Raw genomic sequence first — 57,671 nt, forward strand, 5'->3', positions numbered from 1 at the left:
GGATGGTAGCCCTCCGCTCCATCTATGAATTGCGGCGTGTTAACGTATTCGCTAAACGCCAATATCTCAGGCTGGTATCGGGCTTGTGCTTTTGCGATTGAAAGCACTTACCGTTGCGGGGGCAGCGTTGGATTCTCACCAACTTCCCATTTCGCTCTGCCGTTTTACGTGCGCAGAGGACCGGAAACGGGGCGACTTTAGGCGCGTAGGTTGTCTTTGTCAACTTATTCCCATAGCCTCAAATGGGGTTCTCTTGAAGATAAAGGCGGCCTAATTAAACATTGGGTGTTAGCAGAAGGCGTCATCTTGGGGCGGCCGTGTATCATTTTAGGTCTCGCGAAGGGCTGGGCACGCTGGCAATTGCCTGCGTGATTGACGGGGATGCAGCAATGTGCGCCTAGAATGGGCGTGTCAGGTCAAAAAGTTGAGAATAACGGGTGATGGTATGAGGTTTGCTATATTCACTCGGATAAGTGCATTTTTAACTGTAATAACCGTATTGAGAGAGACAACATGAGTGAACGTGCGTCTACCGCTTATCATGAGGGTGGAGAGGTCGTGTTAAAAAAGGCGCCGGCAAGTGAGCTGGACGACGCTGGTTATCAAATGTTTTGTGATGCTTACCGTCAACGTGAAGATGTGCTGACGCTGGTGAAGCAAATTAATCAGTTGATTAAGGTGGTGCAAAAGCATCGAGGCGTCAGCATGGGGTTACTGGCGGGCGATAGTGGTTTTTTAGAAAATTTTGAATCGCTTCAAACTCAACTGGAAAAACGCCTAGCGACATTGGAATGTTTTGCCCGTACTACGGGCGGGCTGTTAACCGATAGAGAGAAAGATAATTTACATCTCGCGTGGCTCACCATACGGCAAGATTGGCAAAACGATAACCTCAGCGACAACTTTGAATTACACACACACCTTATCGAGCAGCTGCAAAGTATGCTGGCTTCTCTTGCTCGGCAATTGGGGAAACCGTTGGCGCCGGATTTGGAAGATGCAGAGCCGGAAGGCGGGGCGGATTACCCTAAGCTGTTCAAGCAAATTGAAATGTTGAATTTTGTGTGCCGTCAGGTGCCGGATATTATCGAGCAGGTTGCGAAAGTCAGGGGCCTATCGGTTTATGCGGCCAGTGCAGGTAGCGTTGATTTTTATAGTGATCGGAAATTACGGTTTCTATTGCAGTGTACGCGAGAACAAGGTGATAAGTTACGTGCGCAGGCGGAGCGTATTAATGAGCAGTTAGAGGGAGGGCTTGGGGCATTTAAAGTATTGAAAGAGTTAGAGTTAAAGGTGCATTTTTTGTTAAATACCGTGGAGCAGGATGTGCTGTCGGACAGCGCAATCGCAACGTCTAGCCAGCAGTTTTTCAGCTTAGCAACCGAAATTATTGATGTGTATTGGCGGCTGGTAACTGAAGGGCTCGCCCAAATACGGCTGTGGCATGAAGACGACATGGAAGCGTGGCTAAAACTGCCGCAGTAACTAGCCGAACTACTGTTTATTGGCAGTGCGTGGTTAGGCGGGAGTGCGGTGTTTCTAACGTGTTCCTTCCGCGTTTTCCGCTTCGCTGATAGCGAGCTCACGAAAGTCAGTAATATACCCACTTATTTTTTGCTTCATTCGTTTTTGTTGTGCAGGGGTTCGCCCGTTGAGGAGGTCGGCCAGCATGGCATAAGTAATCGATTGGTTTTTATCCATTCGTATTTCGAGTTCTTCATTCCATTCGTCCGTATGGACAAATAATAATTTACGAATTGTGGTATCTAGCTGTGCACGGTCTTTGCGGTGGGTCAGTGCTTCAAGTAACTCTTCAGCCCATATTTCTTGTTGGCGAAGTGTTAAGGCTTCGAATGGCAGCATAGTTTCACTCCACTCGCGCAGTTTTTGCTTTTGTTCGTCGTTGAAGTTATTTAGGCCGCCGAGAACAAGATGTGATTTGAGTTCGTCGATACGGGCTTTGTACAGCGCAGGTTCATCTATATCAATAAATTCTTTTTGGTAATCATTTCTTTCTTTTGCGAGCTTCGCCATTAACGCTTTAACTTGATCGTCGCTAAGTGTTGCGGCGAGTTCAATAAATAACGGTGTTAAATAATCTAAACAGTCGCCGACCAATACCTGAATACGGTCTGTTTCGTCGTGTACTTGTTGGCCGGTGAGAATGCCTGTGCCAATGCGAATGTGTAATCCTTCGAGATAGAGTGCATAGCGAGTGAGTTGCGTTTCACGGTGCCAGCTGTGAAATTTATCGAGGTAATTTTTTGCGTATTTTTTTTGCTCACTATCGAGGTTAACGTAGCGCTCTATATACCAGAGGGTGGCAAAATCGAGAAAGCTATAGGCGAGTTTTGTTGCGCAGCCATTGAGAATGAAAAGGCAGAAAAATAGTAGGCTTATTCGTAGACAAAACTTACGCATGGCTCTTCCGTTGAGTGTGTGGGCAATCTGATGTGCAAAGGAGCAGGATTATATACGACTACGACACCAATAGTCGCGGGCGTAAGTAAGAATGAGTGGTGTAAAATTGTGTAGGAATACAGACGTGGCGGTAACCTAAACACAGTGACGCAAAAATGTGCGTCACTGTGTTTAGGCGGTTGTGGCGCTACAAGGTTTTTATGTATTCCACTAACGCCCAGCGATCAACAGTATTGATAGGTGGAAGCGTTTCGGTTTTATAGGTGCCGTCGCTATTGCGCAGTGGTTTACCGTTGTTATCGAGGGATATAACGGGGGTTATACCGGCAGCGTATTCATGCCCTGCATTCGAGTTGCTCGGTAAGGCCGTGTTGAACACAAATAGCCCTGGGTAATCTTCCGTAGAGCGCGGTGCGTAGCCAACACGTACGGGGTCGAATTCTCGTTGCCCTGTCGTAAAGGTGTCGGAACGGCAGTCTTCGCTTTCTGTGGCGCCATTGTCGAGTTGTTCCTGTGAGCATTTGGGTAAAAATAGCTCGTAGAGATTCTGTACTGACCCATTGTGTAGGTAAGGCGGTGTGGCCCATACGCCATTAAGTGGGCGACCTTTGTAGGCCAGTAGATACTGGGCGGGGTTTGTGTTGTCTTCGAAATCTAATTGGCGATCGCCGGTTTGGGCGGGGTTGTCCATGATAGAGACTAAAACATCGAGCATGCGCAAAATGCCGCGATACAGCGCTGGTTTATCTAAATCGGGCTGTGTTACTACGCCGCGCCCGGCTTCAGCTAACAGCGGTAATACTTTGCTGTCGACGCCAAATTTTTCTCCGTTGGGTGCTTTATGGTCAACGGGTAGGCCTTTGAAATAACCGCTTTTACCCGTGTAAGTGAGGGCGTTCATGACTGTTTGTGGGTCGGTGCCAATAAAGGGCAATGATGCCATTTGAGCTTGAATGGTGCGTTTTGGATCGGTGCGGTCGATGTCATGATGACATTGGTCGCATCGGTACTGTTTGAAAATCTCGCGCCCTCGTTGTGCGAGAGGTTGGTCGATAGCGGGAAATTGTTCTGGCCACAAAGGCGATGTCAAACGGGTTAAATGGCGTTCAAGGCGAATGATATTGCGCACATCGACGGAGGATGGGTAGCCGTTATCCTTTGTTTGTTTTTCCAAGTTCATGGTACCAAATACCCCCATAACTTCTCCTACATTACGGCCTAGCGCACCCGTTTTGGCGTTTTCACTCACGCCATTCCATTGCACGAAGTCGTGTTGTGGTGTGTCCCACAAAAAGGGGAAGCTTACGGGGGCGCTCGCAGGATTGAAGTTGTTGCCGTCTTTGGGGGTTAAGTGGCCGAGTATACGATTGTAAATGCGGCCGAAGGCATCAAGGCGACCATAGCCGTAATGCACCATTTCGCCATCATGGCTGGGTTGGTTGACGGTATTGTAAACATGCTGGCGTTTACGAGCATGATCAAGAAGTTCACGTGTGAGGGTAAGGTTGCCCTCGCTAGTATCACCAAAAATATTGCGGCTTAAGCGCGTTAACTTGTCGTTGTTGTTGTAAGAGGCATTGAGTGCTGCTTCTAGCGATATGAGCATACTTTCCATGTCTGAAAGTGACGGGCCACCATCAATACGAATGCCAATACCTTGGTAATTAATTTGATTCGTATGGCATGCGGCACAGGTGAAACCAATATAGTCTTTGCCTCGATAGCTGTCTTTTACAAACCCTAGAGGTAAGCCGTTGGGGTTGTCGTAGCTGGGTTGTTGTACGAGATAGCGATACCGCAGCATGTTTTCTTCGGAGCGAAATAACGCGTTATTGTCGGCTTGCTCTAAGTGGAGAAATAGCGTGTAGGGGAGCAGGTCGGAGCCTTGGGTGGTGTTGTAAAACCACAAACTATCTAAAGGGGCCCAGTTTTGATCAAGATAAATAATGCTTGAAACGCTGTCGCCAAAAAAATCAGCTTCAGAGACTTGAGCGCCGCGATCATTTGGCGCTAAAACCCATCGTATTAAGTAAGCAGCGACGGACAGTAAGAAAATAGCGATAAATACTTTGAGAATAAATTTTAGGCTAAGTAGTTTCTTCATTGGATACCCTTGTATTCGCGTACCTCACGGACTTATTTTTATACGTTGTGTGGCCAAGGACGTCATTAAGCGGCCGCACTGCGATCAGCTTGCTTTGTTAAGCGTAGTCGATCTCATGAACTTTGTGAAAATGGGTGTTTATTGGATATGTTGAGCTAGACTTTCACTCCTGCCCGAAATAGTCTTTCCTTTAGGTAAGCTTTGATGGCGTGCTATTTTGCGAAATGTTAGACGTTAACGGTGCTGAAGCTTTATGGGTTACTTAAGGGGCGGTGAACCGGCGGAGGCGAGGGAGAAAACACAGGAGTAGAACGAATAGACTGAAGACAACGATAGGCCAAGAGCCAAGACGACTAAAGAGCGTTTGCCCGCGCATTAAATAAACGTTGCCGGTAAGTGTTTCTGCGACAAATTGTGTGCCGGTCAGTATGGCTTCGCCTTTTGGCGAAATAATGCCGCTTAAACCTGTGTTGGTTCCGCGAATAAGGTAACGACCATTTTCGAGGGCACGCATTTGAGCCATCTGAAAATGTTGTAATGGGCCAATCGATTCGCCAAACCATGCGTCGTTACTGATGGTGACCATAAGGGGTGCACCGCCTAAATTGTTCGCGACTAAATCGGGATAGACAATTTCATAGCAAATGTAAGGTGCAATGGTGTAACGATCGGTTTGAATGCCTTTTTGATTGGGTGGGCCGGCCTGAATAATGGAGTTAGGCAAATCAAAAAAGGCAATGAGGCCCCGTAAATATTCCTCTAGCGGCACATACTCGCCAAATGGCACTAAGCGTTGTTTGAAGTAAATATTATTCGCCGCGCCAGCCCCGAAAATAGCATTGTAAAAAGTATTGGGTTTGTCGTCGTCGTAGAGTATGCCGCTAATGAGCGCGGTGTTGTGATCGGCTGCGCGTAGGTTTAAGTCTTGAATAAAGTCGCTAGCATCGTGATACATCAGAGGAATGGAGGCTTCGGGCCACACAATCAGATCGGACTGCCAATGCTCTTCTGTTAATTCGAGTAATTGATTCGAAATGGCGGTGCGGTAAAACGGATTCCATTTTACTTCGAGCGGGATGTTCGGTTGCACAATGCTAACGGTGAGTTTGTCGTGCTCGGTTGTTGTCGTCCATTCAACGGCTTTTAGATAAAGGCCAGCGAGCCAAAGTGCGGCGGTAAGTGATACGGCAATACCGGCGTGTAGCCGAGTGTGCCTGCGGTTAAATAGGCTAACGCAATAACATAGAGCCGTTGCGCTGAACACGACGATAAACGAGACCCCATAAACGCCCAGCACGGGCGCCCAGCCGGAGAGCCAGGTGTCAATGTGCCCGTACCCGATATAGAGCCACGGAAAACCGGTTAAAAACCAGCTGCGTAGCCATTCGCCTAGCACCCAAATGGCTGGAAAACTAAAGAGAAAATAGAGGCGGCCTAAAGCGCAATACCGTTGGTAAATATAAAAAGGGATAGAAAAAACCAGCGCTAAAAATGCGACAAATAGAAATGTCATGAGCACGGCTAGCGCCGCGGAGGTATAGCCAAAATCGTGAATGCTAACGTAGACCCACGATACGCCGCAGCCATAGAGGCCCAAGCCGAAACTAAGGCTGCGCAGCCACGCGTGTTTTGGATTTAGGCCCTGCAACGAAAACCCAAAGATGGCAATACCGACAATGGCGATAGGCCAGTAATCATAGGGTGCTAGCGACAGAGGCACGAGGGCGCCGGCAATAAGTGCGGCTGCGTGCGCGGCCCATTGTCTGGTGCGGCTAGCGTGAAGGGCTGGCGTGTCGGAAGGTCGCATGGAATAAACCGGCATTGTGGGGGTAGATAGCCTTTATTAGGTGATGTTACTCATCGTCATTGGCTAGCGTTGCGCGCAATAAGTGTACTTGGCGATTGTCGGAATACAGTACCCGAAAGGTGAATTTACCCAGTGTGACGGTTTCGTTACGGCTAGGCATGTGGCCAAAGGCTTGGGTAATAATGCCACCGATGGTGTCGAATTCGTCATCACTAATTTTGGCTTTAAAGTAAGTGTTAAATTCTTCTATTGGCGTGAGGGCTTTTAAAATGAATTCGGAGGTCGATACCTGACGAATAAAATCTTCGTTGTCTTCGTCGGTTTCGTCTTCTATTTCGCCCACTATTTCTTCGAGAATATCTTCGATGGTCACAAGGCCTGAGATCCCACCGTACTCATCGATAACCAACGCCATGTGATAGCGGTTTTCTCGAAATTCTTTTAGCAGTACATTCAGGCGTTTACTTTCGGGGATTATGTTGGCCGTTCGTAGTTCTGATTCCCATCGAAAGCTGTCTTGACCGCTCAGTATAAGTGGCAGAAGATCTTTGGCGAGTAATATACCTTTAATGTCGTCACTGGACTCGCCTATCACAGGGAATCGGGAGTGGCCTGTTTCGATCACTTTGGGTAAGAATTCAGCGGGGCTTTCTTCCGCCTTAATAACCACCATTTGTGAGCGTGGCACCATGATTTCGCGGACTTGCAGTTTCGCTACATCGAGGGCGCCTTCGATAATACTGAGAGCTTCCTGATCGACCACTTTATTGTTCGCAGCGCCCTTAATTATATCCAGTAGCTCTGCTCGGGATTTGGGTTCGCTGGCAAAATTGGCAAACAATCGTTCTAGCCAAGATCGTTTATGAAGGGGCTCGTCTGGTGACGAGCGGCTACTCGAGGGGTCTTCCGACATTATATTAGTGGTCTCCTGCCATAATGGGCAGCAATTTATCGTTCATAGGGCGGTGGGAAGTCCAGCGCTGTGAGTATGGTCGTTTCGAGTGCTTCCATTTCTTCTGCCGCTTCGTCTTTAATATGGTCGAAGCCTAAAAGATGCAAACACCCATGGATAACCATATGGGCCCAGTGTGCGCGTACACTCTTGCCTTGTGCGAGCGCTTCTCGGGCAACAACTTGGGCGCAGATAACTAAATCGCCCAATAAGTCGAGCTCTACTTCTGGCGGCAAATCGCAGGGGAAGGATAATACATTGGTTGGAGCGTCTTTATGACGGTATTGGTTGTTTAACGTTTGGCTTTCATCTTCGTCGACAATACGTATGCTCAAATTGGGGTTTTCGCTTGGGGTGCTGGCTTGCGTCGACATCATATGCTTTGGCGCAAGGCAGGCCGACGCCCAAAGTTTGAGTTCGTCTTCGCTCGGTAGGTCTTTATCGGCGATGGCAGAGGCATTTTCGATATCGAGATGTAATGTTGTCATAAGAATAGGTTCTTATTGTTCGTTTTCGGCTCGCTTCTCTGCTGCATCATAAGCCTCAACGATTCGTTGGACAATGGGGTGGCGCACAACGTCTTTTGCAGTGAATACAGTAAAACTCACGCCATCAACACCGTCTAATACGCCAACGGCGTGTTTCAAACCGGAAGCAATGCCTCTAGGTAAGTCAATTTGTGAGGGGTCACCGGTAATCACGGCCGTAGAGCCAAAACCAATACGAGTGAGGAACATTTTCATCTGCTCACGCGTGGTGTTTTGGCTTTCATCCAGAATCACAAAGGAGTTATTCAGTGTGCGGCCTCGCATATAGGCCAGTGGGGCCACTTCAATAACGTTGCGTTCGATAAATTTAGCGACGGTTTCAAAGCCTAGCATCTCGTAGAGTGCGTCGTACAAAGGGCGTAGGTAGGGGTCAACTTTTTGTGCTAGGTCACCCGGCAAGAACCCCAGTTTTTCGCCTGCTTCTACGGCGGGGCGTACGAGCAGTATGCGTTCGACTTCATCTTTCAGCAATGCTTCAACGCCACAAGCGACAGCAAGGTAGGTTTTGCCTGTACCGGCGGGGCCAATACCAAAATTAATGTCGTGGGTACGTACTGACATAACATAGCCCAACTGATTGTCGCCGCGGGGCTTAACGGTAATTTTTTTGGTGCGAATAATACTGGCTGTATCGATGGCACTTTTTACATCGTCGACGGCTGCTGATCCCATGTTGGATTCCTGTATGGCCAAATGAACTTCATCGGGCGTTAAGTCTCCGTCGCCGGCGGTTTGACGGTAGAGTTGCTGGATGACCTTGACGGCGCTCGGGGCGTTTAACCCTTGCACATTGAAACTGGTGCCGCGGCTCTTAATCTGAACGTGCAGGCGCTCTTCTATTTGCTTTAGGTGAGCGCCAAATTGACCACTGAGTATAGCGAGGCGACGAGAGTCGTTGGGTTCCAGCGATAAGCTGATGGATTCGGAACTTGTTTCAGTTGTATTCAAAGGGGGTACTTGTTCTCTTAGTTCGGCGTGTATTACCGGAGCATTTAAACGTTAAAGCGGTTTTGCCGCTTTAACGAGATGTTGTTTTACTTGCAGTGATGGCTAGCCTACCGCAAATCACGGCTATTCTTCTAGCTCAGAACCTAACAATATGCCACGCAGTGAATTGGGTAGCGCTTCTTCTATTAATATATCGGCAAACTTCCCAATGAGTTGCGGCTGATCACACCGGAAATTAACAACGCGGTTGTTTTCGGTACGGCCAGACAGTTGTCCGGGATCTTTTTTGCTATACCCCGTTACGAGTACGCGCTCGGTATTGCCCACCATACGACGAGCAATTTCCTGAGCTTGCTGGTTGATACGCATTTGCAGAATTTTTAAACGCTCTTTCTTTGTGGATTCTGATGTTTCATCTTTTAGGTCGGCAGCCGGTGTGCCGGGGCGAGGGCTGTAGATAAAACTAAAGGAGAGGTCAAAGCCTACATCGGCGATTAACTTCATCGTGGCTTCGAAGTCGGCCTCGGTTTCGCCGGGGAAACCCACAATAAAATCAGAGGAGAAACATATATCGGGGCGCACTTCGCGTAATCGACGCATCTTGGATTTGTATTCGAGCGCCGTATGGCCGCGCTTCATAGCCATTAGTATACGGTCTGAACCGCTTTGCACCGGCAGGTGTAAATGGCTTACAAGCTCGGGTACCTCTGCATAGACCTGGATAAGGCTATCGGTGAACTCAACAGGGTGCGAGGTGGTAAAACGAATGCGATCAATGCCGTCGATTTTGGCAATGAGCGTAATAAGCTCCGCTAAATCGACAATGCCGTCGTCACTTTCGCCACGGAAGGCGTTGACATTCTGGCCAAGCAAATTCACTTCGCGTACGTTTTGAGCCGCTAAGTGCGCAACTTCATTGAGCACATCGGCGGTGGGGCGACTGACTTCTTCACCACGGGTATAAGGCACAACACAAAAAGTGCAGTATTTCGAGCAGCCTTCCATGATAGAGACAAACGCAGAAGGGCCATCGGCCTCTGGTTTTGGGAGATTGTCGAACTTTTCGATCTCTGGAAAGCTGATATCGACAACCACTGCGCCCTTATCTCGGGGCGTTTCGATCATTTCCGGTAGACGGTGTAGTGTTTGTGGCCCAAATATAAGGTCGACAAAAGGAGCGCGTTTGGCAATTGCCGCACCTTCTTGGCTGGCAACACAACCCCCTACTCCGATTACAAGGTTGGGGTTTTTAGCCTTTAGGTTTTTCCAGCGGCCGAGTTGATGAAAGAGCTTTTCCTGCGCTTTTTCACGAATGGAGCACGTGTTGACGAGCAGAACATCCGCTTCTTCGGGGTTGTCTGTGGGCTCCATCTGATGGGAAGCCCCCAGTAAGTCCTGCATGCGAGCTGAATCGTATTCATTCATCTGGCAGCCGTGAGTCTGGATAAAGAGTTTTTTCGTGGGCGTACTAGTGTCGGACATGGACTTCTCAGGGAGTTATAGGCTGTTCAAAAATCGAGCGCGCATTATAACGGTAGGTTGACGGGTTTCCCAGCTTGTTTTTCAAGGAACTAGGCCCATATTGTGGTAATCTTCAAGTCTATTTTGCGCGGCAGTAAACCCGCAGTATTTGGCGGTGTATAGCGCACCCGAGGTTATATATTACATGGCATCCACTCCCGTTTTTAAAGTTGTGTTCTACAACCGTAACGAAGTCTACGAAGTTTACGCTAAAGCGATTTATCAAAGTGAAATGTACGGATTCATCGAAATTGAAGAATTCGTCTTTGGCGAGCGCACTCAGCTGGTTGTCGACCCGGGTGAAGAGAAGCTCAAAAGTGAATTCAGTGGCGTAAAACGTTCGTTTATTCCTATGCACAGCGTCATACGTATAGATGAAGTTGAAAAAACAGGTGCGGGAAAAGTGAGCGCCGTTAAGTCCGGCGATAAAATAGCGCAATTTCCTTTTCCATCCCCCGTACCAAAACCGAATAAAGATTAGGGCATGCCGTTACATGTAAAAGAGGCTGGGGCGGGCAAGCCCGTGGTGCTCATACATGGTTTGTTCGGGTCTCTAGAGAATTTGGGGGGGCTTGCGCGGCAATTGGCCGAGCACTATCACGTGTTTTCACTCGATTTACCTAATCACGGCCGCTCACAGCATACCGAAGACACCAGCTTGTCACAGATGGCTGATAGCGTATTTCGTTGGTTGAACGCGCAACCTTTTCAGCACGCGAGCTTTATTGGCCACTCGTTAGGCGGCAAAGTGGCGATGGAGCTTGCGCTCTGCCATCCCGAAAAAGTCGATCGTTTGGCCGTGTTAGATATTGCACCGGTGCATTATGCGCCTCATCACGAGCAGGTATTTAAAGGCTTGTTATCACTTCAGCCGGCTACACTGCCCAGCCGCAGTGAGGCTGATGCGCAATTGTCTGCCTATGTGCCGGAGCTTCCAATACGTAGTTTTTTGCTAAAAAACTTGGTCAGGCAGGAACAGGGGTTTGGTTGGCGCATGAATTTGCCAACGTTACATCGGCATTATGCCCGTTTGGTGAGCGGTAATCGCCGAGGGCAGGTCTATAAAGGGAATACTTTGTTTTTGAAAGGAGGCAATTCGGATTATATCGGTGAGCAGCACCGAGACGAAATCCTCAGTCGTTTTCCGAACGCAAAGGTGAAGATAGTGGCGGGTACGGGGCATTGGCTACATGCCGATAAGCCCGATTTGGTGGCTCGATTGTTACAGCGATTTTTGCTGTAAGAGTGGGGTAGGCATTGCCGCTCGCTCTAGGGTGCTGCAATGATAAAGTTTAACTAGCTTCCTTAATAATAAAAAACTTACGGCGTTTAGATGCAGTTTTTAATCCCTTTGTTTTACTTGGCAGCAGGTATTGCGCTCTTCCTCGGTATACAGGCAGTGCTTTTAGCTGTGTACGACTACTCTCGAAAACTGTTGGGGTGGTTCGCGTTTTTATGTTTGGCGGCCGCGATTTATGAGTATTCTTCTGCGCTCTATTATTCTGCACTTTCTTACGAGCATAGCGTACAAGCGCTACATTGGTTTACCGCTGCGGTATTGCTGTGTGTGCCCGCGAGTGTAGGCTTTATTGGGACTTATACGCATGATAGGCACACCCCGTGGTGGGTGCTTATAGCGACGATCAACTCGCTTGTTTTGTTGGTTATCGATTGGCATTCTGACGTTTCAATGCGTTTCATTGGTGGTGCAGAGCTTACTCATATGCAATTGCGTTGGGGCGAGGTGGTTACGCAGTTACAAGGCACGCCGTCTTTTGCTATTCGTTATCTCCATTTCAGCGCGTTATTGTTAGTGATTTGGGCTGCGTTTCGGGCTTACTTCATACGGGTGCGCGATAGGCGACGCTTCGTTTTTTTGGTTGTCTATGTAGCGATTCAATTACTTACCATTTTGCATTCGCTTGCCGTTGAATACGAACTTGTTCAATCGGTGAAGTTGGTGGCGCTTTCATTTACGTCACTGGTCGTTCTGATGGCCCTTAATATTGCGATTGATATTCGCGGTGTTATGGCGCAGTTGGGATTGCAAAGCGATCAATTACAGTTAGAAAAGTCGTTTAGCCAAATATTAAAGTTAGGGCAGGAGAGACTTTCGCAGGTGGTGCAGCAATCTCCGAGCAGTATCCACTTGCTTGAGCGTGATGGCAGTTTAATCCAGCGTAACTTGGCTAGCCATCAGTTGTGGAGTGATTTTGCTCGGCAAGGGGAGTACCTGTTTAGTCGTGCACCGTGGGATCGATTAGGCCTCGATTTATTGTGCAAGCAAGTGCTGGCAACCGGCAAGATTCGGCATCAATTGATTGAGGTTGGCGCTAAATATTTAACGGGTAGTGAGCGGAGTAAGTGGATTGATGCCACCATTTTTCCTATCACGGATGAATTTGATGTTGTCGAGGCGCTAGCGATTGTGAGTGAGGATGTGACACGCCAGCACACCATTGATCACGCATTGCGTATGGTTGCCGCCGAATCGGCCGGCGACGAAGAATTTTTTGTCGAAATTACCAGCCAATTGGCACTGCTATTCAATGCGGGAACGGCTTTTATCGGATTGTTTCATCAAGAAGACGGTATCGATCGCTATACCTCATTGGCGTTGACGATTAATGGCCTGCCGGAGAGAAATTTTACGGCGGTGTGCAGCGAAAGTTTTGCTGAGTTAGGCAAGCAAGAATACAGTAGTGTGATTTCCTCGAGCGCGTATCGTCGTTTTCCTAAAGATGAGTTCTTGGGTATACACAATATAGAAGGTCTTATTATTGCGCCTTTATCAACAAAGAGCGGTGACAGGCTGGGGTTTATCGCCATTATGGACACGTTGGCGCTTGAGCTTATTGAGGATGTCGCGCCTATTATTGAAATCGTTACTCACCGTGTTAGTGCTGAGTTACAGCGGCGAGATGCGGAGGTTAGGGTACGAAAAATGGCGTATGAAGATGCGCTCACGGGCTTGCCGAATCGTACAATGCTACAGGAGCGGCTGTCTGACACGATTCAGCTATGCGAACAAAATCTGAGTAATGCCGTCGCCTATTTTTTAGATCTGGACCATTTTAAAACGATCAATGAAGCGTTAGGGCATGAGGCCGGTGATGACGTACTAAAACAAACCGGCAATCGGTTGTTAGCTGAGCTGGATGATCAGTTGTTTTTGGCGCGAATTGGTGGCGATGAGTTTGTCTTGCTCGAGATGTTTGATTCGCAAGAGGGTATGGATCAAAAAATTCAACACAGAGCGAGCGATATTATTCATATCCTGTCGCAACCGATGGTGTTGGGGGATAGGACTATCTCATTGGGTGTTAGCGTAGGCGTGATCAAAATCCCTGAGCATGCCACGACCGAAGCCGACGTTATGCGGCGTGGCGACTCAACTATTTTTAGAGCGAAAAATGAAGGGCGCAACCGCTGTGAAATATACGATACTTCTATGCAGGCATCGGTTAATGAGCGCCTAGAGCTAGAGCGTGGGCTTAAGCTCGCATTGGAGTCACAGCAGCTGAGCATCTACTATCAGCCGAAAGTTGGTCTCGACGGCCGGCCCATAGGGGCCGAAGCGTTGGTGCGGTGGGAGCACCCCGTATTAGGCTTTATTTCGCCTGCAGTCTTTATCCCTGTGGCGGAAAAAACCGGATTAATCCACCTTGTGGGGGATTGGATGCTGGAGTCAATTGCGGCCAGTATCGCGCGCTGGGAGAGTGAAGGGGTAGGTTTTACCGGCGATATCTCGGTGAATATATCGGCATGGTTGTTTGCCCGCCCTGGGTTTATACAGAAGCTGTTAGGCACCATCGCAGAGGCCAATATTCCCACTTCGAGTATGTCCGTTGAAGTAACGGAAACGGCAGTGCTACGGGATATTTCGTCGACCAAAGATAAGCTGAAAATGTTGCGAGAGGCCGGTGTTGCGGTTGCTTTAGATGATTTTGGAACGGGTTACTCTTCGCTTGCTTATCTAAAAGATTTGTCGTTGGATGCCATAAAGATCGATCAAGGTTTTGTTGCAGATTTACATGACTCTCAAACTGAAAGCCTCGTTAACTCTATGATTTCCATTGGGGAAAATATGGGCTTCGATGTGATCGCCGAGGGCGTAGAACGTCATGACCAGCTGGACAAATTAAAACGTATGGGTTGCAAGGTGTTTCAGGGTTACCTCTTTGCGCGACCTATGCCAGAAAGTGAATTTGTTGCGTGGATTAGATCGAATCGTTAAATTGTAAATAATGGCCGTGCTGCCAATGGCGTAGGGCGAATGAGGAGCAAATCATGAGTAATCCAAACGATCCCGCTCTCAGTAAAGAAGAGCGGCAATTCTGGGATGCGGTTGATAGTTTTATTGGTACGGCTAACGAAGCCTCCGGAGATACGGATGCGGGTATTGTGACGTCGGCCATGATGTATGCGGCGGCGCGCTTTTGTGCCTTTAATCTCGCCAGCTTTTCTGAAACGCGTAAAGACTTTCTTAACGATAGCGACGATTCCATTCGGCATTTAAGTAGCGAATTTAAAAAGTTGTTAGAGGAAAATATGGCCGATTACGGTGAGAATTTTAAAGTGTATTTACGTGAAAATGATGAGCCTTCATAGTACCTTGCGGGTAAAAAAGTAAACGCGCGAACGTAAAAAAAGACCCAAAAAAAGCCCAGCGTATTGACGTTGGGCTTTTTTATAGTGCTGGAAGAGCACCGTCAGTACGGCTTATTAGCCCGCTATTGCTTGTCTTACGCTGGCGAGCTTAACGCATACTACAAAAACTTCCATGGCTTCATCAACTTGCGCTACGGTGGGCACGGTGGGCGCAATACGGATATTGCTGTCCTTTGGGTCGTTACCGTAAGGGAAGGTCGCACCAGCGGGGGTGAGTTTCACGCCTGCATCTCCTGCCATTTTAACCACTTCTTTGGCTAAGCCTGGTTGAGTATCAAACGAGATAAAATAACCGCCATCGGCCGATTCCCAATCGCCTAAATCATTGTCGCCGAAGGCTGATTCAAGGTGGGTTAATACACTGCTAAAGCGAGGCTTGATTATGGCGGCATGCTTTTGCATATGGGTTTTAAGCGCATTGTCTTCAGCAAAGAAATGTACGTGACGCAATTGGTTCACTTTATCGGGGCCAATGGTCATAAAGCCGAGCGACTGCTTAAAGCCGCTGAGGTTAGAGCTGCTGGCGGCCATAAATGCCACACCGGCACCTGCGAATGTAATTTTTGAGGTAGACGCAAATTGCAGCACGCTGTCTTCAGTGCCTGCCGCTATACAAGCATCCATGATGCTGGCAAGTTGAGCGGGGTTGTCCGATAGGTCATGCACGCCGTAAGCGTTATCCCAAAACACACGGAAGTTAGGTGCCGCAATTTTGCCGAGTGCCGCGATGCGCGCAACGGTATCGTCGCTATACACTACGCCAGTAGGGTTAGAATACTTTGGCACACACCACATACCTTTAATGCTGCTGTCTTCGGCGATCAGTCGCTCGACCTCATCCATTTGTGGTCCATTGGACGTCATGGGGACGGTGATCATCTCAATACCGAGGTGTTCACACACAGAGTAGTGGCGATCGTATCCTGGAACGGGGCAAATAAATTTAACGGTTTCTTCATTTGCCCAAGCTGAATCTGAGCCGTCGAGGCCGAATAAGTGGGCGATTGTCATGGCCTGATGCATAAGCGTCAAGCTGCTGTTTCCGCCCGCTAAGACACTTTCCACGGGTACACCCAAAATAGCGGCACCAATTGCCCGTGCTTCCATAATACCGTCGAGGCCGCCGTAGTTACGACAGTCAACACCGTCGGGGCTGGTGTAATTACCCTTTAAAATACCATCCATACCATTGGACAGCGTAAGCTGCTCAGCGGAGGGTTTTCCACGGGTTAAATCCAAGTTAAGCCCTTTGGCAACAATAGCGTGATACTCAGCGGCTAAAGCGTGTTCCCACTGGGCTAGTTGTTCGGCGGAGGCGTTATTCAGTTCCAAGGTATTCCCCTTCTGACGTAGGTTTGCGGCTGCCTGAGCAAGGGCGGCAGCGGGCCCCAAAATGCCGAGGAATTATACCGATTCATGGGGGTGAAATCAGCTATAACCCATCGGATTTAGGGGCTGCAGTGGTAGAATGGCTGTCTTTTTCGTTGTAGTCACACATTAAAGAGTATTGTTTATGGATGCCAAAGTATTAGCGCTGGTCTTTTTTACTGCTTTTATTGCCGAGCTTGGTGATAAGTCTCAAGTGTTGACGGTGCTTTTTGTTAGCAATAAATCTGCGAGCCCTCTAACGGTATTTTTGGGGGTATCACTGGCACTTGTTTTGGCAACGGGTATTGGTGTTCTAGCGGGTCATTTGTTGTCGGACTGGGTTAACGAAAAACTATTATCCTGGGTGGCGGGTACCGGCTTCTTATTGTTGGGCGGGATTACTATATTCCGCGCACTCCAGCACTCATAAAGGACAACCCGTGACTCGATTGTTTACTTCAACCGGCTATGTGGATGCGGACGATGCCACCACCACGCTTTGTTTGCATGCATTGCCACCGTTTCTACGTGTTTTACTGACCACGGATGGCACCGTTACAAAGAGCCTGGAGTCCTTTTTTTGGGAGCCTGTTCGCGTAGTGAACAAGGGCCAAGCGTATTGGCTATTGGATGCCGATGCCCCAGTGATTAACCGAAAAGCGGGCGAGCAGGTATTACGGCGAACCGTGCAATTGATAGGCGAAAAAACCGGTACTTGCTATGCGACGGCTGTTTCTCTGGTGTGTGCTGAACTTCTCACAAAAGAATTACGTTTAAACCTTGAAGACGGCCGGGTAGGGGTAGGTGAATTATTGCGAGAATGCGGGTTGGAAACCTATAGGGAAATTGTGGCTATAGGGGAGGCTGGCAATGGAGGAAGTGAAACGCCATTAGTAAGCTCGGATTCAATTTGGCGAACGTATCGTATAGCGATGGACCACCAACCTTTTATTCAAATTACGGAATTTTTTCCGTTATCTATTTACGTATAATTGTATCGCTCTGCCGAGAGCAAGAGAGTTATTTGTTTTTGTATTGTATAAAGAATGCAGCGTTCTAAATTATACGTTGCAGTCAAATTTCTAATAGAAATATCAGGTAGTATTAATGTGTTTTTTTGCGAAAATATTTTATCGTTCGTGTCATTTTTTACGTAAAAAATGATGCGAGCGGTGTAAGTTTGATCTGTTATTCGTAAATAAATAGGTTGTTAGATCGTTTGCTGATTAAGACTATGCCATCATGAAAACGTTATTTTTGATCGGTTACTATGGCTTTGTTTTGAGGGTTACTTCAAAGCGACGAGGTGTAAAACTCTGGTGGTTGTCGAATGCGTGGGATTGAATAAGTATTAATTTTCGATTGTGATTGCTCTAGACGATCGCCTGATTTTCTTAAACACAAACGAGAACGAAAACATGAAAAAAATTATAATAGCAACATTGTTACTGTTCAGCAGTTGTTGGGTATTTGCGGGATCTCCCTCACTTTCTGGGCCTTCTACGAGTACAGGCTCTATTACGCTTACCCCTAATCAACCCGAATCTCCCTATTTTTTAAATGATTTTTGGAAAAAAGCACCCAATGGTAGTTGGGAAGCCTATCGAGTGAATTATGGTTCTTCATCCGTTACCGATAGCGTGGGTTCTGCTGGTATTTATCAGTACCGTACACGTTGGTATAACCCAAATTCGTCGTCAGAGTATAATCGCTACAGTAGTTGGAGTAATATTGTTTATGTGGATGTTCAAATCGGTAGTGCTCCTTCTCCTAGACCAACGATAAGCCTGGCCAGTACAGATTCTGATGGAACTTTCTATGTGAGTTGGTCTGCATCTAGCGGTGCGAGCCGTTATCAGTTACAGCGTAAGATTGGCTCTGGAAGTTGGTCGACTCAGCAGAACACTAGCAGCAGAAATAAATCCTATACGTCTCAGGCGAATGGTAGTTACTCATTTAGAGTGCGTTCGTGTAATAGTGTTGGCTGTACTAGTTATTCTCCGACAAAAACCATTGTCGTTAACAAGCCAACATTGAGCGTGCCTTCGGCGCCTTCCTCGGTTACTTTTTTACCGCCACCAACCAATGTTGTGTATTGGTCGTCTGTTTCGAATGCGACCTCGTACAATATGCAATATAAGAGTGGTTCTACGTGGGTAACGTATCATAGCGGTAGTGGTACAGGTACCACTGTAGGTGCAACGGGTGCGTCTTACTTTAGAGTTCAAGCGTGTAATGGCGACGGTTGTAGCGGCTGGCGTTATTCGAACTAAAAAAAGGCCCGTGCTTAGCGCGGGCCTTCTTTTTTTGGGGGAGTTACACTTTCTCGGAACGAGAATGCCCAACCCGTATAGTGCTAGGTTATTGGTATACGTTGGGCAGTTCGTTTTCAAACACGGTAAATGGGTGCTTATAAAACTTCACGAAATCATCAGCGCTCTTATGGCCTACGTAAGGTGCGTAGAAATGATCCATTTTTTCTCTGGCTTTATTCGCATTTCGCCATACTAAAAAGTATGAGATTCTTTTGGTTTTCTCATTAGTGAGCAGGCTTTCAAGAATCATTTCAGTCCAAAATTTATCTTGCCCTAACTTTTCTTGCCCACCTTCTGATAGCGCTGCAATTTTATTTTTAGAGGCGGCTATATCACTAATGGCTTCGGCACTGGCAATAAAGTGTGCGCGGGTTTCGGTAAGTGGTAAGGGGTTGTAGCTGTGCCCTAAATCCCAGTAGTTGTCGAGGCCTATTATGTCGATGTAGTCATCGCCAGGGTATCCGTATAGGTATGAAGCGGGCAGTTTGTCTAAGTCCATGCGGCTACGATCAGGTGAAAAAGCGAATATAAGGTTGTTCAAGCCTTTTGTATCACGCAGGTATTCAACCGTAAATTTCCAGAGGGCTATGTAATCCTCTTCTTTGTTTAAGTTCTCGCCTTTTCCCCACCAAAACCAGTCGCCATTATGCTCATGCCATGGCCGAAAAATAATGGGTACGTACTCTAGTTTACCTTCCGTGTTTTTAACTTTTAAGGTCTCGTTAAAGGCGACAAACGTATCGAGGGTGGCTTTTAATTTTTTGTGTGACTTTCCACCAGGAATGATGTCCGCAATACTGGGGTTTTTGGTCCACGAACTGCCGCCTGTAATAGGGTCCCGCATGTGCCAACTAATGGTATTAATGGCGCCGCGTAAATAGCTGGCTTTAATTTCATCGGTTACGAAAGTAAATTTCATTCCGTCTAGATTGGCTTCGTCGCCCGATTCCAAATGGCCAATATCCCAACCAAATACTGCAGGATAGGAACCGGTTACATCTCTAACGTCTGAACGATGAGGTTCGCCTATCCATTTCACTCCGTATGCAGTGGTATTTTGGTGCCCGAAAAGGAGCGTGGTTGCGCTGAGTTTGGCCATATTTTTATAGAGGGCAACGGTTTGCGCTGTTGCGTCTTTTGTAACCAAAGTGGGTGTGGCACTCTTTGGGCTCCCTGCTAGTGCAGCAAAGCTGATGCTCAGCATCAAGGACGCAAAAAGTGAGGGTATAAGCGTACGGTAGGTTGGTCTATTCATTGTCGGTATCTCAAAGGTCACGAAGGTCAATAATGATAAAGTATATATTACTTGGTAGGTTCATTACTCTTAAGTTGGATGGTTAGGTTAAGGGTAGCATTATTATGTAATAGTACGAACACCATGACTAGGTTGGGTGCCCGTCCATCTAAGCCAGTGGACGGGGTGTAGGCTATTGGAAGATATAACCGGCGCTCGGGGCCGCGGTATCGCCGATATTAGCAAGCACCTTATTTTCGATGCCCACAGCATTCAATTCAATGCCCCCTTCCTTTACGGTGTACGGTGCTTCTATGGTGCGGGTAAAACGTCCCGTAGCGCCCGTCTTTCCCACGAGTAGGATATCAGCATTGAGCACGCGTGGGTCTTCGATTTCGGATGAGGTTTTATACTAGGGCGCGGGGCTGAGAAGCGATTCGGGTGTAAGTTGGTTGTCATCTCGGCATCAGTAGTGGCGTGTTCGGGTAGAGGCCTTAAACCAGTTATTGGCGTTCTCACCAGTATTTTCTACCCATTGCTCGTACGCGGGGTAGGCCCACACAACATCACTATATTCACGTGGGTGGCACCAGTTGGTGTTGATTTTAAGGGCCCAGCCTAAGTTGTTTTTGTTCTTAAAATAACGACCGCTGGCAGGATCTGAGGTGTCGTCAAAACGGCCAAATTGAGTGGTATCGAACCAATCGGTAGGCGGGTAGTCTGCAAAATGAATCTCGCGGCTAAAGGGTACGGGCTCGAATCGCTCGCACTCTTCAAGGGTATTGAAGTGAGAGCAACTGCCGGCGGCACCAGTCTCCGTGTAGAGATGGCTGTTTTGCCATAGAACAATAATGGCATCATTAAAATCATTGTCGCCCCATGAGCGCGGTAAATCTTCGAAACCGGTAATCACTTCTTCTACTTCTGCATCGAATAAAAGTACATTGTGCTAGCGCAATATGTCGGTAGGGTCGGGGTTAAGATCTTTTAGCGAAAGGTTTTACGCCTGTATCGTACCAAAATGCGTTAGCCGCAAGAAAAAAACCGACGGCTGTTCCAGCAGGAAAGCGTCCAATACTGACGCGGTGACCATTGGCGAAATGAGGGTAAGATAAATTCGGACATACAATGGTTTCGCTGATGTCCCAAATAGACAGGGAAGGGTTGTTTGGGTCGACAGTAAAGTAACCGAAGGAGTTCTTGTAGCCTGCACCTTCATGAATAAAGGTTATGAGCACTTCGGCCTCTTCTTGTAACACAATGTTCGAGCCTGAATCACCGGTCAGGAAGGCTTCGTTGACATGCGCTTCTGGTAGCGCATTGCTAATTCGATCAAAAAACCTTGTGGGTATTCATCGCACGCATAAATGAGCGTATCAGGTTTACCTGTGTTTTGGTTGTAGCCTGCTGGCCAGGCCTGAGCAGACATAAAGTTCCACTGATATTGAGTATCGATTTGTTCTACCGCGTCGGCGTGTTGTAGCGTAAAGATACAACCGATGGCAAAAATTATGGTTTTCATTTCGTTGGTCAACATAACGATGTCCTGATAACGATGAGTAGGGTTTATGTTTTGTGAGTATCTAATCTATGTATATCCAAAATCGTGCCATCTTTTATCGTGTTTGTAAGCCCCCAAAACCTTGAGGAAATGCGAGATTACCCATTATTGAGTGGTAAGCGGCGAAGGTATTCAACATTTTGCGAATGTGCTTTTTAAATTGCTTTGCGTTTTGCAAAAGCGTAAAAAAAGCCACGAACACATACGTGAACGTGGCTTAACGTTTCTCTGGAGAGGCGAGAAATACAGTATGTTAAAAAATAGTTAAAAGGGTTAGGCGCGTAACTGAAGCTGTCGGCTTACGAGCATCCCCATTAACCACCATTTTTTAAGTGCCAGTAATTTACAGCGAGGGTCGCGTAGTAATTGCCGTGCGTGTTGGTAGTCGCCAGCGGCAATGAGTGATTTTGCGAGCGTAAGCAAGTGAGTAGCGGTATACCGTAATACGTGAATACGATCGTTATCATCGAACGCGCCTGACTCCACGGCCGCTAACAATCGAACACTAAAAGGGCACTCTGTTTTGGGCGGATTGTGAATGCAGGCACGGTTGTCGGCATCGAGAATGTAAACTTCGAGGCGCGTGGGGCTATAGGCAATGGCTGTTTTAAGGGCTGTTTTAGCCCAAACATCTTGATCTTCGCCCATGGGTTCGTTTTCGGGGAACCCGCCAATCTCTATAAGGAGCGTACGTTCTAGACAGATTGAACCTGTATTAAAGGGTAAATCACCTCGCGACGAAATCTCGAAGTAATTATGCAGTGCCGTGTTCTGCTCAATGGGCCGAGGAAAGCGTATTTTGGGTTCTATCCAATTATCGCCGTGCTTTTTGTAATAATTAGTGGCGAAGGCGCGACAATTAGGGAAGTCGTGAATGAGCGTATGAATTTCTGCGCAAAATCCCGGTAACCATTGATCGTCGGCATCAAGACAAACAATATGAGTACCTGTTGCGTATCGTATTCCAGTATTGCGGGCTTTGGAAACGCCTCCATTGCGTTGTTGGATAAGTTTAACGGCTTTGTAGCATGCCTGCGTTGCAATGGCATGCTTAACCAGTAATGGGCCTTCATCACTTGAGCCGTCATCGACGACAATGACTTCCGCTACTTTTGGGCGTTCATTTAAGACGGATTCAAGCGTGTCCAGGATATGTTTGGCTTTGTTATAAAGCGGGATTACAACGGTAAGCTTTGTTCTTATCATCGACGTATCTCCAATTCTTCATTGCGGCCTCTACGGCGTCCTTGATGGGCCGCTCAGGTTGAACAAATCCATCGTTCAAACCGTTAATAATGATCGGCGTAAGGTTAGCCGCATGAATATTACCTGAGTCTACCTGCATGCTTTGGGCCAACTTTATTTGTTCACACCAACCAACACACTTACTGTGATAATTAAGGGATAAAATAGGGGTGTTAGCGAGGAAGGCAAATACCGCTGCATGTAAACGCATGGCGAGTACAAGTTCGAATTGCGAGAGAAGTGTTAAAACGTCTAAAGGATTAGTGTTGTAGCCAATATGGTTATTAATGATGTTGCCCGGTACAAGTTGTTGTAATTCTTGGTGAACGCGGTTATCTCCGAGCGAGGGGTGACCGTTAAAATCGAGCAAGGTAACATGCCGGCCTGTGTGTTGATGAACGTCAATTATCGTTTGGGCCAATTCGTTAAGGCGTTTTTTTTCCGCCGCCCAATTTCCGCTGAGCCGTTCGTGTGGGCAAAGGCAGATGGCGATATTGCGTCGTTTGGTGTGTGCTGGAGAATACAAAGGGTGCTGTGTGATGAGCGGGGCAAGATCGAACGTGATTTTTACGTTTGCGGTGGGTGCAATTGCCTGCGCAATATCGAAACTGTGTTGATCTCGTACGCCGACGAATTGGCATTCGTGTAAAAATTTTGCGCACACTTTTTCGGCGCCTGTATCACGAAATGGCCCGAGGCCAACACCCAATGCTAGCGCACTTTTTTTACCGCTCAATCGAATAAGGTGCCTTTTTATACCAATATCGTGAGAGTTGTGTAGCACCGATCCACCACCAAAAATGACACGTCGGCTTCGCAAGGCGCAGGCATATTGGCGAAATCTGTTTTCACCGCGAAAGCGTTGATTGGAATTCAATTGTGCAGGTAAGGCCGGGAAACCCGGCATTTTTAATGTTTGGGGCGAATTTAAAATGAAGTGTTGAGCGCCGAGATGCTGTTGAGCACCCCATGCCGTTGCAAGCATAAGTGCGTCATCGCCGGTATTATTCATCCCGTAATAACCACAAAGATAAGTATTTTTTCTCATGCAGATTTCTCAACAGGTAGATCGCTCGTGATACCAGGGCGCAAACTAATGCCTACCCACATCAAAGCTGGCCAATAAACGTAGGCTAGAATTTCCAGGTTTTCAAAAAAACTGTAACTTACCATTACGACGCAAATCGCAAGCCCTGTACGGGCAACTTTTGATTTTTGTGCGGCGATAAGCATGTAAATACACGTGAGAGATAAAGGAATTGCGAGCGCAAATAGCCCTACAATACCTTTAACAAAGAGCAGGCCGTACCAAGAATGGTGGGTGCCAATTGGCATAAACTCCACAATTTTTGGGCCACGCTCAACAACGCCATGGCCCCATATGGGGGCTTCGTTTTCCCACCGTTGAAGGGCTAGCCGTTCTAATGTACCGCGCACACGTGTTGAACCCGGACGGCTTTCTTTGATTTGAGTGTAGGACTCCATCACCCATTGGTAAACGGGTTCGCCTATTAAAACGAGAGCGGGTATTAGAATACCGGCTGCCAGCCATGAGAGTGGGTTTCGTAAAGTACCTAACCCAATCATGATGGGTACAATCGCCATAAAAATAACCCAGCCCGCGCGCGATTGGCTGAGTAGACACATGGTCACCGCGCCTACTATGCCTGCGTTTCGCCAAAACTTATCTTTTTCGGCTAAACATAACACCAAATAAAAACAACTTAAGAGCCCGGCTGCCGGTGCCCATGGCCCAATGAACTGCCAGCGAGCAGCACCTGTTTCGGGGTTTATGCCATAAAGTTTAACGACAAATAATTCGGTTGGGCCGCCAATGGCTTTAACGGGCGAAATAAATAAGTCGCCGGAAACGCCAATACTCGATGCGACTATTCCTAATGCCGCGAAGGGCGTCGCGCTGGCTGCAGCAATACAACAACCGCGTGCCACAATTTGAGGGCGAATGTTTATCATGCACCCCAATAAAGGAAACAGTGCGAGCAAAGCCCAGCCTTTTGCCCAACCAATGGAGGATTTGATTGTAGGGCCTGTTCCCATTTGGCGATCAATATGTGCGACGAGTAATGCCAGAAGCATGACAAACATGCAAATAATCCACAGCCACACGATGGGTGATATTTTTGAAATTGGATTAATTGAAAAGCCGCGCTTACCGAGAAGGTAGACTTTTAGTGAAAAGAGTATCAGTAGCAGCCACCCCAAAGCAGACCCGAGAACATAGAGCCCGCCTATAAGATAAATGGGGTAAGTGAGTGTTAGGCTATAAAAAACTAACTGTTCTTCAGCAGTAAGTCGATCAAATACTGACGATGCCATGCCGTTATCAGTCCAAAGAGAATAAACACCACGCCTAACACCCCAACGGCCATAGCAATCACTTTACTTGGGCTTTTGGGCTTAGAGGGCAATGACGGTACAGACAAAATTTGAACCGCAGGATAAGACGCAAAAATATCCGCTTTGCCTGCTTCTAAACGTGCGGCGGCCGACGTGAAAACGGCCTCTGCCAGTGAGTGTTCTCGCTCCAGCCTTTCCAATTCTGCCGACTCGCGCGTATACACTTTTAACCGGTCACGCAATTTAGCTTCCGCTTGTGAAAGCTCATTAATTTCTGCTTGAGAACCCTGTAGTTTTGCGTAGCTATCCATGAGTGAAGCGAAGAGGTCGGCCCTATGTACGCTATTTTGTAAATTCATTGAATGTAGTAAATCGCCCGCTTGCTCGCCAACTATAATTTTACTACGATGAAGAAGAGAGCTTTTAGCGCCTTCGAACCGTGCCTTTTGTGCGACAACTTTGGGGTGTTTTTCGCCCCAAAGCGATGAATATTCAGCGGCCTTCATTGCACTTGCATCAAGTTCTTGAAGATAACCTTTAAATTCCGGGTCACTCTGTAAACGGAATGCTTGGCCAGCCAGAGAAGGTGATACCCCTAGATCTATACCCAATTGCCGTACAAAGTCTTCTGTATTGCGAGCAAGGGAACGACTGGATAATATTTTTTCGTTCACGGTGGTAATGGTATTCATGAGCTGCGCGACTTGATCGCTAGACACTAGCAGCGACCGCTGTTGAAACTCCACGATCGCGCTGCGTGTTTGCGCAAGACGAAGCCGGTATTGCTCAAGTGCCGCACGCACACTATTGTCACGTCTGAATAGCTCGTCTTGTCTAAGCCGATCAAGGGACTCTTGGAAAGAGTCGTAAATTGCCCAACCATATTCTTGCGCTCTTTCTGGAGAGCCGGAGGGCACATGTATAAAAAGAATAGAGGTTCTTTCGCGTAGCTCGACACGGGGCTTTGCTACATCTTCAAATCGAACCCCGAGTCTATCGGCCACGCTAGACATGACTTCACGACTTTTTAAAATCTCTTTGTAATTCACCAGAGGGCTAAAGGCGACACTGGAAAATGGCGTGTTAGTCACTTGGTTCGCCGCACCTACATTATCGATATTAAAACTACTAGAGCTTCCAGAGCCCGGTAATACAATACTCAATACGCTGGAATACACCGGTGGGCGTGAAAGGTAAAAGAAAACCAGGCCGACAATGCCGAGGATGGATAATAGTGCCACCCAAACATAGCGGAAGCTACGTAAACGCCAAATAGCGCGTCTTACGTAGTGGCTAGTATCAATGGGTACAGGTAGGGTATTCATAACAGCCTCTAACTAAGCCTCGACTTAAAATAATAGCTGAAGTGGTGAGATTATTTCGCTAATACCTCTAGCGAAGTCACGTAAATTTGTTACGTCAGAGTCGTAGCAGGCAAGGGCATCGTTGGGCATTAACATGGGGTTAATATCTTCGCGTAAAGCGTGGCGCATAAGTTGTTCAACAGAACGTTCGATGACTTGCATTTCACCGGTAATAGGGTTTTTACTGGCGAGCACTACTTTGCGTGGCGCGTTTGTCAGCTGTGTACCGCCGACGCAGTTTGCAGAAATGGATGCCTGCAATAACGTCGTGCCATAAGGCAGGCTAGTGCTATAACGACCAATGGCGGCGCTGGCATTATCGTTTGCACTGTTAGTGAGGTTTGACATAAATACGCGAAACCCCTTTGGTGTAATTTGCGAGGGACGAACAAGCGCCGGTTGGAAACACCCAGTGGTGGGGACAATAATTTGGTCGCCGTCGACTAGAGCGACATCCTGAGACGGGAGGCCATTAATAATGCCAGACACATCGAGCTCTATCTGCCACCCCTGACGAATTAATATGACTTGGTTGACTTTTGCATCGGGTCGAACGCCGGAAGCTGCCCGAAGAGCTTCAACAATGGAGCGACGAGCAGCATAATCACCGACAGCAGACAGCCGTTCGCTTACAATACTTTCTTGTCTATTTTCATTAATGGTAACGCGCCCGGGCTGGAATACTGCCCCTCCCACCGTAATATTGACCGGTGCCCAGTGCTTAACCTGCACGCTCACGCGGGCGGTTGTAGGCCGAAAAAGTTCGGCACGAATAAGTGAAATTTCAATTTTTTCAGCCAGCTGCTGCGCGGTAATACCGGACGCGGCTATGGGTAAAAGTAAAGGTAATTGCACGGAACCGTCGGGGTTGAGCACGTAATTCCCGCTGAAACCATCGCCATTTTCAATTTTAATATCGAGCATGTCACCGGGGCTAAGGGGTAGTTCTTGATTGAAAATGTGCAACGGTGGAGCGCCTTTAGCGTTCTTTTGTTGTGTGGATAGCCCATGATCGGCGCGATAATGAACCGATTTTAAATAGTGTCCAGTGCTTTCACAGTTGAGGTTAGAGGCGTAGACATATCGCTCGGTATTGTTATGCGCGATATATTCACCTGCTTCATCCGAAGCACCGTAAAATTTTTCGGAAGGGTTGGCAGGCGTTTGCATTGAGTGGTGTTGGGTGCAGGCCGAGAGCCACATTGCTAACAGTGGGAAAACAATTTTTCTGTTGTGAACAATATCCATAATGCGATCTCAGTTACCTAAAAAGTCAGTTACTTAATTGATTGCACACGGCATGCCAACTATCAACGCGTTGATTTCTATGGTATTTATGGTTTTGTATTTTCACTGCGATAACATTATTTGCAGAATGCGTCATAACCTGTCGGAACGCGCATTACGTTCGCAATATGCGACATTATTTTTTTATAGCCGGAAGGCTAATTTTTGAGTTGTTGCGTAGATTTGTTGTATAACGTACGAAAAAATAGGCAGTAAAATATCGAAGGTGACGTTGCAAAACCCGTATTGTATTTTTAGACATTAATGCTACGCCACACTGGGTTGTGTCGCGTGGTTAAGGTGTTGCTATAACGTATAGAGTGCAGTGTTAGGAGTATGAGTGAGGGGCTATGGGTAGTGGTAAATGCCGAAGCAATATTAAGGCGTTGTAAGCACGCGGGTTTAAATTTCTCCGTTTGGCCTTGTACAACGAAAAAAACCGGCTAATGGCCGGTTTAAACAGTAATGCCGATAGGTCTTTTTCTAGTAAGCGCCGCGCCCTGTCACAACGGCGGGAATGGTAAGTGCAATAATTTTGATATCATTAAAGAGACTCTTCTCTTCAATATAACGTAAATCCAAATTAATTTGCTCATCAAAGGTGGTGTCGGCTCGGCCAGATATCTGCCATAAACCGGTAAGCCCTGGTTTGGTGTTCAAGCGTAGACGAGCTTTGGCGTCGTATGCGGCCACCTCAGCAGGAAGTGCTGGTCGTGGGCCAACAAGTCCCATTTCACCGCGTACTACATTCAGTAGCTGTGGTAATTCATCAATCGACAATTTGCGAATGATACGGCCGATGGGTGTGATACGTGGATCGTGGAAAAATTTCTTACATACGCCATCACGGTCGCTATCAATTGTAGAGGTGTCCACATATTTAGGGTCAGAGGGTAGGTACATGGAGCGAAACTTATACAGGGTAAAAGTTTCGCCATTCTCGCCTACACGTATTTGAGTAAATACGGCGTTGCCGCGGCTTTCAAATTTGATGGCTGCAATCACTAAGAGTAGGAGTGGCGATAGGGCGATAATCGCGAGTAAAGCTGTCGCTTGCTGTATAAATAATGGCAGGCCAGGTTGAAACGTATTGTCAATAATATCGTGAGCGGCGGCCAATAGTAACTGCGAAGAGGTTGGGCTAGTTGTTAACTTGTACATGTGAATAACTCCTATCGAGTATCGTGATTACTGTATAAAGGTTATTGCAGCTAGCGTGCCAAAAAAGGAAGGGTTTTTTAGTCTTTAAGTTTTACAAAAACACTATTTTAATACCTTTTATAGGGGCTTCTAAGCGGTAATATAAGTAGTTTTCGTGAAATCACATACTCGCTTTGCGAAATACAAAAAATCGATAGTGTCTGCTTTGCAAAATAAAAAAAATCCGCGTAGTGCGGATTTTTGTGTTGAGTCTAAACAGGCTATTGAGTAACACTAACTGTTTTTTACCTGTGTGAATAAACGTAGTAAAAATAGAGGGTTACCAACAACGTAGCGATTAAATTTTGCCTTGGGTTCTTGCATTAAACGATACATCCATTCCATACCGAGCTCCCTCATCCACATGGGGCATCGACTAATACGGCCCGAGTAGAAATCAAACAGCCCGCCAACGGCCATTGTCGTATGGGTATTAAGCTTATCTTTATTGCGGGAAACCCAGCTTTCTTGAATGGGTGAACCCATGGCAACAAGGCATATATCGGCACCGGATTGATTGATGTCGGCAATAACATCCGCTTCTTGTTCTTGGTTGAAGAATCCGTGCTGTGTTCCAGCAATGACTAGACCAGGAAATTGTATTTGAAGGTTTTTCGCAGCGGTACTTGCTACACCAGGCGCAGAACCCAGTAGGTATAGGGATTGTTTGCGAGCGTTCGCTTGGGTGCAAATGTGAGGCAGTAAATCGGTGCCATTTAAGTTATCGCGTAAGTTTATGCCGTTGTGCTTGGCGCCAAGCCGAACACCGGATCCATCGGCAAAAACATAGTCGCCGCAATTGAGCGTTTCGAGAAAATCTTTATTATCGTGTGCGAGATTAACTGAATTTACGTTAACAAAAAATACTGATTTTGCCCGTATTGAGGTGTGATTGAAAATCACTTCTAGTGCCTCATTAAGCGTTAGGTTATTTATGTTGATACCAAATAGAGAAAACTTAAGTGGGCTGGAGAGACCTTTAGAGCTGTTGCGATACAGTATCGAGCAGATGATATATTTGACGATTAACAACGCATTAAATTGAATTGAATTGTGTTTTTCGTGATGACGAATGGACTCACCGTGTGTCATTTCTATATTGCCGACCGATTTATGGGTGTCGAATAGGCTGATGATACCGGGTTTTAACGGCGTTAACGTTGATAGCGCATCGTTGGTACAAACAGAATGAAGGCTAACACCACACATAGAGATGTTTCCCTTCATTACATTAAAAAGTAACGCCGATTTTTTAAGTACGCCCTTGCGCCATTGCAGTAGCGATTGTGGTCGGCCGAGGGCATCTGAACGTTGCATACTGCGTAAGGCCGACTTACCTGCGACTATTGCTAAAAGGGCGTTGATTAACATTAAGGGGGAGAGTACGAGGACCAACAAAATCGCCACAAATGTGTCAAATAGAACAATGGACGAGACTATTTTTGTGTGTGAATGATAAGGGCTGTACATAATGTTTACCTCAATGTGTATTTCGTTATTGAGGTTTTTGCAGAGACTATGCCAGTTTTTTAACGTGTTGATTCGTATAGTTATTGTATGATTATAAGGTGTTTGTGTGGTGCTTATTTGCAAAGTGAAAAGCGTTAGTATTTGCAATTTACAACGCTGCGCAAATTGCAAAAAAACGAATGCTTTGAAAGGACTATAGTGTTCGGTGCTTAGAATTCAGGAAATTTATTTTGGGTGGCGACGGTTAACGCGATCATTTTTTGGGTTAGTGATTTCTGAGGGCCAGGCAAACAACGTGCCGCTCGGGTTAGAACTGACTGCAATGTTTTGGTCGTTTTATATAAGATAAAATCCGTTAGGGCGGGTTTATAAAGATGGCGAAGTGGCCCTGCACTGTAGTGCCGAATAAAATCGGTTAGGGTTTCATCTCGATTGTTGTTCCACCGATGATCCAGTAAATGAACATGCGGGTTCGATTTAGCATAATGGATGACATGACCGTTCTCGCCCCAGCCTACATCGTCCTCTTCTGGTAAGGCTTCTTGGCAGTTTTTGATAATTGTTTCGATATACGCGCGCGAGTGTGCGTCATTTCGAAGAATAATAACGCCGGAATTCACGCGTTCGCTATAGCCATTGGCCATGTAAATACTTTTGTTGAATGAATTGAGCTGTTCGAAGGGGGGGCATCGTGGCGTAACCTCAGTGTCTGCGTCGAGAAAAACCACCCATTCATAGTCTTTTTTTAGGGCTTCACGCAGCAAGAATATTTTTAACCACACCACATCCAAGTCCAGCGTGGAGACTTTTGGTCGGTCGACTACACTGTATAAATAACCGTTTTTTTGTGCGAATGCTTTATGCGACTGCAAGCACGTTCGATAGCGCCATTGAAAGCCGCCCGTCGCCAGCGAAAATAACAAACTATTGGCCATAGAGACTTGCCTAGCAATATACGTGTCATTTTATTCTAGTCGTTATTCCATAGCGCAATCGATATTAACTAACAGTGAGATTTCTATGCCTGATAGCGTAGGCCCCAATGCCGCGAGAATACTCTTTGTTGACGATGAAACTTCAATTTTAAAAAGTTTGCGTCGTGTTACTCGGCCGCTAAACAGCGAATGTGTATTTGTGGAAAGTGGTGCCGAGGCACTCGCTCTTCTAGAGGCGTCACCGTTTGACGTTATTGTATCGGATATGCGCATGCCGGAAATGGACGGCGCAGTGTTGTTGTCTCAGGTCGCAAAACGTTACCCAGAGACAATGCGATTAGTGCTGTCAGGTTATTCCGAAGATGAACTTATTATGTCGGCGATTAATGAAGGCCGCATTTGGGGGTATATCCATAAACCCTGGGATGACAATCTATTGCTGGTAACGCTACAGCAAGCGTTAGCAGCGCAGCAAATGATGGTGGAGCGCGCGCTCTTACGTCACACCGTTGAGCGGTTTACGCGAGAACATAAGTCGGGATTCTGTCGATTCGTGGGGGCCTCTGCGGCCATGCAAACGGTTTATAATCAAATCGAGCGTGTGGCACCGAGTAATGCTTCCGTTTTTATTACGGGGCCGAGCGGCACGGGTAAGGAGCTGGCGGCGGAAGCGTTACATCAATTGAGTTCACGTCAACAGGGGCCGCTGGTGCCGCTCAATTGTGCCGCTATTCCGAGTGAGTTAATGGAGTCTGAAATATTTGGCCATGTAAAGGGTGCGTTCTCTGGTGCTGTGGCTAATAGAGAGGGTGCTGCAGGCCAAGCCAGTGGCGGCACGTTGTTTCTCGATGAGCTGGGTGAAATGGATATTTCGTTGCAAGCTAAGTTGCTACGTTTTATTCAGACGGGCACTTATCAAAAAGTAGGTGGCTCGAAATTGGAAACCGCCGATATTCGATTTGTGTGTGCGACCAACCGTAACCCGCTACAGGCGATTGCGGAAGGTTTATTGCGCGAAGATTTGTATTATCGGTTAAATGTTGTGTCGATTAATATGCCACTTTTAGCAGAACGCGATAATGACGCATCGCAACTTGCGAATTATTTTTTGCAGCTATTTGCAAAACGCGAGGAGAAAGAGTTGGTCGGCTTTACTCAGGACGCTGAGAAAGTCATAGATACCTACGGTTGGCCCGGTAATGTTAGGCAGCTAGAAAATTGCGTGCACAGTGTTGTGGTGATGTGCAGTGGCCCGCTTATTACTGTAGAAGATTTAAAAACAGCGTTACATCTAACCGACACGGATATAGCAGCCTTCCAATCTAGGCCTGTATTGTCGTCTTCTTTAGAATTGGAAAGCCCTCTAGAGCCCGCTGTTCTAGTGGGCTCTGGTGCCGCACTTCCTTCTTCCTCTGAACAATTAAAACCACTCTCTGTGGTAGAGCGAGACTATATTGAAAAGGCAATTGAGCGCTGTCAGGGCAATGTAGTGAAGGCCGCTACGTGTCTGGAAGTAAGCCCTTCTACGCTGTATCGCAAAATGCAAAATTGGGAAGCAAAAGTTTAACAAAAGATTTATGCGTAGCGGTGATGCGCACCTTATACCTTCCGTCTGGGGCATAAATTTAGCAAACTCACATTGTGGTAAGCGTCTTGCAGTACCTTTCCAAACCCTCATGTTGGATAGGCCGTAATGTTGCAGTTTCTTAAAAATCGAATTCAAGACAAACTTTTTCGAAACACCAGTTGGATGCTGCTATCGGAAGCCACAGCCAAAATCAGCCGGTTACTCACCGTGGTTGTTATGGCGGCCTACTTGACCCCTGTTCAGTTTGGTATCGCCAGCCTTGCGTTGGTGTGTCACGAATTGATGCGTATTTTCAGCCGCGCCGGTGCCGGTGCGGCAGTCATTCAGTGTGAAGAGAGCGATTTAAAGGCTACGGCGGCGAACGCCTCACTGCTGCAATGGGTAATGTGTATCACGCTCGTTGGGCTGCAGTTTGGTGCGGCCGATTTTATTGCCGGTTATTACCAGGAACCTAAAATGGCGCCATTGCTGAAAATAATGGCGTTTACCTACCTGTGTTACCCGCTCGTAGCGGTGAAAGTCTTTATGGTTCAGCGCGAAAATCGTATGCGTTTTTTTGCTTTTGCCAATACGCTGAACATATCGACGGACAATTTAAGCACGGTCGTATTTCTCATGCTCGATTTTGGCATTGCATCAGTTGCTTATGCCAAAGTTATCACGGCCTTTAGTTGGGTGCTTATTTTTGCGTTCGCACGCGTTAAGTCGGTTCGTCCTGGCTTTGATTCCTCCATATTCCCAAAATTAACGGTTATGTCCCTGCATATTTTTGGGTCTGAGTCGGCGAGAGTGTTGCGTTCGCAAATTGATATATTAATTGCAGCAAAATTACTCAGTGCAGAAGCTTTAGGGTTATATAGCTTCGCCAAAAATGCGGGCGTTGGTTTAAGTCAATCAATTGCCAATGCGTTTTTCGCAGGACTTTACCCGTATATATGCGAAAAAATTCGCTTGGGTTTTGCCGAGCAAGCAAAACGCAAGGCGCTTATTTATGCTGGGGCTATATCAACAATTTTCGTCATGCAATCGCTAGCGGCGCCGTTCTATATTCAACTTCTTTTTGATGTTCGATGGGAATCGGCGGGTTCAATTGTCGCGGTTCTGTGTTTTACCGGCGTGTCACTTATATTTGTTGACACATTAGGGCTCGTTTTTCGAGCGCTTAAGCAAACACTGAGCGAGTTGGCCCTAATCTTGTATTGTGTAATGACGACGACCAGTGCGTTGCTCTTCTTTCAGCCTGAGACTACAACGGAGCTCGCATGGACAACAACTTTGGTCAGTTTTACGTGGTTACTACCCGTAATACTGCAACTACGAATGAAACAACATTTTGTTCAACAAAAGGTAACTGCATCATGAACAACAGCAAACCCATTTTTTCCGTCGTAATGCCTATGTACAACGTTGAGCGATATGTCGCGCAGGCGATAGATTCCGTACTTGCGCAAACCTATAAACATTTTGAATTAATCTGCGTAAACGATGGCTGTACAGATGATACGTTACGCATCGTGGCTGCCTATGATGATTCTCGTATCAAAGTGGTACATCAGAAAAATATGGGGCTTGCGGCGGCCCGTAATACGGGTATTAACTACGCGAATGGTGTGTTTGTAGCGTTGTTAGATTCGGACGATGCCTGGCGTTCAAATAAGCTGTCTGAACATTTTAAACATTTTCGCAATACCCCAGATTTAGATATTAGCTATAGCGCGTCGCGCTTTATGGATGAAGATGGTGTGGATATGGGTATTGGTCAATACCCTCAGTTGAACGATATTACACCGCAAGTCATTTTTTGTCGTAACCCCATTGGGAATGGATCGGCTGCCGTAATACGCAAAAGCCTGCTTACGAATATAGCGGAGCGAAAAGTGGTTGATGGAGCATTTAGAACAACGTATTTCGATGAAGATTTTCGACAGTCTGAAGACGTTGAATTTTGGTTGCGTGCAGCGCTTAAAACCGACTGTGTATTTGGTGGTATTGGCGAGGCCTTGACTCAGTATCGTGTGAACGCGAGCGGCTTAAGCGCAAATTTAGATAATCAATTTGCGGCGTGGAAAAGTTCAGTCAATAAAAATCAGTCGATATCACCGGTGTTTTTTAGCCGCTGGGAGAGCTTAGCGGAAGCGTATCAAAAACGTTATTTAGCTCGTCGTGCGGTTCAGGCGCGTAATAGTTTTGTCGCGCTTAAATTGGTGTGCTCAGCAGTTGCAACGGATTGGAGAATTGTAAAACAGGAACCTGTAAGAACAGCCGCAACGTTTGGTTGTGCGGTATTGTCCGTGCTACCGACTAGCGTGTACGCTGCAATTGAACACGCAGGTATGATGACAGCCAATCATTTTCGTAAAAGTGAAGCGGCTTAAATAGACGGTTAAGGTGTTGTTAATGCATTATGCTGAAAGAGCGCGGCGTTATTCTGTGGTAACGGGAATAGCGATAGTAAACGTTGTGCCGCGCTCTGCATTACTCGTCACGCTAAGTTCACCTCCGTGCTTGGTGATAATGCCATGGGAAATAGAAAGGCCTAAACCTGTACCTTTTCCTGGAGCCTTAGTAGAGAAGAACGGATCAAATATTCTATCGATGTCCATGGGTGAAATACCCTTCCCCGTATCAGAAATTTTTACGTAGAGAAGCCCTTTTTCAATACTGGTAACTATTGAAATAGTCCCTTTCGATTCTATCGCCTGTGCAGCATTCACCAGCAAATTCAAAATAACTTGAGAGAATCCCCCTGCATAGCCGTCAATTGCGGGCAAATCACTGTATTGCTCAACTATATCGCCTTTGTATTTGAGTTCGTTCCACACGAGTTTTAGTGTGGAGCGAATAGATTCATTGACGTCGAACGGTTTTTTTTCGTCGGTGTCGGGCCGAGAGAAATCCTTCAGGCTTCTGACTATTTCGGATATGCGCTCCATTCCCGAAATGGAGTCCGAGATAATATCGTTGAAATCGTCCATTAAAAACGCGATGTCATAATTTTTATAGGCGTCTGCGATCACGCTCGTGATTTCGGGATCTTTATCGAGCGCAATGACGGTCTCTATAAACCCGTTGATGTCGCTTTTATATTTTTTTAAGGTATTAAGATTACTGCGTACGTAGGCTGAAGGGTTGTTTATTTCGTGTGCAACGCCGGCCGATAGTTGGCCCATGGATGCCAGTTTTTCTTGGTGTAAGAGCTGTGCTTTTTGAAAGCGCAGGCGGTTGTAAGCAGTGGTTAGGGTAGAGGTCGCTTCATGGAGCTCGCGAGATTTATCTTCGAGTAATTTGTCGGCGTATTCACGCGCTTTTTTTTGCCGTTCATAGGCGGCTTTGTAATCTGGGTTGGTCATAGAATACGAATGTCGATTAAGCAGTGGTCTTCGCCGGTATGCATACAGGTGTTTTGGATGATATCAATGGCTACGTCGTACTGCTTAGCTGCGCCGTATATCAGCCCCTCTGCTAGCAAACAGAGCTTTCTGGGTGAGGTGTAATACATTTGCATATGCTGGTTATTTACCGCGGTACATCGAATTTGAGGAAGGTGGGCGTCGTGGTAGAGTTTTTCGACTTCTTTGTGAATAACGCCTTCAATACTGGAGAGAAAACTAAAAAAAGTGGGTTGTACTTTTCTAAAAACGGGAAATTTGCTATCTAACTCTGTAAATAAATATTCGCCGAACGCGCGTTTTACATCGCTTTTAGAGAGTTTGAGGTGCTCAGAGATTACGTCGACAAAGGTGAGCATTTCTGAATCTTCATAACTGTGTGCGGAAGCGTATATGCCCCCGGAGGATGGCGCTACTTTTTCAAGAATTGCTTCCCAGGTTTGCATACCATAATTCTTTTCGATCATATCGTTTAGAGCGATGAATACGGCGCCTTTCATAGCGTAACACCTTCTTGTTGGTATTTAGTTCACCCTATTGCGAACCTGTATATCTAAATGCTCACCGGTACTGTTTTCGTAGCGCGTTAGTTTTTCAATATGCGCCCTCGTTAGAGGCGTTCCTGTGCGTAGTAGCAGTACTTGATTGGCCGAAAAAAGATCGCTAGAAAGAATCATTCCGGGCGTTAGGTGCTGTCGATCTTTCGTGAGTATAGTTGACTCTGACAACAGTGAGTGTTCGTCGATAATATCAAAGAGGGCGCTGGTTACTTGGTGGTCATAATAACGGCCTGTTCGGCTCTCGATGTAGGCGCGCGCCTCGTTATGGCCGCTTACGTTATTGGTTAAACGACCTTCGAATAGTAATACATAATCGGTAACAACACCCATTATGCGCGCGGGCATTGGAATCTCGTTTTTATTTAAACCGCGTGGGTAACCGCTACCATCAAGACGCTCTTTATGCTTGCCAATGATTTCGGCGACAGGGTTAAGTTCGGCCATGCCGCTCAAAATGGTTTCGCCAATTTCAACTTGCGCTTGGTAACGTTTTAGCTCGTTGTTGTCGAGTTCGGAAACAACTTTATAGCTCCAATAATCCGACATGGCTAGGCTGCCAATATTGTGGAGCTTTCCGGCAACGTCTAAATTGTCCTGGTCTCGGGTGCTAACGTTTAGTGCCTTTGCAAGGCTAATGGAGGTATTGGCAATGAAGTGCCCGTGACCGTCACCTTTGCCACTGAGCTCTATAATGTTAGACACGGCATTGAGTAAATCCAGCGTGCGGCACTCGGCTTTTTTATGCTCAATTTGGAGAAGCGAGAGCGCTTGTTCTACTTCTATATTTTTTTCCTTTACGCTACGGTCAAGGCTCAACGCTAGTTTTCCAAGCTTTCGGTTTTGCGTGCGCGTTAATGCTTCAAGGCGTTTTCGTTCACGTTGTGAGGATTGGAATTCAACGGCATTTTGAATAACGCTACTTAATACTTGGTCGTCCCACGGTTTAGAGATGTAGTTAAATATTTTTGCCTCGTTGACGACTTTTTCCAAGGCATACACGTCTGAGTAGCCCGTAATGAGAATACGCTCGGTTTCGGGTTGTAGCTTGCGTACTTGGCTTAAGAATTCGGCGCCGTCCATTTCGGGCATACGCATATCGGAAACCACTACATCAATAGTGTTCTCCTCAAGAATAGCCAAACCCTCTTTGGCTGAATTCGCACAATAGACGTCCCATTGTTCATCTCTCGAAAGCCGCTTTAATGCTTTCAATACGGGTAGTTCGTCGTCTACGAATAGAATCTTGGGTGAGGTTGCGGTGGTCTCTGATATTTGCATCTGTTTTTCCTAAAAATGGGCTACTCTAGCCTCTATACTGTTTAAAGAATAACCTGCTTGACGTAGATTACATTTATATCATGAATAACATGAACCTCAGAAAGACTAGTTGGTTATCGATACTAGAAGTCTTTTAGTGAGGGGTTATAGATTGGGAAGACCATATGACTGATAAGTATAAGGAGCAATACACCTCTGGTGAGGTGGCTAAGCTATGCGGCGTGACGCTAAGAACAGTATTGAATTGGATTGGTAAGGGGTTGTTGAAGGCCTATAAATTACCCGGAAGGCGCGGTGATAACCGTATTCGACGACCAGACTTAATTGCCTTTATGACGTCTCACGGCATGCCCGTGCCGGAAGAGGTTGGCGGGGGCATTAGGCGTGCGTTAATTGTGGATGATGAGTTAGCTATGGCCAAATCTATTCAGCGAATTTTGCGGGGAAAAGGCTTCAGTACAGAAATAGCGAATGATGGCTTTAGCGCTGGACTTGCCTATGGGGAATTGCAGCCGTCGTTGATGACGTTGGATTTACAAATGCCGCAGGTGGATGGCTTTCAAGTGCTAAATCAACTTGCGGATAAAAAGTGCGGCAAAATTATTGTGATATCGGGATTAGGTAAAGAGGATTTACAGAGGACGTTAACGCTAGGTGCTGACGCGGCGTTACAAAAACCGTTTGAAAATACTTGTTTGGAAGGTTTAGTTGATAAATGGTTCTAATGACTAGGCTCTGAAGGAAAGTGGTAGCTAGAGGGAGACTTGAACTCCCGACCTCAGCATTATGAGTGCTGCGCTCTAACCAGCTGAGCTACCTAGCCACTTATACCTTTGCCTGCCGACCTTAATAAAACGTGTTGTTTCTTTAGGGGGCGTATCGCTTTTGGCGATGAAGAGGGCTCCTGCCCAATATTCTCTGTATACCGTGAAGCTGGTACGCATAACCCCGTGATCTATCCGTAGATGAGCCAATGTAAAATTGGGTAGGGGTCGAGAGGGCCGCTATTTTCACTAGTCGCCCTATCAAAGTCAAGCGAGATTTAAACGTTAAAGCGGAAATGCACTACATCACCGTCTTTTACAGTATAGTCTTTGCCTTCGAGCCGCCATTTGCCCGCATCTTTAGCGCCAGCTTCACCGTTAAAATTTACGAAGTCTTCATAAGCAACCACTTCTGCGCGAATAAAACCTTTTTCGAAATCGGTGTGAATTTTTCCGGCGGCTTGCGGCGCAGTAGATCCGATTGGAATTGTCCATGCGCGTACTTCTTTAACGCCAGCGGTAAAGTAGGTGTGAAGATTGAGCAGGTCGTAGCCGCCACGTATCACGCGATTTAATCCAGGCTCGTCCATGCCCATTTCTTCGAGAAATTCGATTTTTTCATCGTCGTCTAATTCGGCTATTTCGGCTTCCATTTTGTTACAGATGGGCACCACAACGGCGTTTTCTTCTTTGGCTATTTCGATCACTTTGTCGAGGTAGGGGTTATCGCTAAAGCCGTCTTCTTGCACATTAGCAATGTACATGGTGGGTTTAAGCGTTAAGAGGCTGAGTGTTTGGAGTTGCGCCTTACGTTCATCGTCGAGCCCGAAAGAGCGCAGTGGCTTGGCTTCGTTTAAGTGCGGTAAGACTTCCTCTAGAAGCGCCTTCATACGCATGGCGTCTTTGTCCTGCCCTTTGGCGGCTTTTGAATAGCGAAAAATAGCTTTTTCAACGGTATCTAGGTCGGAAAGGGCCAGCTCGGTATTGATCACTTCAATATCGGATGCGGGGTCAATTGCGCCTTCTACGTGAATAACGTTGGGGTCGTCAAAGCAGCGTACAACGTGGGCGATAGCGTCGGTTTCTCGAATATTAGCGAGAAATTGGTTGCCGAGACCTTCTCCTTTGGAGGCGCCAGCTACGAGGCCTGCGATATCGACAAACTCCATCGTGGTGGGCACGACGCGCTCGGGTTTTACGATGTCGGCGAGCTTGTCTTGTCGAGGGTCTGGTACTGCTACGACGCCAGCATTTGGCTCAATGGTGCAGAATGGGAAGTTCTCAGCACTAATACCGGCTTGGGTCAGTGCATTAAACAAAGTGGATTTGCCTACATTAGGTAAGCCGACGATGCCGCAATTAAAGCCCATGTGTTCATTCCTATCTAATCTTGGCAAGGCAAAGAAGGCTTTGCGCATGCCTTTATATGTGACGCCTTCTGACGGTGTTGACCTCTTTTAAATTCCCTATGATGGATAGATCACAGGGAAAGGTGTTACGTGTTCAGAGTGCTGTTAACGTGTCTGTTATGCGATTGTGTATTCGTAGTCATAGTATTACTGGCTTGGCGTGACTTGGCTAAATATTTTTTAATGCGCGAGCGTGTAGCCAATTAATTTGTGTGCAATTCTCGCATGGCTTTCTCCCAGTCGCCGGCGACTAAATCGGGAAGTGCTTTTTCACTTTCAGACAGTGCAATGTCTATGAGCGTTTGCTCTGCAGCGGGCGCTTTCTTGAGTACGTAACCGCTGACTTGTTTGGCGTTTCCGGGGTGGCCTATGCCAACGCGCAAACGCCCAAAATTTTTGTTGTTACCTAGGCTGCTAATAATATCGCGCAGCCCATTGTGGCCACCGTGGCCGCCGCCAATTTTTAATTTGGCTATACCAGGATCTAAGTCGAGTTCGTCGTGTACGACGAGAATATTTTCGGGTGCTATTTTATAGAAGTTGGCAAGTGATGCCACCGCTTGACCGCTGCAGTTCATGAACGTGGTGGGCACTAATAATCGAATATCGTTACCCTTGAGGGTGATGCGACCGGAATAACCGAAATGCTTTGGGGTATTGGCGAGTGGTTGAGCATGCGAACGAGCCAGCTCTTCGACAAAATCTTGCCCTGCATTGTGACGAGTGTTGGCATATTCAGCGCCGGGGTTTCCCAGCCCCACGATCATCTTTATGGCGGTATTCATGGCAACAATGTTTTGCGTTCGATGAGTGAAATACACTATGTAAGTGAGATACAAAAAGGGCAGCCTTTGGCTGCCCTTTCAACGCAGGAAGATTTACTCTTCGCTAGCGCCTTCTTCTGTCGCTGCTTCGTCGTCATCTGAGGCACCGCGTGCCTTAAAGACGTTGGCAACGGGCAAGTTGTGGTCTTCGCCGTGTGCAAGAGCAACAGACTCAACGCCTTTCGGCAATACCAAGTCAGAGATATGAACAGAGTGACCCAATTCGAGCTCTACTAGATCAACTTCGATGAACTCGGGAAGATCGCCAGGCAAACAGCTGATTTCGAGATCTGTCATGGTGTGAGAAATCGTTCCGCCTTGTACTTTAACGCCTTTACAGGTGTCTTCGTTTAAGAAGTGTAAAGGTACGCGGGTGGTAAATTTCTTGGTCTTAGAGACGCGCAAGAAATCAGCGTGTAAGACGATAGGCTTGGCTGGGTGACGTTGTAGATCTTTTAGAATAACGTCTTCGGCTTTTCCATCTACATTCAAGGTTATGATGTGAGAGTAGAACGATTCGTGCTCTAAGTGCTTGCTTAGTGCGTTATGCGAAAGCGTAATGTTGGTTGGTTTTTTACGACCGCCATAGATAATGGCAGGTATTAAACCCGCTTCGCGACGTAGGCGGCGGCTCGCACCTTTCCCTGTATCATCACGTAGCGCTGCATCAAGAGTGAAGTCTTCATTAGACATTGTGTAATTCCTAATTTTGTAACGATTGATTAAATATATGGCGCCATCCCGCGACCAGGAACAGTGCCGTTTAACGCTAAGCCCCTCTTTCGAGGGGCTTAGGTTTTTCACCTATATAGGTGAAAGCCTTTAGCTGTTCGGTTCTCCGAACATTGCGCTTAACGATTCTTCGTTGCTGATGCGACGCATAGCTTCTGCGAGCATATTCGCGAGGGTAAGCGTGCGAATAAGGTCGCAATTTTTACCGGCATCAGAAAGCGGGATAGAATCGGTAATGACGAGTTCATCTATTTGGGAGGCGTTTAATCGCTCAATGGCCGGCCCAGATAAAACTGGGTGGGTGGCGTAAGCGATAACTTTTTTAGCGCCGTGTTTTTTCAGGGCTTTGGCTGCGTTGCACAAAGTGCCTGCAGTATCGACCATGTCGTCGACCAGTAAGCAGGTGCGCCCGTCAATATCGCCAATAATGTTCATGACTTCGGCTACGTTGGCTTTGGGGCGACGTTTATCAATAATGGCCAGCTCTATGCCGAGACGTTTGGCCACGGCCCGCGCTCGAACGACGCCGCCTATGTCTGGTGATACGACGACCAAGTCTTCAAATTTTTGTTTTTCGATATCTTGTAGGAGTACCGGAGAGCCGTAAACGTTATCAACGGGTACGTCGAAAAAGCCTTGAATTTGTTCCGCGTGAAGATCAACAGTGAGCACTCGATCGACGCCTACGGTAACCATCATGTCGGCTACAACTTTGGCTGTAATAGGGACGCGGGCTGATCGAACACGGCGATCTTGGCGGGCGTAACCAAAGTAGGGGACAACGGCAGTAATGCGTCCAGCGGAAGCGCGGTGAAGCGCGTCCACCATCACGATCAATTCCATGATGTTGTCGTTGGTAGGGTTACAGGTCGGCTGAATAACAAATACGTCGCGACCGCGAACGTTTTCGTTTAGCTCCACCATAATTTCACCGTCAGAAAACTTATCGACGGTGACATCCCCGAGTGGTATTCCTAAATTCGAGACGACTTTTTCGGCAAGTTCAGGATTGGCGTTGCCACTAAATACCATCAAATCAGGCACGTTTGTGCTCCTTCTGCAGTTTGTTGCAAAGGTTGAAGGATAGAGTAGGGAGGGTGCGCATAGAAGAATAAAAGTGGCTGGGGTGGAAGGATTCGAACCTTCGCATGACGGGATCAAAACCCGCTGCCTTACCGCTTGGCTACACCCCAGTAGAACTGTTATCGGACAAACCGAAGATTAGGGGAGGCATTGATGCAGTGGCGAATGATTTACGCCCTTGGCCACAAAGCCTTTCAAATGCTCGGGTCGTTTGGCAAAAACATTCTGCGCTTGCTGTTTAGAGCCGAAGCCTGCAAATACACATGCTCCCGTTCCGGTTAGCTGCGCTGAGCCATAAAGACTGAGCCAATCAACCGCATCTCTCACCTGCGGGAACAGTCGTTCAACCAGTGGCTGACAGTCGTTTTTCCCGCCCTTCTCGAGGAAGGCGGCTACTGTAATGGCGAGCGTATCTCTTGTCAAATCTTTATGTGAAAAAATTGCAGCGGTACTCACGTGACAGCTAGGCGCAATAATTACGTACCACTGATTTGATATTTCAATTGGGCACAATTGATCGCCAATTCCAGATGCCCAAGCGGATTTGCCTCGGACGAAAACGGGGACGTCTGCACCCAGTTGTCGACCCAGCTGTGCGAGTTCGTCGTCTGAGAGGCCGCATTGCCAGAGCGCATTCAGGCCGACGAGTGCTGTCGCCGCATTGCTACTGCCGCCGCCAATACCGCCGCCCATGGGAAGTTGTTTGTGCAAGTAGAGGTTGGCTCCAAGCGTTGTTCCGGAGGTTTGCTGTAATAGCTTCGCGGCTTTTACGACTAGGTTGTCATCATGTGGAACACCGGGAATCTCTGGTGCAAGGTTAATCTCCCCGCTGGTATTAGTGTCCAGTTCGAGCCTATCTCCCACGTCTAGTAGCTGAAAGACTGTTTGAAGCTCGTGGTAGCCATCGGCACGTCGGCCAGTGATATGAAGGAATAGGTTGAGTTTCGCCGGGCACGGCAGGGATATAGCTGGCAAGGGTTTAAAGCTCCCACTTTTTTAGTAATAGCGTGAGGGTGATATTGTCGCGAGAGGCTACCATTTTTGCTGGTAGCGTTAAATGATCTAGTGCTTGGTAGCGCTTGTATTCGATTGTCCAGCCTTCCTGTTGTAGCGATGTTAGCTGATGCTTTTCGTTTTCGTGCTTCGCGTCTATTGCGGCGTTGGGTGAGGGGAGGCCGCGAACCCACCATTTCATTGCGCTCACAGGGAAGGCCCAACCTAAATTCATGGTAAGTAATTCTTCTGCACTGGAGGCCGATTGTTCAGTACCATCCGCAAAGAGTCGAATTTTACCGCGTTGTTTTTCGAGTTTTGCGTTTCCTTGGCCCAATGGCCCGCGAATACGGATTCTGTAATCGTCGCCCCAGTTATACCAGTCAAAGTGTGCGCTGTGAGCGGTTTTGCCGTAACGGATGGCGAGTTTGCCTTCGACTTGCCAGTTCTCCATTTCGAGGGTGGTAAGAGGAGTCGTACGTGCGGTTGTTGCGGGTGTTAGGGTGCACCCGCTCAATACGGTGGTGAGTGTGAGGCAGAGTGCCAGTAGGAAGCGCCGCATTGTCGTCGTTAATCCAGTTGGACTTTAAGTCTGTGTAGGGTTTCGTGGATAACACTGCTTTGAGGGTTAAGTTTAAGCCCTTGTCGCCACACCTTTTTCGCTTCTTGTTCGCCGCCAGTAATCCAGAGGACTTCACCCAGATGAGCGGCAATTTCGTGATCGGGCATGGCGCTCATGGCTTCTCTGAGACGGGTCAAAGCAATTTGGTGGTTGCCTCGTCGGTATTCGATCCAGCCGAGGCTATCAATGACGGCCGGGTCTGTTGGGTTCAGCGTAAAAGCCTTTTGAATGTAGGTGTAGGCTTCGTCTAGCCGATCGGTTCGGTCCGCTAAGGTGTAGCCGAGTGCATTTAGGGCGGCCGTATTGTTGGGCTTGAGCGTAAGAATAAGCTTTAGATCTTGCTCGGCCGCTGCAATGTAATCAATACGGGTGTAGAGCATTGCGCGGGAATAAAGAAGGCGAGTGCTTTCTGGGAACTCCAGCAAGCCATCGCTCAGTACCAGCTCTGCCGCGCTCATTTGCCCAGCGGTCGACATAATCTCTGACTCAAGAACAAACAAGCCTTCTTTGTAATTTCCTTCGGTTTGTACACGCTGCTCGCGAATCAGTTTAAGCGCCTCTATTTCGCGGTTGCTATTGGTGAGTATGGCGGTAGCTCGTGACATGGCGTTGAGGTAGTTTTGGCCGGGTTCCACTTGCTGCAGGTGTGTCAGTGCTTGTGCGGTATCGTCTGTATTTTCGTAAAGGTCGCCCAAGTGGTAGTGTGCGGACGATTCGTAATAGCCGCTATCGAGTAGCGATTGGAAATGCGCTTTTGAGCTGGCGAGGCGTCCGCTCTCCTTTTCTACGATAGCGAGGGAGAATAATATTTCGGGATCGTTGGGTGCTTGTAACAGCAGCGTTTCAAACTGGCGGCGGCTTTCGTTTAAATCGGTTGCCGAAATTATACGCGCATAGCGAGCACGCAGTGTGAAGTTATCTGGGTTGTTGGCAACGAGGGTAGACAGTTTTTTTAGGGCTAGATCTTGTCGGCCCATTTGCTGAAGAATGCGTGTTTCTTGAAACGCCGCGCGCAAGTTGTTGCTGTCGGCGGCTAAGACTTTTTCAATCGCTTTTAGCGCGAGCCTGTTTTGCTGGTCGTGTTGGAGCAAAACGCTGTAGCCGAGTAAGAGTTGTTGATTCTTGGGGTATTCCTGCAAAAGTTGGCGATAATCATTGATGAGGGGGCGAACAGAGGCGACATCTACCTCTGTAGCACGTACAGCGATGGCATCGAATGCTGTAGGCGCGCCGTTGCGAAGAAGGTCTGTGGCGTGCGCCATGGCTGTCTTTAATTGTTTGGCCTCTATAAGCTCAGCTGTTGCGATAAGCTTGGCTTCATTGTTGTGAGGCTCTAAGTCTACCCATAGTTCTGCCATCTCAAGTGCTGGCTGATGCGCTTTGAGTATGCGCGCAATTTGTGTCGCGCGAGCCGTAACATCGGGGTCGCGAGTTGCGATGGATTGCTGAACATAGTTGCTTAGCGCTATATCGTAACGTTTGCGGTCTATCGCCATTTCTGCGACTAAAAGTGCATAGAGAGTATCGCTAGAAAGAGTGCGGTCAGGAACTTTGGTGGGGGATTCAGTGGGCGAGGTTATCGCGTTGGGATCGGTTTTTTGTGGCTTAGAAGAGGCGCAGCCTTGTAATAAGACGGCGCCCAGTAGCGCGCTGCCCACCAATTTTAAAGGTGTGGCTAAAAGGTGTTGTCCAATGAGTGTCGACAGCTTAATCATGGGGTGCGGTAGCTCTTCTATGTTATCGGTGTACGGGTAAACCACGGCCTCTGTGGAGGGGCGAAGCCGTCGAGGGTAAGCGGGGCAGGGGAACTAGGGTTTGATAATACAGTATGGCCATGCAAAGCCGTGACTCAATTAAAGTATCAAAAGATCGCCTCGAACCCGATTCTTACATTACTTAACGCGCTACCGGTTAGCTTGCTTGCGCGAGCGAATCGAGATTGCTTAGTATTGACCTCCGCGACGTGTCTTGGGTTCCCGCCAACTTTAAGCCCATAAATAGGGCGTGTTAGCTCAGTATAACAAGCCGCAAGGCAGATGACCGCTTAGATAACCACTATGTACGTGTGTTTTTATGTTCTCAGACCTTGCCTAAACCGGCGGCAACACAGAAAATGGGCGGCTTTTCCCCGACTCCGTAATTGATAGGCTCTATGACGCTATTTGCTTTAGGCATTAATCACAATACCGCCAGCCTTGATGTGCGTGAGAAAGTCGCGTTTTCTCCGGCTGAATTAGAGCGTGCGTTGCGTAATGCTGGCACTCAGGCGTTTATCAGTGAAGTGGCGATTCTATCAACCTGTAATCGCACTGAGATCTACGGCCAGGCCGAGCTGGATGGCAAACAGCTGTTGGCATGGCTGGCCGATCAAAAAAAGGCGAACGCGGCGGAACTGGAAGGTTGTCATTACTTGTATCAAGGTAGTGATGCGGCTCGTCATATGATGACGGTAGCCAGCGGGTTGGACTCACTTGTGCTGGGCGAACCCCAAATTTTAGGGCAGATGAAATCGTCGTACGCGGTGGCGCGTGAGGCGGGAGCACTAGGCAGTGGTTTGCACGATGCTTTTCAGCGCGTTTTCGCTGTGGCGAAAAGAGTGCGCTCAGAAACTGCGATTGGCGAAAACCCTGTATCAGTTGCTTATGCAGCCGTTTCGTTGGCACAACAGATATTCTCTGATTTGAAACAGGATACCGCACTGTTAATTGGTGCGGGCGAGACCATTGAATTGGTGGCACGACACCTTAAAAATCAAGGAATTAAGCAGTTGGTTGTCGCCAACCGTACATTGGAGAATGCCCGCCATTTGGCTGAAGAGTTAGATGCTCAAGCCATATTGTTGGCCGATATTCCGGCATACCTGCCGGCTGCAGACATCGTGATATCATCCACGGCCAGTCAGCTGCCATTACTGGGTAAGGGTGCAGTGGAGGCCGCGCTTAAAATACGCAAACACAAACCCATGTTTATGGTGGATATTGCCGTACCGCGTGATATTGAGTCTCAAGTGGGTGATTTGGCCGATGTTTATTTATATACGGTTGATGACCTAAAAGATGTGATTGACGAGAACATGAAGTCGCGAGAGCAGGCGGCCGAGATTGCACGCGAAATCATTGAACAGGGTGTTGATCAGTTTAAACATGATCAGCGAGCTCTGTCAGCGGTCGAGGTAATTAAAGGGTTCCGCCAGCAAATGGACGGATTGCGCGAGCAAGAATTGCAAAAGAGCTTAAAAGCGTTGGAGGCGGGAAGTGATCCGTCGCAAGTGTTGAGTGGCTTAGCGCGCAATCTCACGAATAAATTTTTGCACCAGCCAACGTCTGAATTAAAGCGCGCAAGTGTCGATGGCAAGACGCAACTATTACAGGATTTTAAAATTTTATTTGGTTTGTCGGACGACGACTAAACACCATAGCGCACTCCTCTTGAGCGGCGCCTTCACTAAAGATAGAAGTGATCAATGAAAGATTCGATTAAAGAAAAGCTGGATAATTTGGTAGAGCGTTACGATGAAGTGGGCGCATTATTGGGCGATCCCGGTATTATTGGCGATCAAAATAAATTTCGTGATCTAGGCCGAGAATATGCTGAGCTTGAGCCGGTAGTAAAATGTTTTCAGGAATACAGCAGTGTATCTGACAATATTACCGAAGCGCGTAGCTTAATGGATGATAGCGACCCCGATATGCGTGAAATGGGGGTGGAAGAGTTTAAAGCCAACGAAGCGCTACTTGAACCGCTAGAATTACAGTTGCAGAAATTGTTGTTGCCTAAAGATCCGAATGATACCAAAAACGTATTCCTCGAAGTGCGCGCTGGTACAGGTGGAGATGAGGCCGCAATTTTTTCGGGAGATTTATTTCGCATGTATTCTCGTTACGCCGAAAACCGTGGCTGGCGAGTAGAGGTTATCAGTGAGAGTTTGGGCGATCACGGCGGATATAAAGAAATTATTTCCCGTGTTGTTGGTCAAGGTGTGTATTCTCAAATGAAATTTGAGTCGGGCGCTCACCGCGTACAGCGTGTGCCCGAAACCGAATCTCAGGGGCGCATTCATACGTCGGCGTGCACAGTTGCTATTATGCCGGAGGCTGATGAAGCCGAAGATGTTGATATCAATAAAGGTGATTTACGCATAGATACCTTCCGTGCATCGGGAGCGGGTGGTCAGCACGTTAACAAAACGGATTCAGCCATTCGCATCACGCACGTACCTACAGGCCTTGTGGTTGAATGTCAGGATGAACGTTCACAGCATAAAAACAAAGCAAAGGCGATGTCGTTATTAGCGGCACGCTTAAATAATGCTGAATCCGAAAAAGCCGCCGCAGAACAGGCCAGTGAGCGTAAAAGCTTAGTCGGAAGTGGCGATAGGTCCGAGCGTATTCGTACCTATAATTATCCTCAAGGACGTGTAACGGATCACCGTATCAATTTAACCTTGTATAAACTTGACGAGATTATGCAGGGCGGTTTAGACGATGTTGTGCAGCCTCTCGTGAATGAACATCAAGCTGACCAATTAGCCGCTCTGGCGAATTAATGAGTGAGCGCTCTGTTGCGGTTACGTTAAAACGTGCCGCTGAGTTACAAACGGTCAGCGATAGCGCTCGGCTGGATACTGAATTATTACTCAGTCATGTTTTAGATAAGAATCGCACATGGCTTTTTACTTGGCCTGAAAAGCAGTTGTCTGAAAGCCAAATGCAAGCCTTCGATAGACTGTTTCGGCGTCGATTGAACGGCGAGCCTATCGCCCATATTCTGGGTGAAAAAGAATTTTGGTCCCTTCCTTTTTATGTAGATGCATCCACTCTTATTCCTCGCCCCGATACCGAGCGGTTAGTTGAATGTACGCTAGAGCGGGCAGGGGGAAACTCAGCGCTATTAGATTTAGGTACCGGCACTGGCGCAATTGCGCTAGCGTTGGCCAGTGAAATGCCCTGTGCAACAATAATCGCTGTCGATAAATCCGAGAAGGCTGTGGCATTGGCTACCCGCAACCGGGATCGTTTGCAATTGTCGAATGTAACGTTGCGCGTGAGCGATTGGTTTGAAGCACTGAAAGGCGAACGGTTTGATTTTATTGTGAGTAATCCACCCTATATCGATGCAAACGATCCACACTTGAACGAGGGTGATGTTGCCTTCGAGCCGGCTAGCGCGTTGGTGGCTCAAGATCAGGGTATAGCGGACATTCACACGATTATTGCCGAAGCACCGTTGTATTTGGGCGATAACGGTTTGTTGTTGTTGGAGCATGGCTGGCAGCAGGCGGCTTTAGTGCGAGACTTGTTCAAACGGTACGGTTTTCGTGAGGTGCAAACCTTTAATGATATTGGGGGTAATGAGCGTGTGACTCTTGCCAAAAAACCTCTTGATGCATGTGCTTCCAATAGGAGCGAATGAAAAAAATGAATGATCAGCAGTTGCTCCGTTACAGCCGCCATATTTTATTAGCCTCTGTAGGCGTGGAAGGGCAAGAGCGCTTTATAGAGAGCCGTGTGCTTATTGTTGGCTTGGGAGGGTTAGGCTCGCCCGTTGCACTTTATTTAGCGGCATCAGGTATTGGTGAGTTGGTGATAGTGGATGATGACAGCGTTGAAGAAACCAACTTGCAGCGACAAATTATTCATACGGAAAAATCCCTTGGTAAAACAAAAGTCACTTCAGCGCAAGGCGCATTAGAAGAATTGAATTCAACTGTAGAGTTGTTTGTTTTTGATAAGCGATTATCAGGGCAGGAGCTGTTGCAGCAAGTGGAGCAAGCAACTGTAGTGGTGGATTGTTCCGATAATTTCACCACCCGAAAACAATTGAACCACGCTTGTTATACCTTAAATACACCCTTGGTTTCAGGTGCGGCTATTCGTTTAGAAGGGCAGTTAACAGTTTTTGATTTTCGCAATGAGCAAAGCCCGTGTTATGAATGCTTATACCAACTTACGGGTGATGAAGATTTAAGTTGCGCAAACAATGGCGTGCTCTCGCCCGTAGTGGGTGTTGTGGGAGCATCGCAGGCTTTAGAGGCGCTAAAGTTAATTGGCGGTTTTGGTAAACCAATGGTAGGGCAGCTAGGTTTATTTGATGGCGGCGCAAATGTTTGGCGTTATTTAACGATTAACAAAGATCCTGCATGTGGGTGTTGTGGCAAAGCAGGGAGTGTTTGACGAGAGGCTTCTCGTGATGTTTATCCTATGTTTACGAACGTCCAGCGCGTATTTCTTGTAGATAAAAAGGGATCATTTTTTCTAAATACAGATTGTCTTCTTTTTTTGCGGTTCTATCGATCGATAGAACACTCGCATCACCAACCAATACCAGCGAGTCAGGTGCAATAATATACTCCTCAATGCTATCGATTTGGCAGCAGGTTTTGTTCAAATGCCAGCCGGTACGAAGGCTTATCTGCGTATTCGAGAGGATTATTTTTGAGCTGCCAACAAACCCCAAAAACATATGAACAGCCAAAACATCAATAACGCCTATTATGATATTGGCCACCATAGACTGCCCTTTCGTCATAAATACTAGGAGAACGGTGGCAATGGCAAACATGCTGACGATAAGTAGACCGGGCGTTAAATTGTGATAGTTAAATGGCGTACTAATGGAGGTTTTATTTTTTAGCTGTTTAACGGTTAATTGCGTGTTTGTGGGCAGAGGAATAGGCTGAAAGTGAAGGCCGTGTTTTTCCCAGTAGGCTAATAAGGGGAGGTTTAGTTCTTCGTGGCTCCGTACACTATTTTTTGAATATACTCGATTGTGAAAAGGTAGCGCCATTGTGATCGCCATTTTTTCTGCAATGGTCCTTGCGTAAACCGGGGAATCTCCCTCGTAGATAATCGAATTGTTTACGCCTAATAGGCTTATCGGAAAGTAGCTTGCAGTATTGTTTTTTGTTGTTCGTTTCGTTTTTATTCTAAGAACGATTGCTTTTGCTTTTTTATGGCTAAAACGTATTTTTTTAAAGACAAATATGAATCGTTTTTGCAGGGTTAAGGTTTTGTGTTCGTTATCGATGACGAGCGTTTTTCGATAGAGCAACCGGTATAACCCCAGCAGCGCCAGTGCTACGGCTATGTAGCGTTCTAAGAATTGAGTTTGAACACTGCCTTGGCTAATGTTTTGACTGATTAACAAAGCAACGGATAGCCAGAAAAAACCTGATAAATAGTGTTTGTAGGGTTCTACAAGAAGGTCTATTGAATGTGTCATATTTAAAATATTGATCGTTATCTTTTGTTGCCGAGTGTAAAGTCATTTTTTCGAGGTTTAAAACGAAAAAAGCCCTGCTTGTTTAGCAGGGCTTCAGATTACACTATATTTGAACTTAGTATTTGTATGTGGCTTCCAAAGCGATCGTCATGGGGCGACGGACAAAACTATAATGGGTGTTAGTGCCAAACTGGCTGTCAGAAAGAGGAGCATTACCGGTGTAGGTTACTACTTTTTCGTCGAGCAAGTTCTTGCCTAAAATACCTACGCTCCAATTATTACTTTCGAGTCCAAGGCGTAATCCCATCATGTTGTAGCCATCGATTTCACCACTCGGGTCGAGATTGACGTGAACCTGATGAGCGCCGACGTGCTGCCAATCGAGTACGCTAATAAAATCGATATTGTTGCCAAGCGAATGCACGTAGTCGAGAGAGAAGTTGAAGGTCATTTCGGGTGTGTAAACACCACGTTTTCCTGTGTAATCACACGCGTCTGCAATTGTGTCGCCGTCGCTATCGGTATTGGGGGTTTGACCGGCAAAACAGTTACCGTTCTCAAAATCTTTGTATTCAAAATCGAGGAACGAGAAGCCGTAAAACGCGGTTAAGTTGTCCACGACCAGCCAGCGACCGTCAACCTCCAAACCTTGTACAACGGTTTCTTTTGCGTTGCCCACGTTAAAGCCTACGCCACCATCAAACTGGCTGATTTGTAAATCTTCGTAGGTGGTATGGTAAAGCGCAAAGTTGAGTTCGAGACGACCGTCCGCGAGGGTGTTTTTCATCCCTAGCTCCATGGCATTCGCGGTCTCGTTGTCAAATTCGAAATATTGTAGAGGGTTCTCTTCCTCTGCTGGAGGAGCCGGTGCCGCAGGGTTGGCCGCACGGAAATCAAATAAACCGACACGGTTCGAGCGAGGGTCGAAGCCACCGGCTTTAAAGCCTGTAGTGAACGAGCCGTACATCATCATGTCGCCGCTAATATCGTACTCAACATTAATAAGCGGCGTAAATGCAGATTCGTCGCGACTACCTTTAACATCGTAGCCGGCGTGCATGAGTGGCGTTGTACCGTCAGCACCAACAAATGCGGTATTGTTCTCGACGAGAAATACACCCATATAAGTGCTGCCTATCGCAGGATCCGAAAGCACTTCGTCGGTGATAAGTGATACCGCGTTTACTTCTTTAGTGGCGTCTTTGGTTTCTTCGGTGTAACGAGCGCCGAGTGTTAGGTGCCATGCGTCAGAAATACTCCATGTCGCACGACCAAATAAAGCCCATGCTGTGGAGGACTGTTCGAAATCGCGGCGAATTCCGGTGTTGGTTAGTACGGGGTAGGTGTCGGCCAGTACATTTCCTTCGGCTAAATTAATTTGATCGTCAAAGACTTGATCATAATTTTGAATGAATGCGCCGGCTAGCCATTCGACTGTCTCGCCCATAGGCGACGCAATACGAATTTCATGGCTGGTTTGTTCGTAATCTTCATTTAGTTCTACAGGCACAATATCGGCGGGTACAAAATCACAGTCGCAAAGTTCGTTGTAGCTAAAATCCAGTAAGCCGGTAATCCACGTTACGGTGTGCTCACCGAGTGCGTAATCGGCTTTAAAGGTGAAGTTGTTGATTGTGTTATCACTGTGCTCAGCGGTATCCGCTTGGCGTATGAGATCGGTTTCACTTTCGAAACCTGGGCGGCTCAACACTCCTTGCAGAACTTCGTTGTAAGTAAGGCCGTAGGGAGAGCTGGCCAGTACTTCGTCTTGAGTAATTTCGATTGCGCGGCCGGTTGTCTCAAATGTATGTTGCTCGGCTTTAACATAGATGTCGAGGTTGTCAGAGGCTTGCCATGTCACACTTAAACGCGCGCTGTCTTCGGTACGCTCAGGCTGGTCAGCATCTAAATAACTGTTATACATATAGCCGTCGTCAGTTAAATGACGAATGGCGAGACGCGCCTGTACGTTGTCGCTTAAACCGCCGGAGAGCATGCCGTTAAGTTCGGTGGTATTGAACTCTAGCTCTTGAGAAACAGAGGCGCGTGCTTCGAAATCATGGGTCGGTAGCGCCGAGGTTAAGTTTAAGGCCCCAGCAATACTGTTTTTACCGAAGAGCGTGCTTTGTGGGCCTCGAAGTAATTCTGCGCGTTCCATATCCATCATGGGGGATCGGAATAATTGTGCTCGGCCGTAGTAAACACCGTCGAGGTACATGCCTACAGACTGTTCGAAACCTTGGCTGTTATCGGAGCCAATGCCACGCACTCGAACTTGGGTACTAAGGCCTGTTTCAGTGAAATGAATGTTAGGCATGTGGAGGGTTAAATCACCCAGGTTTTCGATGCCAGCCGATTCGAGTTTTTCGCCGCTAATCGTGGCAACCGAAAGAGGAACTTCTTGTAGGTTTTCTGCACGCTTTTGTGACGTGACAATGATCTCTTCTAACCCTTGGGCGGCAGTTAAAGCAGAAAGCTGCGCCGCGGCTATACCAATGGCAATCGCAAGGGGTTTGCGGATAAAAGTCATTTTTGTCTGTGTAAATCGGCTCATTGTTCCTCCGGTTTATTATTATCTTTTTGTGCGTGGTCGGAGTATAGGATACACCGTTACCAAAAATGTACCCCTAAGTGCGGGTTTAATTTCAATCATGACAAAAAGAATCAAGGGTTATTACAAAACGGTTCGAAATATAACAATTTAGTCCTTATCGCGCATCGTAATATTCGCGGTACCACGCGACAAAAAGGTTAATTCCGTGCTGAATGCTCGTTTCCGGCTTAAAACCGACGTCGCGCACGAGTGCGCTTACGTCTGCACAGGTCGAGGGAACGTCACCTTGCTGCATTGGCATCATGTTTTTTTCTGCTGTTTTACCTAAGGCTTGTTCGATAGCGCCGACGAAATCCATTAATTTTACGGGGCTATTGTTACCGATATTGTAGACTTTAAAGGGACAATAGCTTTCAGAAGGATTTGGTTTTTCACCGTCCCACGATTGGCTGGCTTCCGGGATTTTATCAGTGGCGCGTACAACGCCTTCTACAATGTCATCGATGTAGGTGAAGTCGCGAGCCATTTCGCCGTTGTTAAAAATATTGATAGGCTTGTCGTCGAGAATGCCTTTGGTGAAGAGCATGGGTGCCATGTCGGGGCGTCCCCATGGGCCATATACCGTAAAGAAACGCAGGCCTGTGGTGGGCAGCTTGTAAAGGTTGCTGTACGAATGGGCCATGAGTTCGTTAGATTTTTTACTAGCGGCGTACAGTGATACGGGGTGATCAACATTATGTTGTTCGGAGAATGGCTGTAATTTGTTTGCGCCATAAACGGAGCTAGACGACGCATAAACGAGATGAGGCACCTTTGTATGGCGGCATCCTTCAAGAATATTGAGGAAGCCCACAATATTAGAGTTAATGTACGCGCGGGGGTTTTCTATTGAGTAACGCACGCCGGCTTGTGCCGCGAGGTTTACTACTCTATCGAACTGGTATTGTTTGAAGAGCGCTTCAATACCGGTATCGTCCGCTAAATCTAACTTTTGAAATTCAAAGTTGGGATATTTATCGAGTAGCGCCAAGCGAGAGTGTTTGAGCTGGACATCGTAATAGTCGTTGAGATTATCGATTCCAATAACATCATCGCCGCGTTTAGCAAATGCTTCTGAAAGGGCTTGGCCAATAAATCCTGCGGCACCGGTAACCAGTATTTTCATAAGTTAATCTGTCGTTAAGTGTTGATGGTAATAAGTAGGAAGCGGATTTTAGCAACTTATAAGCGCCAAAGGTGAATTCCTTTTTCTGCAAAACCTTTCCGGTCGAGCATACCTTTAATATCCAGTACCGTACTATCGGTATTTAGCCTAGATTCGATGTCGTCAATGGAGAGGGTTTTATAGGATTGGTGGGCAACAGTAAAGACCAATGCATCAAGCGCATGTATGTCGCAGAGGTTAACGAGTTCAATACCGTATTCACTCATGGCTTCTGCCGCGTCGGCCATAGGGTCATGCACGAGTAGCTCTACACCGTAGCTGCGAAAGGCACGTATTACATCAATAACTTTGGAGTTGCGAAGGTCTGGGCAGTTTTCTTTAAACGTCAACCCAAGTACCGCTACGCGCGCGCCCTTCACGACTTTCCCAGCATGAATAATATGCTTGATAGCTTGTTGAGCAATAAAATTGCCCATGCCGTCGTTAATCATTCTACCCGCCAAAATAACATCGGGGTGATACCCCATTTTTTCGGCTTTATGGGTAAGGTAATAAGGGTCGACACCAATACAATGGCCGCCGACTAGGCCCGGACGAAAGGGCAAAAAATTCCATTTTGTACCGGCGGCTTCTAGTACATCCAGCGTATCGATGCCGAGCCGTTCGAATATTAGCGATAGCTCATTCATGAGTGCGATATTTAAATCCCGCTGGGTGTTTTCAATAACTTTTGCAGCTTCAGCAACTTTAATTGATGCGGCTTGATAGACACCCGCGGTGACAACGCTCCCATATACGCGTGCGACAATGTCCAATATCTCCGGTGTTTGGGCAGAAACGATCTTCGTAATATTGGTAAAGGTGTGCTCTTTGTCGCCGGGGTTAATGCGTTCGGGTGAGTAGCCCACAAAAAAATCTTTGCCGCACGTCAAGCCCGATTCGTCTTCCAAAATAGGTACGCAGTCTTCTTCCGTTGCCCCTGGGTATACAGTTGATTCGTACACTACGATATCGCCAGACTTTAAAAAGGGGCCGAGCGTTTTAGAAGCCCCAATAAGAGGGCTTAAATCCGGTTGGCGAGAATCGTTAATGGGCGTTGGCACCGCCACAATGTGAAAGTCAGCCTGGGCAAGCTCGGCGGCATCGCAACTATAGTGGATGTTCGTTTTCGCAAGCTCTTCTGGGGTGATTTCTTGAGTGCGGTCAATACCACGCATTAGCTCCTCTACTCTGGAAGCGTTAATGTCAAAACCGATGGTTTTTGCATGATGGCCAAATGCGACCGCTACAGGTAGCCCAACGTAACCAAGGCCTATAATGGATATTGTTCGATTGTGCATAAGATGACACTCACTCCTAGGGGGTACCGAGGGCGTAACTGCGAGGAGTTTACTGTGTTGAGGGGGAATACAACCAATAAGCTGCAGTACGTGATTCTGAGGATTATAGCGGAGTCTTAGCGTGCTTATTTAGGCGGCTTGTACGACCGGTGCTATAAATGCGGCGTGCCATAATAGCAACTAGACTCGATGCAGAACACTGTTATTGACCAAATCGCTTGCAGTGCAACCGAGGACTGTGTACAAAGCGTACCTCTTTTACGAACTATCTGGATAAACCTCTACCCATGAATAATGATGCTAAGTCGACCGCCGAGCCCGCCGATTCTTCTGATGACAGGAGTAATGAAGGCAAAGTACGTTTTAGCGAATTAGGGCTATCCGATCCCATTAATAGAGCATTGGCCGACATGGGGTTTACACACTGTTCGCCCATTCAAGCACAGTCGTTACCGATTACATTAAGCGGTCACGATGTCTTAGGGAAGGCGCAAACGGGTACAGGGAAGACGGCGGCCTTTCTGATTGCGTTGTTTGAAGATTTACTGCGTCAACCCGCTCCAGAAGAGCGTTTTGCCGGAGAAGCGCGCGCTTTGATTATTGCACCAACGCGCGAACTCGTTATGCAAATTGCCAGCGATGCTAACGATATAGGTAAATATACGGGCCTCAATGTTCATGCGCTTGTGGGCGGCATGGATTTTGGTAAGCAATTGCAGGCCATGCAATCCCGTCATGTGGATATCGTAGTGGCAACTCCTGGGCGGCTCCTGGATTTTTGTGAGCGCAGAGAGCTGTATCTCGATCAGATTGAGCTATTAGTTATTGATGAAGCTGACC

The 57,671-nt window shown here is 47.2% G+C and carries 51 protein-coding genes, 2 tRNA genes, 1 pseudogene and 1 riboswitch (1 of these 55 only partly in view); of the genes and pseudogenes, 17 read left to right on the forward strand and 37 right to left on the reverse strand.

Features of this window, described 5'->3' with window-relative positions; translation table 11 throughout:
• Positions 1–52: 52 nt before the first annotated feature.
• Positions 53–200: riboswitch (cobalamin riboswitch) on the reverse strand.
• 313 nt (positions 201–513) lie between these two features.
• Positions 514–1,485: a hypothetical protein gene (locus tag H5647_RS06205; protein ID WP_052691896.1), complete on the forward strand. Its 972-nt coding sequence runs from the start codon at positions 514–516 to the stop codon at positions 1,483–1,485.
• Between the two features lie 54 nt (positions 1,486–1,539).
• Here the strand turns inward: H5647_RS06205 and H5647_RS06210 are convergent, their stop codons facing one another.
• From H5647_RS06210 to miaB, 7 genes are all read right to left on the reverse strand, one after another.
• Entirely contained in the window at positions 1,540–2,421 is an 882-nt protein-coding gene (locus H5647_RS06210; protein WP_045857178.1) for a DUF6279 family lipoprotein, read from the reverse strand.
• A 187-nt stretch (positions 2,422–2,608) separates the two neighbouring features.
• Entirely contained in the window at positions 2,609–4,525 is a 1,917-nt protein-coding gene (locus H5647_RS06215; RefSeq protein ID WP_045857180.1) for a di-heme-cytochrome C peroxidase, read from the reverse strand.
• Between the two features lie 262 nt (positions 4,526–4,787).
• The gene (gene lnt / locus H5647_RS06220) at positions 4,788–6,347 is read right to left on the reverse strand and encodes an apolipoprotein N-acyltransferase (RefSeq protein ID WP_236074799.1); all 1,560 of its coding nucleotides are present in this window, start codon (positions 6,345–6,347) and stop codon (positions 4,788–4,790) included.
• Positions 6,348–6,378: 31 nt separating this feature from the next.
• Entirely contained in the window at positions 6,379–7,245 is an 867-nt protein-coding gene (locus H5647_RS06225; protein ID WP_162926300.1) for an HlyC/CorC family transporter, read from the reverse strand.
• 35 nt (positions 7,246–7,280) lie between these two features.
• Positions 7,281–7,772 carry an rRNA maturation RNase YbeY gene (gene ybeY, locus H5647_RS06230; protein WP_045857181.1) on the reverse strand — a complete coding sequence of 164 codons (492 nt, stop codon included), beginning with the start codon at positions 7,770–7,772 and terminating at the stop codon, positions 7,281–7,283.
• A gap of 12 nt (positions 7,773–7,784) precedes the next feature.
• Positions 7,785–8,780: a PhoH family protein gene (locus H5647_RS06235; protein WP_045857183.1), complete on the reverse strand. Its 996-nt coding sequence runs from the start codon at positions 8,778–8,780 to the stop codon at positions 7,785–7,787.
• Positions 8,781–8,903: 123 nt separating this feature from the next.
• The gene (gene miaB / locus H5647_RS06240; protein ID WP_045857185.1) at positions 8,904–10,262 is read right to left on the reverse strand and encodes a tRNA (N6-isopentenyl adenosine(37)-C2)-methylthiotransferase MiaB; all 1,359 of its coding nucleotides are present in this window, start codon (positions 10,260–10,262) and stop codon (positions 8,904–8,906) included.
• 184 nt (positions 10,263–10,446) lie between these two features.
• Between miaB and H5647_RS06245 the strand changes: the two genes are divergently transcribed.
• The 4 genes from H5647_RS06245 (at position 10,447) to H5647_RS06260 (ending at position 14,912) form a co-directional block, all read left to right on the forward strand.
• A complete protein-coding gene (locus tag H5647_RS06245) occupies positions 10,447–10,782 on the forward strand; it encodes a DUF1820 family protein (protein WP_045857188.1) in 336 nt (111 codons plus the stop codon).
• A gap of 3 nt (positions 10,783–10,785) precedes the next feature.
• Complete coding sequence (locus H5647_RS06250) at positions 10,786–11,544, forward strand: alpha/beta fold hydrolase (protein WP_045857190.1); 759 nt, start codon at positions 10,786–10,788, stop codon at positions 11,542–11,544.
• 90 nt (positions 11,545–11,634) lie between these two features.
• Positions 11,635–14,538 (forward strand): putative bifunctional diguanylate cyclase/phosphodiesterase, encoded by a 2,904-nt coding sequence (locus tag H5647_RS06255; protein WP_045857191.1) that lies wholly within the window; start codon positions 11,635–11,637, stop codon positions 14,536–14,538.
• 53 nt (positions 14,539–14,591) lie between these two features.
• The gene (locus tag H5647_RS06260; RefSeq protein ID WP_045857193.1) at positions 14,592–14,912 is read left to right on the forward strand and encodes a DUF3144 domain-containing protein; all 321 of its coding nucleotides are present in this window, start codon (positions 14,592–14,594) and stop codon (positions 14,910–14,912) included.
• Between the two features lie 114 nt (positions 14,913–15,026).
• On the opposite strand, the gene H5647_RS06265 is transcribed toward H5647_RS06260, so the two are convergent.
• Positions 15,027–16,304 (reverse strand): aminotransferase class I/II-fold pyridoxal phosphate-dependent enzyme, encoded by a 1,278-nt coding sequence (locus tag H5647_RS06265; protein ID WP_045861136.1) that lies wholly within the window; start codon positions 16,302–16,304, stop codon positions 15,027–15,029.
• A gap of 181 nt (positions 16,305–16,485) precedes the next feature.
• On the opposite strand from H5647_RS06265, the gene H5647_RS06270 reads away from it, so the two are divergent.
• The 3 genes from H5647_RS06270 (at position 16,486) to H5647_RS06280 (ending at position 18,613) form a co-directional block, all read left to right on the forward strand.
• Positions 16,486–16,770: a TMEM165/GDT1 family protein gene (locus H5647_RS06270; protein WP_045857195.1), complete on the forward strand. Its 285-nt coding sequence runs from the start codon at positions 16,486–16,488 to the stop codon at positions 16,768–16,770.
• 10 nt (positions 16,771–16,780) lie between these two features.
• Complete coding sequence (locus H5647_RS06275) at positions 16,781–17,332, forward strand: chorismate--pyruvate lyase family protein (RefSeq protein WP_045857197.1); 552 nt, start codon at positions 16,781–16,783, stop codon at positions 17,330–17,332.
• Between the two features lie 426 nt (positions 17,333–17,758).
• Entirely contained in the window at positions 17,759–18,613 is an 855-nt protein-coding gene (locus H5647_RS06280) for a chitinase N-terminal domain-containing protein (RefSeq protein WP_162926301.1), read from the forward strand.
• Between the two features lie 88 nt (positions 18,614–18,701).
• On the opposite strand, the gene H5647_RS06285 is transcribed toward H5647_RS06280, so the two are convergent.
• From H5647_RS06285 to H5647_RS06330, 13 genes and pseudogenes are all read right to left on the reverse strand, one after another.
• A complete protein-coding gene (locus H5647_RS06285; protein ID WP_082086969.1) occupies positions 18,702–19,910 on the reverse strand; it encodes a glycoside hydrolase family 26 protein in 1,209 nt (402 codons plus the stop codon).
• 445 nt (positions 19,911–20,355) lie between these two features.
• A complete protein-coding gene (locus H5647_RS22080; protein ID WP_268871374.1) occupies positions 20,356–20,742 on the reverse strand; it encodes a DUF4842 domain-containing protein in 387 nt (128 codons plus the stop codon).
• A gap of 3 nt (positions 20,743–20,745) precedes the next feature.
• A pseudogene (locus H5647_RS22315) lies at positions 20,746–20,826 on the reverse strand (hypothetical protein); the annotation flags it as partial.
• Positions 20,827–20,866: 40 nt separating this feature from the next.
• On the reverse strand, positions 20,867–21,148 hold the full coding sequence (locus tag H5647_RS22085; protein WP_045857206.1) for a hypothetical protein: 282 nt from the start codon (positions 21,146–21,148) through the stop codon (positions 20,867–20,869).
• 23 nt (positions 21,149–21,171) lie between these two features.
• Positions 21,172–21,426, reverse strand: a complete 255-nt coding sequence (locus tag H5647_RS22090) for a hypothetical protein (RefSeq protein WP_045857208.1) — start codon at positions 21,424–21,426, stop codon at positions 21,172–21,174.
• Between the two features lie 297 nt (positions 21,427–21,723).
• Complete coding sequence (locus H5647_RS06295; RefSeq protein ID WP_045857210.1) at positions 21,724–22,656, reverse strand: glycosyltransferase family 2 protein; 933 nt, start codon at positions 22,654–22,656, stop codon at positions 21,724–21,726.
• Complete coding sequence (locus H5647_RS06300; RefSeq protein ID WP_045857211.1) at positions 22,616–23,743, reverse strand: polysaccharide pyruvyl transferase family protein; 1,128 nt, start codon at positions 23,741–23,743, stop codon at positions 22,616–22,618. The genes H5647_RS06295 and H5647_RS06300 overlap by 41 nt, the downstream gene beginning before the upstream one ends.
• Positions 23,740–25,032: an O-antigen ligase family protein gene (locus H5647_RS06305; protein ID WP_045857213.1), complete on the reverse strand. Its 1,293-nt coding sequence runs from the start codon at positions 25,030–25,032 to the stop codon at positions 23,740–23,742. The genes H5647_RS06300 and H5647_RS06305 overlap by 4 nt, the downstream gene beginning before the upstream one ends.
• Positions 24,987–26,378 (reverse strand): GumC family protein, encoded by a 1,392-nt coding sequence (locus H5647_RS06310; protein WP_045857216.1) that lies wholly within the window; start codon positions 26,376–26,378, stop codon positions 24,987–24,989. The genes H5647_RS06305 and H5647_RS06310 overlap by 46 nt, the downstream gene beginning before the upstream one ends.
• Before the next feature lie 24 nt (positions 26,379–26,402).
• Positions 26,403–27,665 carry a polysaccharide biosynthesis/export family protein gene (locus H5647_RS06315; RefSeq protein WP_200911639.1) on the reverse strand — a complete coding sequence of 421 codons (1,263 nt, stop codon included), beginning with the start codon at positions 27,663–27,665 and terminating at the stop codon, positions 26,403–26,405.
• A 522-nt stretch (positions 27,666–28,187) separates the two neighbouring features.
• Positions 28,188–28,865 carry a sugar transferase gene (locus tag H5647_RS06320; RefSeq protein WP_052691899.1) on the reverse strand — a complete coding sequence of 226 codons (678 nt, stop codon included), beginning with the start codon at positions 28,863–28,865 and terminating at the stop codon, positions 28,188–28,190.
• A gap of 273 nt (positions 28,866–29,138) precedes the next feature.
• Entirely contained in the window at positions 29,139–30,374 is a 1,236-nt protein-coding gene (locus H5647_RS06325) for a WecB/TagA/CpsF family glycosyltransferase (protein ID WP_045861139.1), read from the reverse strand.
• A 209-nt stretch (positions 30,375–30,583) separates the two neighbouring features.
• The gene (locus H5647_RS06330) at positions 30,584–31,309 is read right to left on the reverse strand and encodes a hypothetical protein (protein ID WP_052691901.1); all 726 of its coding nucleotides are present in this window, start codon (positions 31,307–31,309) and stop codon (positions 30,584–30,586) included.
• 85 nt (positions 31,310–31,394) lie between these two features.
• Here H5647_RS06330 and H5647_RS06335 point away from each other — a divergent pair, with 85 nt between their 5' ends.
• The 3 genes from H5647_RS06335 (at position 31,395) to H5647_RS06345 (ending at position 35,272) form a co-directional block, all read left to right on the forward strand.
• The gene (locus tag H5647_RS06335; RefSeq protein WP_045857219.1) at positions 31,395–32,876 is read left to right on the forward strand and encodes a sigma-54-dependent transcriptional regulator; all 1,482 of its coding nucleotides are present in this window, start codon (positions 31,395–31,397) and stop codon (positions 32,874–32,876) included.
• A 126-nt stretch (positions 32,877–33,002) separates the two neighbouring features.
• Positions 33,003–34,259 (forward strand): oligosaccharide flippase family protein, encoded by a 1,257-nt coding sequence (locus tag H5647_RS06340; RefSeq protein ID WP_052691902.1) that lies wholly within the window; start codon positions 33,003–33,005, stop codon positions 34,257–34,259.
• Positions 34,256–35,272 carry a glycosyltransferase family 2 protein gene (locus tag H5647_RS06345; protein WP_045857220.1) on the forward strand — a complete coding sequence of 339 codons (1,017 nt, stop codon included), beginning with the start codon at positions 34,256–34,258 and terminating at the stop codon, positions 35,270–35,272. Before H5647_RS06340 ends, H5647_RS06345 begins: the two co-directional genes overlap by 4 nt.
• A gap of 48 nt (positions 35,273–35,320) precedes the next feature.
• Here the strand turns inward: H5647_RS06345 and H5647_RS06350 are convergent, their stop codons facing one another.
• The 3 genes from H5647_RS06350 to H5647_RS06360 are packed head-to-tail and all read right to left on the reverse strand — an operon-like array spanning position 35,321 to position 38,124.
• A complete protein-coding gene (locus H5647_RS06350; RefSeq protein ID WP_052691903.1) occupies positions 35,321–36,247 on the reverse strand; it encodes a sensor histidine kinase in 927 nt (308 codons plus the stop codon).
• Complete coding sequence (locus tag H5647_RS06355; protein ID WP_045857222.1) at positions 36,244–36,786, reverse strand: heme NO-binding domain-containing protein; 543 nt, start codon at positions 36,784–36,786, stop codon at positions 36,244–36,246. Before H5647_RS06355 ends, H5647_RS06350 begins: the two co-directional genes overlap by 4 nt.
• A 24-nt stretch (positions 36,787–36,810) precedes the next feature.
• Positions 36,811–38,124, reverse strand: coding sequence for an HD domain-containing phosphohydrolase (locus tag H5647_RS06360; RefSeq protein WP_045857224.1), 1,314 nt, complete (start codon positions 38,122–38,124; stop codon positions 36,811–36,813).
• Positions 38,125–38,288: 164 nt separating this feature from the next.
• Between H5647_RS06360 and H5647_RS06365 the strand changes: the two genes are divergently transcribed.
• A complete protein-coding gene (locus tag H5647_RS06365) occupies positions 38,289–38,849 on the forward strand; it encodes a response regulator (protein ID WP_045857225.1) in 561 nt (186 codons plus the stop codon).
• A gap of 21 nt (positions 38,850–38,870) precedes the next feature.
• Here H5647_RS06365 and H5647_RS06370 read toward each other — a convergent pair.
• The 9 genes from H5647_RS06370 to H5647_RS06410 all read right to left on the reverse strand — a co-directional run bounded on the left by H5647_RS06370 (position 38,871) and on the right by H5647_RS06410 (position 46,266).
• Positions 38,871–38,947, reverse strand: a tRNA-Met gene (locus H5647_RS06370).
• 219 nt (positions 38,948–39,166) lie between these two features.
• Entirely contained in the window at positions 39,167–40,258 is a 1,092-nt protein-coding gene (gene ychF, locus H5647_RS06375; protein WP_045861143.1) for a redox-regulated ATPase YchF, read from the reverse strand.
• A 242-nt stretch (positions 40,259–40,500) separates the two neighbouring features.
• On the reverse strand, positions 40,501–41,082 hold the full coding sequence (gene pth, locus H5647_RS06380) for an aminoacyl-tRNA hydrolase (RefSeq protein WP_045861144.1): 582 nt from the start codon (positions 41,080–41,082) through the stop codon (positions 40,501–40,503).
• A 93-nt stretch (positions 41,083–41,175) separates the two neighbouring features.
• Positions 41,176–41,814 (reverse strand): 50S ribosomal protein L25/general stress protein Ctc, encoded by a 639-nt coding sequence (locus tag H5647_RS06385; RefSeq protein WP_045857227.1) that lies wholly within the window; start codon positions 41,812–41,814, stop codon positions 41,176–41,178.
• Between the two features lie 129 nt (positions 41,815–41,943).
• A complete protein-coding gene (locus H5647_RS06390; RefSeq protein WP_200911640.1) occupies positions 41,944–42,897 on the reverse strand; it encodes a ribose-phosphate pyrophosphokinase in 954 nt (317 codons plus the stop codon).
• A gap of 74 nt (positions 42,898–42,971) precedes the next feature.
• Positions 42,972–43,046, reverse strand: a tRNA-Gln gene (locus tag H5647_RS06395).
• A 28-nt stretch (positions 43,047–43,074) separates the two neighbouring features.
• A complete protein-coding gene (gene ispE / locus H5647_RS06400; protein WP_045857229.1) occupies positions 43,075–43,911 on the reverse strand; it encodes a 4-(cytidine 5'-diphospho)-2-C-methyl-D-erythritol kinase in 837 nt (278 codons plus the stop codon).
• A gap of 4 nt (positions 43,912–43,915) precedes the next feature.
• Complete coding sequence (gene lolB, locus H5647_RS06405) at positions 43,916–44,491, reverse strand: lipoprotein insertase outer membrane protein LolB (RefSeq protein WP_052691904.1); 576 nt, start codon at positions 44,489–44,491, stop codon at positions 43,916–43,918.
• 8 nt (positions 44,492–44,499) lie between these two features.
• Complete coding sequence (locus tag H5647_RS06410; protein WP_162926302.1) at positions 44,500–46,266, reverse strand: tetratricopeptide repeat protein; 1,767 nt, start codon at positions 46,264–46,266, stop codon at positions 44,500–44,502.
• A gap of 437 nt (positions 46,267–46,703) precedes the next feature.
• Between H5647_RS06410 and hemA the strand changes: the two genes are divergently transcribed.
• Genes hemA through H5647_RS06430 form a run of 4 tightly spaced genes read left to right on the forward strand, consistent with a single transcriptional unit; the run spans position 46,704 to position 50,724 of the window.
• Positions 46,704–47,960 (forward strand): glutamyl-tRNA reductase, encoded by a 1,257-nt coding sequence (gene hemA, locus H5647_RS06415; RefSeq protein WP_045857230.1) that lies wholly within the window; start codon positions 46,704–46,706, stop codon positions 47,958–47,960.
• A gap of 54 nt (positions 47,961–48,014) precedes the next feature.
• A complete protein-coding gene (prfA, locus tag H5647_RS06420; RefSeq protein WP_045857233.1) occupies positions 48,015–49,097 on the forward strand; it encodes a peptide chain release factor 1 in 1,083 nt (360 codons plus the stop codon).
• Positions 49,097–49,963 carry a peptide chain release factor N(5)-glutamine methyltransferase gene (gene prmC, locus H5647_RS06425; protein ID WP_045857235.1) on the forward strand — a complete coding sequence of 289 codons (867 nt, stop codon included), beginning with the start codon at positions 49,097–49,099 and terminating at the stop codon, positions 49,961–49,963. The genes prfA and prmC overlap by 1 nt, the downstream gene beginning before the upstream one ends.
• A gap of 5 nt (positions 49,964–49,968) precedes the next feature.
• Positions 49,969–50,724, forward strand: coding sequence for a HesA/MoeB/ThiF family protein (locus tag H5647_RS06430; RefSeq protein ID WP_045861148.1), 756 nt, complete (start codon positions 49,969–49,971; stop codon positions 50,722–50,724).
• A 31-nt stretch (positions 50,725–50,755) separates the two neighbouring features.
• On the opposite strand, the gene H5647_RS06435 is transcribed toward H5647_RS06430, so the two are convergent.
• The 4 genes from H5647_RS06435 to H5647_RS06450 all read right to left on the reverse strand — a co-directional run bounded on the left by H5647_RS06435 (position 50,756) and on the right by H5647_RS06450 (position 56,831).
• Entirely contained in the window at positions 50,756–51,772 is a 1,017-nt protein-coding gene (locus H5647_RS06435; protein WP_045857236.1) for a hypothetical protein, read from the reverse strand.
• Between the two features lie 115 nt (positions 51,773–51,887).
• Positions 51,888–54,326, reverse strand: coding sequence for a TonB-dependent receptor (locus H5647_RS06440; protein ID WP_045857238.1), 2,439 nt, complete (start codon positions 54,324–54,326; stop codon positions 51,888–51,890).
• Positions 54,327–54,480: 154 nt separating this feature from the next.
• Positions 54,481–55,491, reverse strand: coding sequence for an NAD-dependent epimerase (locus H5647_RS06445; RefSeq protein ID WP_045857241.1), 1,011 nt, complete (start codon positions 55,489–55,491; stop codon positions 54,481–54,483).
• Positions 55,492–55,547: 56 nt separating this feature from the next.
• Positions 55,548–56,831, reverse strand: a complete 1,284-nt coding sequence (locus H5647_RS06450; RefSeq protein WP_045857243.1) for a nucleotide sugar dehydrogenase — start codon at positions 56,829–56,831, stop codon at positions 55,548–55,550.
• 287 nt (positions 56,832–57,118) lie between these two features.
• Here H5647_RS06450 and rhlB point away from each other — a divergent pair, with 287 nt between their 5' ends.
• Positions 57,119–57,671: the beginning of an ATP-dependent RNA helicase RhlB gene (gene rhlB / locus H5647_RS06455; RefSeq protein WP_082086970.1), read on the forward strand. 668 nt of this gene lie beyond the right edge of the window; the window shows 553 of its 1,221 coding nt (coding positions 1–553); the start codon lies at positions 57,119–57,121; its stop codon lies off the right edge, out of view.

It is taken from the genome of Teredinibacter purpureus (genome assembly GCF_014217335.1).
Lineage (GTDB): Bacteria > Pseudomonadota > Gammaproteobacteria > Pseudomonadales > Cellvibrionaceae > Teredinibacter > Teredinibacter purpureus.

What these genes read in the sequence shown, in the direction of transcription:
- H5647_RS06355 (WP_045857222.1), bottom strand. Translation starts at nt 36,786, where the DNA reads ATGAAAGGCGCCGTATTCATCGCTCTAAACGATATGATCGAAAAGAAT.
- H5647_RS06215 (WP_045857180.1), bottom strand. Translation starts at nt 4,525, where the DNA reads ATGAAGAAACTACTTAGCCTAAAATTTATTCTCAAAGTATTTATCGCT.
- H5647_RS06320 (WP_052691899.1), bottom strand. Translation starts at nt 28,865, where the DNA reads ATGTACAAGTTAACAACTAGCCCAACCTCTTCGCAGTTACTATTGGCC.
- miaB (WP_045857185.1), bottom strand. Translation starts at nt 10,262, where the DNA reads ATGTCCGACACTAGTACGCCCACGAAAAAACTCTTTATCCAGACTCAC.
- H5647_RS06255 (WP_045857191.1), top strand. Translation starts at nt 11,635, where the DNA reads ATGCAGTTTTTAATCCCTTTGTTTTACTTGGCAGCAGGTATTGCGCTC.
- H5647_RS06310 (WP_045857216.1), bottom strand. Translation starts at nt 26,378, where the DNA reads ATGAATACCCTACCTGTACCCATTGATACTAGCCACTACGTAAGACGC.
- H5647_RS06295 (WP_045857210.1), bottom strand. Translation starts at nt 22,656, where the DNA reads ATGATAAGAACAAAGCTTACCGTTGTAATCCCGCTTTATAACAAAGCC.
- H5647_RS06445 (WP_045857241.1), bottom strand. Translation starts at nt 55,491, where the DNA reads ATGAAAATACTGGTTACCGGTGCCGCAGGATTTATTGGCCAAGCCCTT.
- H5647_RS06430 (WP_045861148.1), top strand. Translation starts at nt 49,969, where the DNA reads ATGAATGATCAGCAGTTGCTCCGTTACAGCCGCCATATTTTATTAGCC.
- H5647_RS06270 (WP_045857195.1), top strand. Translation starts at nt 16,486, where the DNA reads ATGGATGCCAAAGTATTAGCGCTGGTCTTTTTTACTGCTTTTATTGCC.
- H5647_RS06440 (WP_045857238.1), bottom strand. Translation starts at nt 54,326, where the DNA reads ATGAGCCGATTTACACAGACAAAAATGACTTTTATCCGCAAACCCCTT.
- H5647_RS06280 (WP_162926301.1), top strand. Translation starts at nt 17,759, where the DNA reads ATGAAAAAAATTATAATAGCAACATTGTTACTGTTCAGCAGTTGTTGG.
- H5647_RS06335 (WP_045857219.1), top strand. Translation starts at nt 31,395, where the DNA reads ATGCCTGATAGCGTAGGCCCCAATGCCGCGAGAATACTCTTTGTTGAC.
- H5647_RS06330 (WP_052691901.1), bottom strand. Translation starts at nt 31,309, where the DNA reads ATGGCCAATAGTTTGTTATTTTCGCTGGCGACGGGCGGCTTTCAATGG.
- H5647_RS06210 (WP_045857178.1), bottom strand. Translation starts at nt 2,421, where the DNA reads ATGCGTAAGTTTTGTCTACGAATAAGCCTACTATTTTTCTGCCTTTTC.
- prfA (WP_045857233.1), top strand. Translation starts at nt 48,015, where the DNA reads ATGAAAGATTCGATTAAAGAAAAGCTGGATAATTTGGTAGAGCGTTAC.
- H5647_RS06245 (WP_045857188.1), top strand. Translation starts at nt 10,447, where the DNA reads ATGGCATCCACTCCCGTTTTTAAAGTTGTGTTCTACAACCGTAACGAA.
- H5647_RS06225 (WP_162926300.1), bottom strand. Translation starts at nt 7,245, where the DNA reads ATGTCGGAAGACCCCTCGAGTAGCCGCTCGTCACCAGACGAGCCCCTT.
- H5647_RS06385 (WP_045857227.1), bottom strand. Translation starts at nt 41,814, where the DNA reads ATGTCTAATGAAGACTTCACTCTTGATGCAGCGCTACGTGATGATACA.
- H5647_RS06285 (WP_082086969.1), bottom strand. Translation starts at nt 19,910, where the DNA reads ATGAATAGACCAACCTACCGTACGCTTATACCCTCACTTTTTGCGTCC.
- H5647_RS06410 (WP_162926302.1), bottom strand. Translation starts at nt 46,266, where the DNA reads ATGATTAAGCTGTCGACACTCATTGGACAACACCTTTTAGCCACACCT.
- lnt (WP_236074799.1), bottom strand. Translation starts at nt 6,347, where the DNA reads ATGCCGGTTTATTCCATGCGACCTTCCGACACGCCAGCCCTTCACGCT.
- ybeY (WP_045857181.1), bottom strand. Translation starts at nt 7,772, where the DNA reads ATGACAACATTACATCTCGATATCGAAAATGCCTCTGCCATCGCCGAT.
- hemA (WP_045857230.1), top strand. Translation starts at nt 46,704, where the DNA reads ATGACGCTATTTGCTTTAGGCATTAATCACAATACCGCCAGCCTTGAT.
- H5647_RS06365 (WP_045857225.1), top strand. Translation starts at nt 38,289, where the DNA reads ATGACTGATAAGTATAAGGAGCAATACACCTCTGGTGAGGTGGCTAAG.
- H5647_RS06205 (WP_052691896.1), top strand. Translation starts at nt 514, where the DNA reads ATGAGTGAACGTGCGTCTACCGCTTATCATGAGGGTGGAGAGGTCGTG.
- H5647_RS06340 (WP_052691902.1), top strand. Translation starts at nt 33,003, where the DNA reads ATGTTGCAGTTTCTTAAAAATCGAATTCAAGACAAACTTTTTCGAAAC.
- prmC (WP_045857235.1), top strand. Translation starts at nt 49,097, where the DNA reads ATGAGTGAGCGCTCTGTTGCGGTTACGTTAAAACGTGCCGCTGAGTTA.
- H5647_RS06345 (WP_045857220.1), top strand. Translation starts at nt 34,256, where the DNA reads ATGAACAACAGCAAACCCATTTTTTCCGTCGTAATGCCTATGTACAAC.
- H5647_RS06435 (WP_045857236.1), bottom strand. Translation starts at nt 51,772, where the DNA reads ATGACACATTCAATAGACCTTCTTGTAGAACCCTACAAACACTATTTA.
- H5647_RS06250 (WP_045857190.1), top strand. Translation starts at nt 10,786, where the DNA reads ATGCCGTTACATGTAAAAGAGGCTGGGGCGGGCAAGCCCGTGGTGCTC.
- H5647_RS06450 (WP_045857243.1), bottom strand. Translation starts at nt 56,831, where the DNA reads ATGCACAATCGAACAATATCCATTATAGGCCTTGGTTACGTTGGGCTA.
- ychF (WP_045861143.1), bottom strand. Translation starts at nt 40,258, where the DNA reads ATGGGCTTTAATTGCGGCATCGTCGGCTTACCTAATGTAGGCAAATCC.
- pth (WP_045861144.1), bottom strand. Translation starts at nt 41,082, where the DNA reads ATGAATACCGCCATAAAGATGATCGTGGGGCTGGGAAACCCCGGCGCT.
- H5647_RS06350 (WP_052691903.1), bottom strand. Translation starts at nt 36,247, where the DNA reads ATGACCAACCCAGATTACAAAGCCGCCTATGAACGGCAAAAAAAAGCG.
- H5647_RS06315 (WP_200911639.1), bottom strand. Translation starts at nt 27,665, where the DNA reads ATGGATATTGTTCACAACAGAAAAATTGTTTTCCCACTGTTAGCAATG.
- H5647_RS06305 (WP_045857213.1), bottom strand. Translation starts at nt 25,032, where the DNA reads ATGGCATCGTCAGTATTTGATCGACTTACTGCTGAAGAACAGTTAGTT.
- H5647_RS06260 (WP_045857193.1), top strand. Translation starts at nt 14,592, where the DNA reads ATGAGTAATCCAAACGATCCCGCTCTCAGTAAAGAAGAGCGGCAATTC.
- H5647_RS06300 (WP_045857211.1), bottom strand. Translation starts at nt 23,743, where the DNA reads ATGAGAAAAAATACTTATCTTTGTGGTTATTACGGGATGAATAATACC.
- H5647_RS22090 (WP_045857208.1), bottom strand. Translation starts at nt 21,426, where the DNA reads ATGTTGACCAACGAAATGAAAACCATAATTTTTGCCATCGGTTGTATC.
- lolB (WP_052691904.1), bottom strand. Translation starts at nt 44,491, where the DNA reads ATGCGGCGCTTCCTACTGGCACTCTGCCTCACACTCACCACCGTATTG.
- H5647_RS06360 (WP_045857224.1), bottom strand. Translation starts at nt 38,124, where the DNA reads ATGCAAATATCAGAGACCACCGCAACCTCACCCAAGATTCTATTCGTA.
- H5647_RS06325 (WP_045861139.1), bottom strand. Translation starts at nt 30,374, where the DNA reads ATGTACAGCCCTTATCATTCACACACAAAAATAGTCTCGTCCATTGTT.